A 40,551-nucleotide genomic window follows, 5' to 3' on the forward strand; every position below is an offset into this window, starting at 1 on the left:
ATATTCTCGTTAAGAGAATGGAGGCGCCTCCCGGAATCGAACCGAGGTCCACGGATTTGCAATCCGCTGCATAGCCACTCTGCCAAGGCGCCGTCGTACTGCTTAAGAGTTAATTCCTCTTGGGTACGGGGTGGCATTTTACGGATTCGACCCTGTGAGTCAATAAAATTTTTCGAATTATGATTCGTTTGCTCGCTTTACAAACAAACCTTGGCAAGATGGTTAGATAAGTATCAAAAATTGATTAAAATCCACCTAAATTGCTTTATTTTTCTTCAGGCTATTTTTGAGTAACTCATTGTTTGTTTTGGTTTGATACTCAAGGTTATGCAAAATAGGCACAACTAGAAGCTGAAGGCATAAAAAAACCAGCTTTCGCTGGTTATTTTATTTTTAAATTATTCGTCTGCGTGAAGCAAATCGTCTTTGGCGGCATTCAAATATTGCACCATGGACCACAGGGTAAGCACGGTCGCGATAAACAAAGATAAGAAACCAATCCAAATCATCCAATCATCATAACGCCAGATCAACACCCACAAGGCAAACATTTGCGCAAAGGTTTTCACTTTACCAATCCACGACACGGCAACACTAGCACGTTTGCCTATTTCAGCCATCCACTCTCTTAATGCTGAGATAATGATTTCTCGGGAAATCATTATGATGGCTGGAACCGTAATCCAAATCGTATTGTAATGCTCGGCAATCAATAATAGCGCCGTTGCCACCATCACTTTATCCGCAACAGGATCTAAAAATGCACCAAAACGCGACGTCTGCCCTAACTTACGCGCCAATACTCCATCGAGCCAGTCGGTAAACCCGGCAACCCAAAACACCATTGCTGCTGTAAAAGGTGCCCATGAAAAGGGCAGATAGAACACAATGACAAACACTGGGATCAAGAATAGGCGAATCAAGGTAAGAATATTCGGGATAGTAAATCGCATTTTATTTACTCTGAAGGCACGTCAAATGGACATGCTTATTTGGCTATAGGTTTATCCCTAATGTTGCGGGATTTTAGTTAGTGTTGCAACGCTTGAACTATCTTTTCTGCTAAAGAATTACTGATACCTGGCACTTTGGCTATTTCTTCAGCGCTGGCTCTCTTCAGTTCTTGTAAACCGCCCATATATTTCAACAAAGCTTGCCTACGTTTTGGCCCTACTCCTTCAATGCCTTCCAATGCACTAGTGCGACGAGTTTTACCTCGCTTTGCTCTATGCCCTGCAATCGCATGATTATGGCTCTCATCGCGAATGTGCTGCATTAAATGCAGCGCTGGCGCGTCGCTAGCCATATTAAACTCTTCACCTTCAGCGGTAATCATAGTTTCAAGGCCCGGCTTACGCGTGACGCCTTTGGCGATACCAATTAAGCGTGGACGTTTCGGCCACTGATCCCAATATTTAGAAATGATCTCAATCGCACGATTTAGTTGTCCCTTACCACCATCAATGAAAATGATATCGGGAATTTTATCTACATCTATCTGCTTCGAATAACGACGCTCAAGTACTTGCCCCATCGCCGCATAGTCGTCACCACCGGTGATGCCTGTAATGTTGTAGCGGCGATACTCTGGCTTGACTGGACCTTCATGATTAAACACCACACAGGAGGCTATGGTGCTCTCGCCCATGGTATGGCTGATATCAAAACATTCCATGCGACGAATCGAATCCATGTTGAGCACTTGCTGAAGCTCTTTAAACCTCTGCGAAATGGTCATCTTATGGTTAATTTTAGTCGTAATTGCACTGAGTGCATTAGTATTTGCCAGTTTCAAATAGCGAGCACGATGCCCACTAGGATTGGTATGAAAACTGACATGTCGACCAGCCATCTGCGTCAATGCTTCTTGGAAAGGCTTTTCATCCTCAAGCAAACCCGAGGCGAACACTAAGCGACTAGGTAACCCCCTGCCCTCAGATTGATTCAAATAGTATTGGCTAATAAAGCTATAAAAAATTTCTTCGGTTTGGCTGTTGTTCGGGATTTTTGGAAAGAAGCTGCGACTGCCGAGTATCTTACCTTGACGAATCATCAAGATATGAATACAGGCTACCCCTGACTCTTGAGCAAAACCGAGCACGTCAATGTCATCAAAGCTGTCTTCGGAAACAAACTGCTGCTCTTGAATGCGGCGAATGGCTTGAATTTGATCGCGAAACTGCGCCGCTTGCTCAAATTTAAGACTGCGACTGGCTTCGTCCATTTTGGCAATTAACAGCTCTACCACTTGTTTGTCTTTGCCCTGTAAGAACAAACGCACCCATTGCACTAAATCTTGATACTCTTCATCGGAGATAATGCTCTTCACACAAGGTGCTGCACAACGTCCAATTTGATACATCAAACAAGGCCGTGTTCGATTGGCATAGATGGTGTCTTCACATTGGCGCATCGGTAAGATTTTTTGCAATAAATGCAACGTTTGGCGCACCGCTCCGGAGTCTGGATACGGACCAAAATACTCGCCCTTACGCTTTTTTGAGCCGCGATGTAGCGACAAACGAGGATGCTTGTGATGGCTGATGAAAATATACGGGTAGGATTTATCGTCTCTGAGCAACACATTGTACTTAGGTAAGTACTGTTTGATGTAGTTATGCTCAAGGATTAAGGCTTCGGTTTCGGTATGAGTAACCGTCACGTCGATGTGGTCAATGTGACTGACCAAGGCACGTGTTTTTTCGTTATCGAGCTTTTTTCTGAAGTAGCTACTAAGGCGTTTTTGAAGATCTTTCGCCTTGCCTACATAAATGACAACAGCCTCGGCGTTATACATTCGATAAACGCCGGGCTGATGTGTAACCGTTCTAAGAAATGCGGTTGAGTCGAACTGCGATGTCACCTACAGCGTCTCTGCATCCAACATTCCGTGACGAATGGCTAAGTGTGTCAGTTCTACATCGCCACTGATATCGAGCTTGTTGAACAGTCTATAACGGTAACTGTTCACCGTTTTAGGACTTAAGCTCAGTTGTTCAGAAATATCAGTCACTTTTTGCCCTTTAGTGATCATTAGCATGATTTGAAGCTCACGCTCGGAGAGATCTTTAAAAGGATTATCAGAAGAACTTGAAACTTGGCTAAGCGCCATTTGTTGTGCGATTTCAGGTGAAATATAGCGTTGACCGCTGTTCACCATACGAATTGCATTCACCATCTCATCTGGCCCAGCACCTTTGGTCAAATAGCCAGACGCGCCAGCTTGCATCACCTTAGTTGGAAATGGGTTTTCAGTATGTACGGTCAACACAATGATTTTTATATCTGGGTTGAAACGTAATATTTTTTTGGTTGCCTCAAGGCCACCGATACCCGGCATATTCATGTCCATAAGGATCACATCAACATGATTATTTCGGCACCATTTTATAGAATCTTCACCACTTTCAGCTTCCCCTGCCACATTCATACCACGGACGTCTTCGATAATACGTCTTATCCCTGTGCGTACAAGCTCATGATCATCTACAAGGAAAACATTTATCAAACTTGTATCTCCACACTCTAATTCTTGGCTGCATAGATCGTCATGAAGTCATCATAACACGCGACCGTTATTCTACGTTATTGGCGTAGTTTACGACATCCAAATATGCTTAGTATTTACGATATTACAATATATTAGTGCAATTATTATGACACAGTCGTGCAATAATATGCTTATTCGATTAAAATTTATACCGCACCTTTCATATGCAACAAGTTTAAGCGGCCGTTTTCAGACTCACTTTTGCGGCCTTTTCTCTGTTATGCACTACGCTCCAAAGTGACTATACATTTACCTAAAATCATATTTAAATTCATATAAACAGCTCAACAAGGGTTTGTTATCATAGCTACTTGTAAGAGTAGCAAAAAGGTTTGCATATTGCGTTCAGGATTTATCTTAACCCGTCAAAGTAAAGATGTCGGCACTTCGAGTATTATTGAACTGTGGATGTCTACGGATGCAGGGCCTGTATTGGTTCAAATTCCGGATCAAAAATCCGTATACTTTATTGAAAGCGCCATGCAATCACAGGTAGAGCAATTAGCCAATCAGCTAAAAATTCCCTTACAAACCAAAGCACTACCTTTGAGGACCTTTCAATTAAACCCCGTGAGCGCCTGTTATTTCCCTACCCGAAAACACGCAATGAATTTTGAGCGAGCGCTACTTGATAGTGGCATAACTATCTACGAACCCGATATAAGGTTGGTTGATCGCTATCTCATGGAGCGGTTTATTCAAGGACAAATCGAAGTCAGTGGTCAAGAAACATCTGCAAACGGCTACCTAAAAATTTCCAACGCCCAATGTCGCACAGCTAAAAACTACATGCCGAATCTATCGGTGGTTTCTCTCGATATTGAATGTTCTGCCAAAGGGGTGTTGTACTCCATTGGTTTAGATTCCGTCATGGACAGTCGCGTGATCATGATAGGTGAACCTCAACCAAGTGATGAGACGCCTATTCAGTGGGTGGAAAATGAAAACGCTCTGCTTCGCGCGCTCATTGATTGGTTTGTGCAGTTTGATCCGGACATTATTATCGGTTGGAATGTCATCGGCTTTGATATGCGCCTGTTGGTGCAGCGAGCCGAACAGCACAAGATCCGCCTTAACTTAGGGCGAGGCAAACAAAATTGCTACTACCGACAATCGAATCAAAGCCAGCAAGGTTTTATTACCATTCCAGGACGTGTGGTGGTTGATGGTATCGACGGCCTTAAATCGGCGACCTATTCGTTTGATTCTTGGTCATTAGAGTCTGTTTCTCAAGAGTTATTACAGCAAGGTAAAGCCATCCATAACGTGCATGACCGCATGCAAGAGATCAATGACATGTTCCACCATGACAAGCTCTCTTTGGCAAAATACAACTTGCAAGATTGTGTACTGGTCAACAAGATCTTTCACAAAACCCACCTACTCGATTACCTAATTCAGCGCAGTAAACTAACGGGCTTGTCCCTTGATAGAGTCGGTGGCAGTGTGGCGGCTTTTTCTAACCTGTATCTGCCTCGTTTACACCGAGGTGGCTATGTTGCGCCAAATCTAATGCCTAATGATTGGATTGCTAGCCCCGGCGGCTTTGTCATGGACTCAAAACCGGGGTTGTATGACTCAGTATTAGTGCTGGATTTTAAAAGCCTGTATCCAGCCATCATTCGCAGTTTCCTCATTGATCCTATGGGACTCATTGAAGGTTTACAGCTAGAGATAGGCAATCAAGCAGATCAAGCTGTGCCCGGTTTTAGAAAGGCGCAGTTTCACCGCAGTAAACACTACCTGCCCAACTTAATCGAAGAGTTATGGCAAGCCCGTGATCAAGCCAAAAAAGATAACGAAGTGGCGTTTTCACAAGCGATTAAGATCATCATGAATTCATTTTATGGGGTGTTAGGCTCTTCCGGTTGTCGTTTCTTTGATACACGCTTGGCCTCTTCGATAACGTTACGCGGTCACGAAATAATGAAGACCACTCGTAAGCTAATTGAAGATAAAGGCTATGAGGTCATCTACGGTGATACTGACTCTACCTTTGTCTCGTTAAAAGGTGAATGCAGTGCACAACAAGCCGATGCCGTGGGTCATGCCCTAACAACGCACATTAACGCTTGGTGGAAACAGCACCTTGCTGAGCAATACCAGCTCACTTCCCTACTTGAGTTAGAATACGAAACTCACTTTAATCGCTTCTTTATGCCGACAATTAGAGGCTCAGAGACAGGCTCCAAGAAACGTTACGCAGGCTTAATCAAAACCCAAAATGATTCGCGCATCGTTTTTAAAGGTTTAGAAAGTGCCCGTAGTGACTGGACAGAACTGGCGCAAAGTTTTCAGGCTCGTCTATATGAGCTTATTTTTGATGGACAAGACCCCACTCAGTTTATTTTAGATACCGTTGCCCAAGTAGAATCTGGCGCATTAGACGACAAGCTTATCTACCGTAAACGTCTGCGCAGAAAGCTTAATGACTATCAAAAGAACATTCCGCCACAAGTACGCGCCGCGCGTTTAGCCGATGACATCAATCAACAGCTAGGTCGTCCTTTGCAATATCAAAACCGTGGCCGAATTGCCTACGTGATGACCCGAAGTGGCCCTGAACCCATCGAATTTGTGCGCAGTGCTTATGATTACGAGCACTATATTGAAAAGCAAGTTAAGCCCATCGCCGATGCCATTTTGCCTTTTGTTGGCCTCAAATTTGACGATATTAATGCGCCGCAGATTGGCCTGTTCTAATTGCAACAAATTGCGAGTACAATCGCCTCAACAATTTAAGAGACCGCTAAGGGAATCCAATGACTGAACTCTTATCCTTTGATGATACCATCGACGCTGCTTACGACATTTTTCTAGAAATGGCTCCTGACAACCTTGAAGCAGCAGACGTTGCTTTGTTTACACTGCAGTTTGAAGACCGTGGCGCAGCAGAGCTAGTAGAAACCGGAGACGACTGGGCATCACATGTCGGATTTGAGGTGGATAAAGAAACCTATGCTGAAATCAAAATCGGTCTGGTGAATGAAACAGACGATGTGTTAGATGACGTATTTGCACGTATGCTGGTCTCTCGCGATCCTGAGCACAAATTCTGTCATATTTTGTGGAAGCGCGACTAAAATCACTTGTGTTTCTAAATGACATCAAAGCCCTATCATGTTGATATTATTCACGTATAGGGCTTTTTTAATTTTCAGTTAAGCCGAGATTATGCGCTAGCTGAATCTATTTGGAACTTATTCACACACGACTTACAAATACAGGCTTTGCCTTGTAAGTGTTCGGGGATCTGAGCTAACAACCCTTTTGGAAACGTTATCGCAGGATCGGCGCACCAACAGGTTTTCGATTTATCGTCTTGGTTACCACAAGAGTTCCCTTTCCCGCATAGAGGGCAAATCAGAGCCTCAACTTTTATACGTGATATTTGCATTATTACTACCTAATAAATTACTAATAACTAAACACTCGTGAATACCTGAATGTATAAGTGAAGCACGTAAGACCGAAGCACTATACGGATATTATCCGTCAAACGCTTTAAGAACTTCAATCCCCCTACCTTTCCCATAAGCTCCGCTTACAAAAAACATCACCACAATAAATAGTTAACCAGATGCATATTGGGTACTATGTTCTATCGTTCATAAATTGTCTCTATTATTCATTGGAGTGTCGTTGTTAATGCCAAAACATGTTGCTTGTTTAACCTTACTTTGTGCCAGTGTGATTTCGTCTGCTGCTTTCGCCGAGCAAAAAAGAGACATCTACGACAATGAAAACAAAAATGCCGACGACCCTACCCGCATTGTTACCAAGTTGGGCGTTGCGGCTGATTACAATTTTGAATCTGAAAAGGCCGGTTACTCTATCTCGGGCTCTCTGGGTTTAAGCGAAGCGCAAAAAATTAATGCGCGCTATCACCCCGATACTCAAGAGTGGAGCGTGGGCGGATCTTGGCTATTTGATATCGGTATCGTGAACTTTAACTTTGGTCACAGTGAATACAGTGACGGTTCGAACTTTAATAATTACAGTGTCGGCACGTTTTTGCCTTTATCGGTATTTGGAATTGAACCTGCGGGCTGGCAAATATTCCCCATGGCCGGATTTAACTACACCGATGGTGAACGACCTTTAAATGCAAATGATGAGTTCTATGATCCAAATAACCCCTTTGTCTTACACCCTAGCGACAGCACCGGTGGCTATGTCGGAGCTTTTTCTTTAAAACCTATCAATGACAAATTTACTGCTATGGCTTTTGCCGGTGCATCTATCGGTTCGGATGATTATTTTGGTTATTGGATGGGGGCAGGAACTGGCTATAACTTCACTAAGAAAGACAGCATTAGCTTACTAGCACTGGTATCAGACAATGACTACGGCTCAGATAAGAAAGTGATACTCTCTTATAGTCATACCTTCTAAAACAGCGCCGGCAACGCATAAATTCTGCTGTGACAGTTTACATCAGCGTTTAAATTTAAATATAAGCGCGACCGCTGAGAGCAATATGGCGTACATCAACAATAATGGTATCGCGCTTATGCTAGAAAGCCCTGAAGCCAAAAACGAGACCAGCGCTGTACACAGCCAACACGCTGAAAATACAAGCGCATTGGCAATCCCAGCCAAGTGGGTAAATGGGGCAAGCGCTTGCCCTAAACACAACGGAAATAATACGCCTAGCGCCATCACAACCAAGGCGACGGGTATTACCAAAGCCAGTAAATTAAGCCCGAAAAGAGTTTGATAGAACAAACCACATGCAACAGAAATTAATGACAGCAGCATCGACAGCCGAATTTTTTTCTCAGCAGGCACTTTAAAAAAGAATCGGTTCGCAATATTGCCCACCAGCCAACTTGCACCTAATAATAGCGCGACATGCCCATAAAATATGGGCGTATGACCCAGTGTTGTTTGAATCAAAAATGGCGCTACGGTATTAAAGGCAGGCAAAATACTGTACAAAATCCCGCAAATCAGCGCGACACGCCGAAAGGTCGCGTTACCGACAATTTCACTAAAACTTCGAGTCACAAAGTGCGCGCTAAATCGCGTCCTGCGGTGTGTGTCAGTAAACATAAACAACAATAAACCCGTGCCCATTGCAACCCACACCATCAATGCGTAAAACACCATGTTCCAACCAAAGTGTGCATCAATGTATCCACCGATAAACGGAGATAAAGTTAAGCCTAAGGCGAACGAAATGGTGATCCAATTAACCGCGCGTAAATACTCTTCTCCATCAAATAAATCCTTGATTGCAGCCCTTCCACCTACAGCGATAAAGGATACGGCTAACCCTTGCAATAAACGCAAACCAATTAAGGTGTCGATACTTGGCGCAATAGCGGAAATAAAAAGCGCTAAGATCAAAACAATGCAGCCTATCAACATCGGCATTTTTCGGCCGAAAGCGTCCACTACAAACCCGGCGATTATTTGCCCCACGCCAAAGCCCAATATCGCGGCTGAAAATGCCCACTGAGTCAGTGCTTCATTACTGGCAAGAGCGGCTTGAATAGAGGGCAACGACGGCACAATAATGTCAACAACAATGCCACCTAATGACACCAATACATACATCAATACCGCTAAATTGCGCTTTGAAGTCCCATCCATAGGGTGAATTCCTTTTTCATTTACTGCTTACGCATTTTGTCTCTAGACTATAAGATTGATATTCAACCAGATAGGGATTTATTGCAATGTCTGTCAGCCATAACTTATATTTTGTATTGACCTGTCTATTACTTCATAGTTTAAGTTAGCTCTATTCAAGCAAGGAAGGTATATGTACCGCATATCAGAATTAGCACGCAAAGTGGGTTTGTCACGCTCAGCGCTACTCTATTATGAAAAGCTGCAACTGATAAACGGAGTGCGTTTAGACAACGATTATCGCGTCTATACCGACAAAGACGTTCAGCGCGTGTTGCTTATACAAACTCTGCAAGCTGCGGGTTTAACGCTCAAAGAATGCAAAGCTTGCTTGGATGCCAAAATCGACCGTCCATTGCTGGTCAACCGCCTACAAGCATTGGATAACGAGATTGAACAAAAACAGCACTCTAGAAAAGTATTGGTCGCGCTTCTTGGTGAAGAGAATCACAAACAATGGCACGAAAACATAAGCCAAATAGCACCCGATGCGCATCTAGATTGGTTAATGAAACAAGGCTTTGACGAAAAAGAAGCCCTTAGATTGAAATGGCTATCAAAAGACATGAACGAACATCAAGATTATATGGCTGACTTTATGACAGTCTTTGAAACCCTCGACCGCTGGGGTCCGGGCAGTGAAACTGAAACGCTAAAAGCGCTGAATGCCATCCCTAAAACCTGTACAAAAGTGCTTGAAATAGGCTCAGGTAAAGGGCTTGCCACAACAGTACTCGCCAATAACACTGACGCTATCATCACCACTGTGGATAACGAGCAATCTGCACTCGATCGCTTAAGTGAACGCTTTGAGCAAGATGGGCTAGCCTCTCGCATTGTACCTGTGTGCGCCAGCATGACCGAACTGCCCTTTACTGAGCAAAGTTTCGACCTTATTTGGGCAGAAGGTAGCGCGTATATCATGGGCGTAAACAATGCCTTAAAACAGTGGCGACCACTACTAGAAGAAAATGGCATCATCATGCTCAGTGATTTGGTTTGGCGCACTACAGATCCAACAGCAGAGGTGCAAAACTTCTTCAAGGGAGAATATCCAGACATGCAATCTATCGAGACCAGATTGCAACAATTTAACGCCGCAGGCTATGAGATCATTGAGCATTTTCCATTAAGTGAAGCCGCATGGCAGAACTATTATTTGCCCCTTAAAGAGCGTGCAAATGAATTACTGCCTCATATGCCAGATTCAAACGCAATTAACGATATTCTTGCCGAAATTGATATTTATAAACGCTATTTAGGCGAATTTGGCTATCAGATGTTTATTGCTAAGCGTCGCTAAGCACAAGGGTAAATGTTAGCAGACTAACATTTACCCTTAGTTTATTTTGTGTTCATACTCATCGCATATTCAGCGCAGCCTGTATGCTCACAAAGCTGTTCATTATCGACCTCAAAACCTTGTGCAAGATAGAATCTGTAAGCGGCTTGATTCTCTTTATAGACATTTAAAGTCAGCTCGAAACATTGCCCTTTAGCATGAGAAATTAATTGCTTGCCGAATCCCAGACCTTGATAGTCAGGCGAAACAAAAATTGCGGCTAAAAGATTCTGATAGAGCGAATAGAAACCGACAATATTGCCCTCTTTTTCAAATACATAAGTTTTTGATGCTGGGATATAGATGTCGCGCATATTCGAGACTTGGGATTGCCAAAATTCTGCTACAACAAAGTCATGAGCTTGTATTGATGCTTTAAGCCAAATATCGAGAACGACTTCAATATCCTTTGCTTGGTACTCTCTGATCATGTTTGATTCAACCGATAGTAAATTGCTCAGTATGAACGCTATTATGCTGGTATTAACGGAAAAATAATTGAAGATTTACGACACATTTAGGTTCTAAGACCTGAATCATCCACCTGTCCCCACTAACCCTTCTGCTTAAACTGCAACTCAACCAAGCGTTGATACAATTCACAGCGGCTTAATAAGCTATGGTGATTGCCAACATCGACCAATTTTCCTTTATCTAAAACGGCAATTTGGTCAGCGTGCTGAATCGTTGATAAACGGTGCGCAATGATAATGGTAATGCGGTGTTTCATCAGTGCTTCAAGAGCTTGTTGTACGTGGTGTTCACTTTCACTATCGAGGGCGCTGGTGGCTTCATCAAGCAGTAAAATCATAGGATCTTTTAAAATGGCGCGAGCAATGGCAATGCGCTGTCTTTGTCCGCCAGATAAACGTACGCCCTTTTCACCCAAGTGGCTTTGATAGCCTTGCGGAAGGTTACAAATAAACTCGTGCGCATGCGCTTTTTTCGCCGCTTCTATTACTTGTTCATCAGTGGCATCAGGATTGCCGTAACGAATATTGTGCATCACATCGTGGCTAAATAATGCCGGTTGCTGAGGTACGAGCGCCATCTTATTGCGCAGATCTTTAGGATCAAACTGACGAATATCTTGCCCACCTAATGTTACCTCTCCCTTTGACGGGTCGTAAAAGCGCAGTAAAAGTTCAAATAACGTGGTTTTCCCTGCGCCAGAAGGACCGACTAATGCCAGCACTTTACCTTCTTTAGCGGTTAAATTGAGTGTATCAATCGTCGGAGTATCAGGGCGGGATGGATAATAAAAAGACACCCGATGAAAGGACATTTCGGCGCTAAGCTTAGCGGTAGAAACAGCTTGCTTGGGTGCGATAATTTGGCTTTTTACATTCAGGATTTCCAGCAATCGCTCTGTGGCTCCTGCTGCTCGTTGCAATTCACCAAATACTTCGGAAATAGTGGCCGTCGATGAGGCCACCATAATCGCATAAAACACAAATGCACCCAATTCACCTGGTGAAATCTCACCGCGTATAACATCGCTTCCCCCTACCCACAACATGCCTGAGATAGCGCCAAACACAATGACGATCACGCCAGAAATCAAAATAGCGCGCTGTTTCACCCGTTGACGTCCTATTTCATAAGCGCGTTCAACTTCAGCTGAAAACGAGTGTAATTCCTGCGCTTCACGACTAAAGCTTTGCACCGTTTTAATGTGTTCAATCGCCTCTCCTGCATAGCTGCCTACATCCGCCATGGAATCTTGGCTTTGTCTAGAAAGCGCTCGTACTTTTCGCCCATAGACCAAAATAGGAACCAAAATAAAAGGCACTGAGGCTAACACAATCAGAGTTAACTTTACGTTGGTGGCAAATAGCATCACGATCGCGCCAACACACATCAATGCACTGCGCATCGCCATAGAAAACGAAGAGCCAATAATACTTTGGAGTAATGTGGTGTCCGTTGTGATGCGTGACATAATATCGCCACTGCCGTGAGTTTCAAAATGGCTAGGATGCAAGGTAATAACGTGATTAAACACCGCCAGTCGAATATCAGCGCTGACACGCTCTCCCACCGATGACACTAAATAGAAACGAAAAAATGTTCCGATAGAGATGCACACTGTCACCGCTAAAATAAAACCAATCGCATAATTAAGATCGTGAATTGAACGCTGTGAAAAGCCTTCATCAATAAGTAAGCGCACGCCTTGCCCGACCGATAAAGTAAGCCCTGAAGTCATTAATAATGCAGCCAGTGCGGCAAACACTTTCCATTGATATGGGCGTACAAACTGTAAGATATCTAACAACACTCTTAGGCTTGTTCTCGACTTTTTGTCCATTGATTTAGTCACACTTCCCTCTACTTACGTTGCAATTAAGTTTTCAATATCAATAATTTAGCGCGACATCAAATATTTACGTTACTTTACAGTAAATGACATGTTAGTTTAATTTACTTCATAGATAATAGCGCCACTTATTTATTAACGCGGTATTAATCTATGTCTTCTGATTTATCTATGTCCTCTAATTCTTCTACACCATCGCCCCCCTCCACATCGGAAAAACTGTCCTTTATGACCATCGTAATGCATTGGTTGACAGGCCTTAGCTTTGTGGGCGTATTTATTGTTGGCATGATCTTAGCTGAAATGGAGAGAGGGCCAGATAAATCCTTTCTAATGGGCTATCACAAGTCAATTGGAGCATTAATTCTTATTGTGGCGGTATTGAGAGTTGCGTGGCGTTTGAAAGAAGGAAAGCTGCCAAGTTTAGGTACTAGCCCAGAGTGGCAAGAAAAAATCGCGCATGCGGTACACGGAATTCTAATGTTAGCTACCCTCATTATGCCAATTTCAGGTGTAGTAATGAGCGCTGCAGGTGGTCGTGCGGTAGATATTTTTGGCTGGGAAATTATCAGTAAAGGCGACAAAATTGAATGGCTACAAGAAATAGCCAGCACAATGCATCATAGCGCGGTCAATATTATCATCGCTGTGTTTGTGCTTCACGTCGTCGGCGCTATCAAACACCACGTGATCGACAAAGACAAAACCATTACACGTATGCTGGGTAAATAAAGAAAAAGTGCGGGGTCAGGTCTTGAAATTTGCATGCAAATTTCAAGACCTGACCCCGCACTTAAAAATTACTTGCGAGCTTTTTTAGGCTTGCGTTTTGCAGGGCCTGTAGTGGTGATGCGTTCTTCGTGGCGACGAACTGCACGACGGATCTTTTGTGAACGAGAGCGTTCACGGTTACGAGAAGTGTTACGCTCGTCGATGACCGTTGTTTTTTCTGGTGCTAGTTCAACCAATTCACGTAGGTAGTTCACCTGTTTCAGGTTCATTTCCATCCATCCCCCGCGAGGCAGTTTCTTCTCAAGGAAGATATCACCGTAGCGAACACGTTTTAGACGGCTTACTGTTGTATCTTGTGATTCCCACAAGCGACGAACTTCACGGTTACGACCTTCGTTGATCACAACGTAGAACGTGTGGTTCATGCCTTCGCCACCCGCGTAAACGATGTCTTCGAAACGAGCCATACCATCTTCAAGTTGAACGCCTTTTGCAAGGTTCTTCACTTTTTGCTCATTCACTTCACCAAACACACGCACTAAGTATTCACGTTCTACTTGGCGGCTTGGGTGCATTAAGCGGTTAGCAAGTTCACCATCGGTGGTGAACAGTAGCAAGCCAGAGGTGTTTGCATCCAAACGACCTACTGAGATCCAACGTGCACCGTTGATCTTAGGTAGACGGTCAAATACAGTACGACGACCTTCTGGATCGTGACGAGTACATAATTCACCTTCTGGCTTGTAATAAGCAAGAACGCGACATACGACTTCTTCAGGAGCTTTAATTGAAACCTGATGACCATCAATACGGACAACCGCTGTGTCATCTTCTAAGCGTACGCCTAACGTTGCCACTTGGCCGTTAACGCTAACGCGACCTGATTTAATTAAACTTTCAAGTTCGCGGCGAGACCCATGGCCAGCGCGTGCTAAAATTTTCTGTAGTTTTTCGCTCATTTAGTTACCTTAGTGTCGTCTTCTCAGACGTCGGATGAAGTAGTCGTCCGCAAAATTGCGGTCGCGTATTATCGCAAAAACCGACTGAAAAATCATCCAGTATTTAGCCCATTTTACTATTACTTCACGTTTATTCGTGACCTAACACATTTAAGCAAAATAACGCGGTATTACTCAAACGGTGTGGTGTCCCCTGCTCCGCGACGAAGGATAACCGGATCGTCTTCACTAAAATCGATCACAGTGGTTGGTTGCTCGCCTAAGTAACCACCGTTAATGATCAAATCCACCACGTTTTCTAATTTGTCACGAATCTCTTCTGGATCAGATTCAGTCACATCATTACCCGGCAAAATTAATGTGGTCGACATCATAGGTTCGCCTAACGCGGCCAACAAATCCAAAGCAATATTATTGTCAGGAACACGAATACCGATGGTTTTTCGTTTAGCGTTCATTAAGCGACGAGGTACTTCTTTAGTCCCTTTAAAAATAAAGGTATACGCGCCGGGTGTGTTATTTTTTAATAGACGAAATGCCACATTGTCGACACGAGCATAAGAAGACAATTCAGAAAGGTCGCGACACAACAAAGTAAAGTTATGGTTGTCACAGATTTTACGAATGCGACACACACGATCCATTGCCGATTTATTTTCTAGCTGACAGCCTAACGCATATCCAGAATCAGTGGGGTACACCACCACACCGCCATTGCGAATGATCGTCGCTGCTTGATTAATTAGTCGGCTTTGCGGGTTATCGGGATGTATATAAAAATATTGACTCATTATATCTCCTTATGAGTAAACATCTGTTGAAGCGACGTATATATCAATCCAAATAAGTAATGGCTCATGCTGACTACTTGACGACGCATTGACACTTAAAACACCATTTACGTGTACAACATAACAGTGTTCTAAGGCTGAACATTTACTTATCCGGATTGGTATTCACGTCCGAAAATTGTGGCCATTGTTCCCATACCGGCGTTACACCGCCAGGAAGCCACAAGTTCCTCCCTAGTTCCATCCACGGTGAAGGATAATGAAAATCAGAACCTAAGGAAGCTAATAAACCGTATTGTATCGCATAATCCGCTAAGTTGCGTCGCTCTTGTTGACTTTGTTGTGGCAAAGAAATTTCCATGGCATCGCCGTTGGCTTCCACAAATGCCGCCAGCAGTCTTTTTAACCATTTGGCGGTTAAATCATAACGCCCAGGGTGCGCTAGTACCGCCACTCCGCCTGCGCTATGAATCACCTGCACCGCTTCGGCCATAGAACACCATATTGGTGGCACGTAACCCGGTTTGTCGCGGGTTAAAAAACGTTTAAATACCTGCTGCATGTTTTTAGCATGCCCATTATCCACCAGCCATTTAGCAAAATGCGCGCGCGTTACCGGCGCCCCATTTGCAATCGCCTTCACCTCAGGTAAAGGGTCAACTTTCAAATGCTTAGATAAGCGATAAGCAATCAGCTCTGAACGCTCAATACGCCTCGCTTGTTGCGCCTCAATAAGCGCTCGTAACTGTGGATGGTGAATATCGAGGTTTAACCCCACAATATGAATGTCTTTATTTGACCAAAGCGTGGAGATTTCAATCCCCGTAACCAGTTGAATATCAAGCTGCTCGCTTTGAATATAGTCCAACGCAGGTTCAATACCATCAACGGTATCGTGGTCGGTAATAGCAAGTACGCCAACCCTATGCTCAATAGCACGTTCCAGCAGATCTTGAGGAGTAAAACGGCCATCAGAGGCAGTGGTATGAGAATGTAGATCAAATATCATAAAAGGCTTGACTTTCCTTCGCTGTACTAGTTAACTAGTACACCTAGATTATTTAAAGGTGTTTAGCAAATCGCTATGAATACAGTCATGATACAACAGCCTCAGCCAATCTGTACCGAAATCGGTAGAGTTTGTGCATGCGCAGTATCTGGACAGTGGCGTTGGTGGTTCTCTCTTAGAGCGAGCTAAATATTGAGTGTATCTAAACAAACTCGAAAGCTCGCATTAGTCTGCGAGCTTTTTTTATGTCTTTTTGAACAATCTAAACCATTACAAACACATTGAATATTGTGTTGATTGCGCAAATTTTGACCTAGTTTTACACAATCACTTTTGGGTGAAACAACAGAATATGAGAGTATGTGATGCTAAGAACCAAAAGCTTACAAGGAGGTCTTGTGAACAAGACCATTAACCTGACCGCACAAGGCCAGTTAGAAGTATTACAACGTGATGTCTTCTATACCCAAGATCCAACGGAATTATTCCACCACCTGTGTAAAGATAAGGCCGACACCCTTCTTCTTGAATCAGCCGAAGTTGAATCAAAAGAAAACTTAAAAAGTCTATTACTGGTCGACGCCGCTATGCGTATCGAGTGCCGTGGCCACCAAGTAGTTCTAACGGCAAACTCTGACAATGGTCAAGCCTTGCTGGCCCGCCTTGTATCTAATCTAAATCCCGATTTTATTACTGAAAATAACGACAGCAAATTAGTCGTTAACTTTAACGCTCCTGACGATAACCTTGATGAAGACAGTCGTCTTCGCCAACCATCATCGTTTGATATGCTTCGTATCATCAAGCAAAGCTATAACTGCGCTGACCACGACCCTATGGCATTATTCATTGGCGGCTTATTTGCATACGACCTAGTGGCAAACTTTGAACCTCTTGGTCAAGCCGAAATCAACAGCCAATGCCCAGACTATGTATTTTATGTCGCTGAAACGCTCATTGTGGTTGACCATCAGCAGCAGCAAGCACACCTATTTGGCAGCTTATTTGATGCCAACGCTGCAACTCGCACTACGCTAGATAAGCGCCTACAAACCATTGAAACTGAAATGAAGCAAGTTCAGCCTGCGCCAAGCGCGGTAAAACTGGAAAGCTGTGACGTATCAGTCAGTGTCAGTGATGAAGAGTTCTGCCAAACGGTGCGTGATCTTAAAGAATTTGTGATTCGCGGTGATGTGTTCCAAGTGGTGCCATCTCGCTACTTTTCTCTGCCATGCCCATCGTCATTGGCCGCTTATAAGCATTTGAAAAAAAGCAATCCAAGCCCTTACATGTTCTACATGCAAGATGAGCTCTTTACTCTGTTTGGCGCCTCACCAGAAAGTGCGCTTAAATACGAAACTCAAACCAATCAAGTGGAAATCTACCCTATCGCCGGTACTCGCCGTCGCGGTAAAAACGTCGACGGTAGCATTAACTTCGACCTTGATAGCCGCATCGAATTAGAACTGCGTCTAGATCGTAAAGAAAACGCCGAGCACATGATGCTGGTGGATTTAGCGCGTAACGACGTTGCTCGAATCTCTCAAGCAGGCACTCGTCACGTTGCTGACTTACTGAAAGTGGATCGCTACAGTCACGTAATGCACTTGGTTTCTCGCGTAGTGGGTCAATTGCGTGAAGACTTAGATTCACTGCACGCCTACCAAGCCTCGATGAATATGGGCACCTTAACGGGCGCACCAAAAATTCGCGCTATGCAATTAATCCGTGACGTTGAACAGCAACGCCGTGGCACTTACGGCGGCGCAGTCGGTTACATGACCGGACACGGCGATTTGGATACTTGTATTGTGATTCGCTCAGCGTATGTCGAAAACGGCATTGCCAAAGTTCAAGCCGGCGCTGGCGTGGTATTTGACTCCGACCCACAAGCAGAAGCCGACGAAACACGCGGTAAAGCGCAAGCGGTAATCAGTGCAATTCAAGCGGCACATACTGAGGTGAAGCATGGCTAATATTTTATTTATTGATAACTTCGATTCTTTCACCTACAACCTAGTTGATCAGTTTCGTACCCTAGGACACGAGGTCACCGTTTATCGTAACCAAATCGATATTAATGTCCTAGAAAGCACATTAAACCAACTACAAAACCCTGTGATTGTTCTATCACCGGGGCCGGGCGCGCCAAGTGAAGCTGGCAATATGCCAAGCATCATTCAGCGCTTTAAAGGTAAAGTGCCGATGATTGGCATTTGTTTAGGTCATCAAGCGATTGTCGAAGCGTACGGTGGCACTGTGGCGGGCGCAGGTGAAATCATCCACGGTAAAGTGTCGATGATGGAGCACAATAACCACGCCACCTACCAAGGCTTACCTTCACCGTTTGCCATTGCCCGTTACCACTCTTTAGTGGCAACCAAAGTCACTGACGAGCTAACCATCACCGCTCAAGTCGATGATTTGGTCATGTCAGTGGTGCACGAACAAGACAAAGTTTGCGGTTTTCAGTTCCACCCTGAGTCAATCATGACGACTTACGGTGCCACACTGTTAGCCAATTCAATTGAGTGGGCTTTGCAGTCTAATGACATGGCACAGCAACAGTAACAAGGAAGAACGATGCACACTATTTTAGAACAGCTTTATCGCCAAGAGTCATTGAGCGAAGCACAAAGCCAAACCTTGTTTGATCAAATCATTAAAGGTGAAGTTGAACCTATCGTTTTAAGTTCAGCGCTGACAGCATTAAAAATCAAAGGTGAAACGCCAGAAGAAATCGCCGGCGCAGCAAAAGCGCTGCTTGCCAATGCACAGCCCTTCCCTCGCCCCGATTACGACTTTGCTGACATCGTTGGCACCGGCGGCGATGGTTCAAACACTTTTAATATTTCTACCACTGCGGCATTTGTCGCGGCAGCGGTTGGACTAAAAGTGGCTAAACACGGTAACCGCGGCGTTTCTAGCAAATCTGGCTCTTCTGATCTGTTGGATTCTTTTGGCATTAACCTTGCGATGAGCGCGCAAGATACCGCTAAAGCCGTTGATGAAATTGGCGTAGCCTTCTTATTTGCTCCGCAATATCACCAAGGCGTGCGCCATGCAATGCCAGTGCGTCAGGCGTTAAAAACCCGCACTATTTTCAACATTCTTGGCCCACTGATTAACCCAGCTCGTCCAAATATCGAGTTGATGGGCGTGTATGATGAAAGCCTTGTTGCGCCTATCGCGCAAACCATGCAAAAAATGAACATGAAACGCGCCGCTGTCGTTCACGGTAGTGGCCTTGATGAAGTGGCTATTCACGGCAAAACTGTGGTCGCCGAAATCAAAGATGGCAAGATTGAACACTACACTTTAACCGCTGAAGATTTTGGTCTAAATTCGCACCCACTTGAAGCGCTAAAAGGCGGCACTCCAGAAGAAAACCGCACGATTGTGACCAACCTACTTTCAGGTAAAGGCACAGAAGCTCAAGAATCTGCGGTAGCGGCTAACGTTGCACTGCTGATGAAACTGTTTGGTCACGAAGACCTAAAAGTCAATGCCCAACAAGCGATTGCTGCCATGCGCAGTGGTAAGGCGTATCAACTTGTAGAACAACTGGCGGCTAGAGGTTAATCATGTCAGAACATATTTCCCAACATAATAAAGATATGGCTCAAGTGCTGGCAAAAATTGTTGCCGACAAAGATATCTGGGTAGAAGAGCGCGAGAAATCGCAACCTTTGGAGACCTTTAAAGAGTCGCTACAGCCCTCTGACCGTAGCTTTTACGATGCATTATCCGGTGACAACACCGCGTTTATTCTGGAATGTAAAAAAGCATCACCGTCTAAAGGCTTGATTCGTGACGTATTCGACCTTGACTACATTGCCTCTGTGTATAAAAACCATGCCAGTGCCATTTCGGTCTTAACGGACGAAAAATACTTCCAAGGTAGCTTTGATTTTTTACCGCAAGTGAAAAAGCAAACCACCCAACCTATTTTGTGTAAAGACTTCATGATTTCGCCGTATCAGGTGTATCTAGCTCGTCATTACCAAGCTGACGCTATTTTGCTGATGCTGTCTGTGCTAAACGATGAAGAATATCAAGCACTGGCAAAAGTTGCCCACGCACTGAATATGGGCGTACTGACAGAAGTCAGCAACGAAGATGAACTGCAACGCGCTATCAAACTGCAAGCAAAAGTAGTCGGTATCAATAACCGTAACCTTCGCGACCTCACCATTGACCTTAACCGCACTAAAGCGCTTGCGCCGAAATTGCCTAAAGGTACTACCGTGATTTCTGAATCGGGTATTTACAACCACCAGCAAGTTCGAGATCTATGCCAATATGCGAACGGTTTTCTTATCGGCAGTTCACTGATGTCTGAAGACAACCTAGAGCTTGCGGTACGTAAAGTATTGCTTGGTGAAAACAAGGTTTGCGGTCTTACCCATGCTGACGATGCGCTAAAAGCTTATAATGCGGGTGCAATTTATGGCGGTCTTATCTTTGCGGAGAAATCAAAGCGTAAAGTAGACCAAGAAACGGCGCGCTTAACTATGAGTGGAGCACCTCTTCGCTATGTCGGTGTATTTCAAAATCAAAGCGCGGACTATATCAGCCAAATAGCACAATCTCTTTCACTGCACGCTGTGCAATTGCACGGTGATGAAGATGAAGACTTTATTACTAAACTGCGCCAACAACTGCCAAGTGATACTGAAATCTGGAAAGCCTACGGCGTATTAGATGAAGTACCTGCATTTATTGGCAATGTTGACCGTCACCTTTTAGATTCTAAAACACAGACTCAAAGTGGCGGCACAGGGCAAACCTTCGATTGGTCTAAGATTAACGATCAGAATGTCATGCTGGCAGGCGGTTTAAATGCTGACAATATTGCGCAAGCATCTAAACTTGGCTGTCTAGGGCTTGACCTAAACTCTGGTGTAGAAACCGAACCTGGTAAAAAATCTCGTGAAAAGCTAGCAAAAGCTTTTGCTGCGATCAGACACTATTGATTCACATTCCTTCCCTAGTGTAGGGAAGGAATGCCAAAAAATTTAAGGAAAAAATCATGGCAAAACTTGATGCCTACTTTGGAGAGTTCGGTGGACAATACGTTCCGCAAATCCTCGTTCCAGCACTTGACCAACTAGAACAAGCTTTTATCGACGCGCAGGCTGATCCTGAATTTCGCGCCGAATTCATGCACTTACTACAAGAGTATGCAGGTCGCCCTACCGCGCTTACGTTAACTCGTAACCTGACTAAAGGCACCAAAACCAAGTTATACCTAAAACGTGAAGATCTTCTGCACGGCGGCGCGCACAAAACCAACCAAGTGTTAGGTCAAGCCTTGCTAGCAAAACGCATGGGTAAAACGGAAATCATCGCCGAAACTGGCGCGGGTCAACACGGCGTAGCATCGGCTCTTGCGTGTGCTCTACTGGGTTTGAAATGTCGCATTTACATGGGCGCAAAAGACGTTGAACGTCAAAGCCCGAACGTATTTCGCATGCGTCTAATGGGTGCTGAAGTAATTCCTGTCCATTCAGGTTCAGCAACGTTAAAAGATGCCTGTAATGAAGCACTACGTGACTGGTCTGCAAGCTACGAAGACGCGCACTACCTACTTGGTACTGCGGCAGGCCCTCACCCATTCCCAACTATTGTTCGTGAATTCCAACACATGATTGGTGAAGAAACCAAACATCAAATCCTAGCGCGCGAAGGTCGACTGCCCGATGCAGTTATCGCTTGTGTTGGTGGCGGTTCAAATGCCATTGGTATGTTTGCTGATTTCATCGAAGAGAAAGATGTACGCCTTATCGGTGTTGAGCCAGCAGGTAAAGGCTTAGACACAGACATGCACGGCGCGCCGCTTAAACACGGTAAGCTAGGTATTTTCTTTGGTATGAAATCGCCATTGATGCAAGACACTGACGGCCAAATTGAAGAGTCTTACTCTATTTCAGCCGGTCTTGATTTCCCATCTGTAGGCCCACAACATGCGCACCTTAATGCTATTGGCCGCGCACAATACGGCGCTGCGACCGATGATGAAGCGTTAGAAGCATTCCAAATCCTCGCACGTAAAGAAGGCATCATCCCTGCTCTTGAATCTGCTCACGCCTTAGCTTACGCATTAAAAATGGCGCATGATGAACCAGAAAAAGAGCAACTGTTAGTCGTCAACCTTTCTGGCCGTGGCGATAAAGACATTTTCACTGTATACGATATTTTGAAAGAAAGAGGAGACGTATAATGGACCGTTACGCTGCGCTGTTTGAGCGTTTACAAGCTAAAAAACAAGGTGCATTTGTCCCTTTTGTCACGATTGGCGATCCACAACCTGAACTATCTCTGCGTATCATGCAAACATTGGCAAACTCAGGCGCTGATGCTCTTGAACTTGGCATTCCGTTTTCAGATCCACTCGCCGATGGCCCAACCATCCAAGGCGCTAATATCCGCGCTTTGGATTCAAAAACAACGCCTAGCATTTGCTTTGATCTGATTGCAAAAATTCGCGCTGAACACCCAGATTTGCCTATCGGTCTACTGGTTTACGCAAACCTTGTCTTTGCCAACGGCATCGAGCATTTTTATCAAGCCTGTGCCGAAGCCGGTGTCGATTCTGTGTTAATTGCGGATGTGCCAACCGGTGAAAGCGCAGAATTTAACGCAGCGGCAAAAAAAGCAGGTGTACATGCTATCTTCATCGCACCACCAACAGCTAATGACGAAACACTTAAACAAGTTTCAGAATTAGGCGGCGGTTACACTTACCTACTTTCTCGCTCCGGCGTAACTGGCGCAGAAACAAAAGCCAACATGCCAGTCGATCACATGCTTGAGCGCCTAGCACAATTTGACGCGCCACCAGCCCTACTTGGCTTTGGTATTTCGGCACCAGAACAAGTCGCTTCTGCTGTTCAAGCTGGCGCAGCGGGCGCAATCTCAGGTTCTGCGGTAGTGAAAATTATTGAAAACAACCTTGATGACGCTGACAAAATGCTCAGCGAGCTGGGAAGTTTTGTGACGAATATGAAGGCTGCGACTCAGTTATAACTGAACTCGACTTCTATTTGTCAAAAAGCCACTTTGTTAAGTGGCTTTTTTTGTTGAGAAGAACTAGCTAAACGACACTTAGTCATTATTTATTGTAACTATGCTACACGCCATTTATTGTCTTGTTCTTCCAAATGTAACTCTGCCATCGTTGATTCAATTTCAGAGTCTGAAAGCATATTAAGCAAAAGACCGATTTGGCTGTCATCATCGTTAAACTCTGCATAGAGAGCACGAAGCGTTACGTCTGCGGTTCTTGGGATGAGTGTTTGCCCTTTTTCCCAACGCGCGACAGTTTGAGTGTCTACACCTAATAAATTACCAAGTGCCTTTTGCGACATATTAAGTTCGATACGAATGAACTTAAATTCTTGATGAGAAATAGGTCTTACTTGAGAAACGATATTTCGGCCAACAAGCGCATGTAGCTCATATAAATTATCGATACTAACAAACTCTTCATCTTCTACTTTGTCGATAGTGAAGCCATTTGTTAAATAAACGTACGGTAAACCACAGTCTTTATAGTGATACATATTATCCTCTTTACTTAACCATAACCGTTACAACAAAGGCAGATGGATCGTCTTCGTGCCTCTTTAGGGAAACAACGACTTCTACAATTTCACCAGCAGCCATACCTTGAAGGTTGCATTTCCAATCACCTCTAGGTGTTTGATGAGGAGCTTCCGTAACTCTACTGTGCTTGTTAGCAAGTACTTGAAATATTTGCATCCGAGTCACACCGCGTTGCTCCATCCGCTCTCTAGCATGCGAGCCAATAAAGACTCTAGCACTGTGCTTACTTGACAGTTCATTGATAAGTCTCTTTGCTGACGCCGACGTCAACGGAAACTCATCGATTCCCTCAAGCATATTTTTTGACATACGGATCACCTATCAATCTGATAGCCTGAATTATGAGCGAGAAGAAGGTTAAACGCAAGATTTGAGCACTTAATTACGCTAAGTTCGGTTTAACCCCTAGTCATCAAACCAGACTTTTTAGTCTCAATGGTGATGTGAAGTTTAAAGCCATAAACCAATTTTTAGGTATTTTCCATGGACTAATGTTGTGACGTGCAGCAATGCCCAGATACGAATTTCAACCATTGCTTTCCAGCACTACCGCCAAAAACACTTGCATATTCTTCAACGCTTTTTTAGAAAACCTAAGCTTTACTTCTTGCTTCGTCATCCCTTGCAAGTTTCTTAGTTCAACTAAAGCCGGGCCTAGTTTGGCAATTCGATATATTGCTAAATTCATGTACTTTTCGGATTGGGTTTCGCTGATTCGTTCTGAGGGTAAAACAAACTCTGTATTTATACACTGAGTGTACAGTGCATGATTTTGTCGAATCTTTTTTAACTCAATCTCTAGAATTAATTGTTTGGTGGCAGCATCAGCATCGAGATGAAGATCAACCAATAGCGCCTTAGTAATGGCGACTTTGGTGGCGCATTTCTGTTTTGGGCTTAGAGTGTGACGCTTGAGTTTTTTCCAATTCACTTTCTTTTGTGTGCTTACATCAAGCAGCGCACGAAATAACAATACACTGTTTGCAAACTCTTCGTGTGCAAAGTGACTTAATGCAAAAGCTCGAGCAAATTTACCATGCTGATGTAACAGCTCAGCCTCATCACATAACTCTTGGGCATTCTTCATGCATTTGATTGCACCATCAAAAAGCATATCAAAATGGCTGGTCGCAATTTTTGTTTGCTGCAAATTTGTTCCTCAATATGTAACGTCAAATAGAGCGCTAATTTGTATCACCCAAGGGATACCATTTTCTCAAGCTATTTACCTTAGCCCATTATATTGAACATTTAATGTACTAATACAACCTAGCTAATAATCAAAAATACTTAATATTAATTTAGTCATTATTTCTTAATTGCGCACCTTAATTACAGCTATCGGGTGTAAAACATTTGCTGTTGGTTATTACTTAGAAATCCACTCTAAAAAACACCCTTTCAGATCACAATAATGCAGTGTAACTATTTGCATATTTTCATCCTCACATAGACTGGCTAAACATAATTATAAACAACTGATTTGAATACAAAAAACCAACTTCAATTGCTTAGGTAACTTTAGTAGGTTTAGCAACTTTAATCACTTCAACCACTTTAATAACGGGTGTTATTATGAAATACAAAAGTTTAGTCATCCCCATGCTGCTTGCTTTTTCGAGCGCAGCTTTCTCTGCTGAAATTTATGATCAAAGTAAAAGCTACAGTGGCGGTGAGCGCGTCTCATTTAACGGTGCTATTTATGAAGCTCAGTGGTGGGTGAACCCTAACCAATCTCCTGCTGACGTGACCGGAAATAGTTGGGAATCTCCGTGGATTTTAATTTCAGAATCAGGTGGAGAGACGACCCCTCCTCCTGCTGATCCTGAAGTGCCATCAGAACCTACTCCACCGGTTGTACCACCAATCGAAGGCGATTACCCTGCTTATGTTGAAGGTGAAACCTATGTTGCTGGTGATATCGTAATCAATACTGGCAAACTGTACCGCTGTAAAGATGGTGTGACTCAAACATGGTGTTCTGGTCCTGCATGGGCTTATGCTCCAGGGACAGGTACAGCCTGGGATCAAGCATGGGAAGAAGTTGCTGACGGAACTCCACCGAGTAATCCTGAAGTGACGCCAGATCCGGATCCAACACCCGACCCTGCTCCAGAACCCGATCCAAGCCCAGACCCAAGTCCAGATCCAGAACCTGCTCCAGAGCCAGAGCCTAGCCCTGAGCCAGAAAATGGTTATGTTGTTTACCAAGAAGATTTGGACGCTAAAGAAGCGGAATTAACCAACTTCCCTGCGATGGCATCGGTAAAAGACTTAATTCGCACGATTGATAATGCCACTGTAAACGCCATTAAACCGCTGGCAGAGAGCAACCCTGACAACGTTAAACGTATCGAAAGTATTGTTTCAGAAGCCGATTGGGAATACCTCTTCCCAGAGCGTACTCCCGAATATACCTATCGCCACTTCTTACAAGCTACTGGTAAATTCCCTGCCTTCTGTGACACTTACGATGACGGACGTGATTCAGATGCGATTTGTCGCAAAGCATTGGCAACCATGTTTGCGCACTTTACCCAAGAGACCGGCGGTCATACCGCAGATTGGCCTGTGCCAGAATGGCGTCAAGGTTTAGTGCATGTCCGTGAAATGGGTTGGGATGAAACGATGCGCGGCGGTTACAACGGTGAATGTAACCCTGATGTATGGCAAGGACAAACGTGGCCATGTGGTACATTCGAAAACGGTGAGTTCAAATCATACTTTGGCCGTGGTGCTAAGCAGTTGAGTTACAATTACAACTATGGCCCGTTCTCTGAAGCTATGTTTGGTACGGTTCGCACCTTACTCGACAACCCTGAAATGGTCGCTGATACGTGGTTAAACTTTGCTTCGGCAGTCTTCTTCTTTACTTACCCACAACCACCAAAACCGGCAATGATGCACGTTATTGATGGTACATGGCAACCAAACGAGCGTGACTTAGCCAATGGTTTGACTCCTGGTTTTGGCGTCACGACACAAATCATCAATGGTGGCGTTGAATGTGGTGGTTCAGCAGAGATTGCTCAATCACTAAACCGCATCGACTACTACAAAAACTTTACTCAGTATTTGCAGGTCCCTGTAGCGGATGATGAAGTACTAGGCTGTAAAGAAATGAAGCAGTTTGATACTGATGGCGCCGGCGCACTCAGTATTTACTGGGAAAAAGATTGGGGATGGTCATCACAAACGCCAACTGGCGGAACATATTCTTGCCAAATGGTCGGTTACCAAACACCGTTCTCAGCCTTTAAAGAAGGTGATTTCACTAAATGTGTAGTGGCTCACTTCCCTGATGTGATCATCAAATAGTTTGCCCAACAAGCTAACTACTTAAACTAAGTATTTACGCAAAGGCAGTCTCTTTGAGGCTGCCTTTATTCTTTCGCAATAACACCACTGCATCATTGGAATATCGCACTTTTGTATTTAAATAATAGTATTTTAAGATAGATAAAATAATTGAGGTATTACATCAACTCAATAGAACTCGACGTATTTCATCTCTTTTCCTTTACTATTTTCTGAATACGAGCAAAACAGGCTATTTCTATACAGAGCAACCTCTGCTTAAATAATCAGCACAAATGTAATCAAAAAGTTGTCCTTCATTTAATGTCAAAATAGCAACTTTTAAAAATGCCTTCCTCATTCATTTAGCGCAACAAATTATTTACAATTATATAAGTAAGATAGAAGTTAGATTAATTATTTTTTAATGCTCAATTATGTAACGATAATATTTATCTCTATGTATATCATCGTTACATAATTGAACTATTTGGCGCAGGTTATTATATTTAAAAAAAAGTACGTGACCCTCATCGCAATAACTATTACCCTCCCTGCCACATTTGTCCGTTTCACAGTACAAAGGGGCATCCCTTAAAATAGGGTATAACGCCCCTATATAGCTCATATATTCGGCAATATTCCATAATATCAGCACAAAAGGTAAAGGAAGTGTTAAAAGATAAAAGTTTACTCGGCAACATTGGTGTGCAAGTTGTCATCGCAATGGTCGTCGGTACGTTAGTGGGTGCCGTAATGGGCCACAGTGCGACAATCTTTGCTCCGCTAGGCACCATATTCATCAACCTCATTAAAATGTTGGTTATTCCATTGGTCGCGGTTGCTCTTATTTCGGGTGCCGCAGGTCTGGGTGATAGCTCTTCAGCAGGTAAAGTGGGTTTAACCACATTAGGCTTCTTTGGTCTCACCTCTGCGCTGGCGGTAACGCTAGCATTGGTAATGGGTAATCTATTCCAACCAGGCTCAGGTATTGATGTTAGCTCTGTAGAAAGCATGTTCTCTAGTGAATACGCTTCTCAAGGTGCTATTCCAGGCTTCTGGGATACCGTCACTGGCATGATCCCTACCAATATTTTCCAATCTTTGAACGAAGCAAACATACTGCAAATCTTAGTGTTTTGTCTTTTCTTCGGTATTGCTGTTTCAAGCTTAGAAAAAGAACGTCGCCAACCATTAATGAATGGCGTAAATGCCATTGTTGATGCCATGGTTTGGATGATCAACAAAGTAATGCTATTAGCGCCACTTGGTGTATTTGGTCTAATGGCTGATGCGGTAGGTTCATTTGGCTTTAGTGCATTAACTGTTGTGCTTAAACTCTTCATTGTATATGTAGTGGCAATCCTTATTTTTGGTTTTGTTGTGTACCCTCTTATGGTTCATATTTTCACTAAGACTTCTGCTAAGAAGTTCTTAGTGGCCATGAAAAAACCACAAGCAGTGGCACTATCTACAGCGTCTTCAATGGCGACTCTGCCTGTAACCATGAATACTGTTGAGACTGAGCTAGGAGTAAGAAACTCGACCGCATCATTTGTATTGCCTTTAGGTGCGACCATTAACATGTCTGGTAATGCGATTTACTACGGCTTGGTGGCTATCTTCTTTGCACAAATGTTCGGTATTGATCTTAGCCTAGGTGCTTACATTGCGATCATCGCAACCTCGACTTTAGGTGCGGTAGGCCAAGCAGGCGTACCTGGACCATCATTCTTGGTGGTTGCGGTACTACTTGCAGCTGGCATTCCAATTGAAGGTCTACCACTGCTATTTGCTTTAGACCGTATCTTTGACATGATTCGTACTGCACTAAACATCACCGGTGATGCGGCGTGTGCAGTCATTGTTGATGCACTACTTGAAGACGATAAACCTGCTGTTGTTGAAGCCACTTCATAAATTGTAGGTAATAATTAGCGTCAAACATAAGAAAACACCGGGCTTCAGTTCAACTGAAGTCCGGTGTTTTTATTTGGTAAGAAGAAAATTCTACGCTCAAGCGTTAACCGCTATTCCCTATGGCTTTGAGTTATTATGCGTAACTAAGCAGTTGTTCTACTTGTTCAATGGTCATATTGGCATCTTGGTATTCTATTGGCAGTTCGACCACAGTATCTTTGTCAGCAACAAAAAGAGAAGGAAAGCTGTTGCCACCAATGGAACGCGCAAAACGTAATTCGGATTTTAAATATTGTTCGATATCGTCAGAAGTTAAATCAAAGGTAAACTTCTCAACATCTAATCCAATATCTTTAGCAAGCTCAATTAGTACTTCATTGTCACTTGGATTTTTCGCATCCAAATAATAAGCATGCTGTACTGCGGTCAGCATTTTTTGTTCTGCATCTTGGCGTCTAGCGGCGAGCATCGCTCTGCATGCCGGATAGGTGGAACGACGAGGGGTATTCTTGCTCCAAAACTCATGATTAAATTCAGTACCTAGCTGAGACTCAATCTTATTCCAGTAAGATGCTATTTGAGTGCGCATCTCATGCGGCATTGGCTCATCTGAGTCAGGAGCTAATCCGCCAACAATATACACAATATCAATTTTGCCTTTTAGCGCCGATTCAATCTTTTGCCACGTAGGTTTGTATCCCCAACACCAAGCACACATAGGATCGTAGACATAATATAAGCGCGTCACATCTTTGTTCATTACTACTCCTGATATTTGTATTAACGAAGTCAGTACAGCACTAACCTTTTTATTGTGCAAGTTAAGCAATAGAGTTAATGCGAACAAGTCTCAATAAATTTGTAAATTCCTGAGCTATGACTAATTTCTCAATTTCATCACGAAAATTTCATTGAGCTCCGTTTGATAGGTACAAATGCAGTTATCGCTTGATTTTATGGCTATCAAACGGCCTACCGCTATATTTCACTGTTTCGTTTAGGTAAACTAACGCAAATATCGACGTCTGTATGAATCATGAAACAACTACTCGACTTCATCCCCCTCATCATCTTTTTTGTGTTGTACAAAATGTACGACATCTATACCGCCACAGCAGCCTTGATTGTAGCCACTGCTATTCAACTGCTTGTCACATATGTGCTGTATAAGAAAATAGAAAAAATGCAGCTGACCACCTTTGCTATCGTGGCTATTTTTGGCGGTATGACCATCGCCTTTCACAACGACGACTTTATCAAATGGAAGGTCACCATTATTTATGCCCTATTTTCTCTAGGCCTTATTGTTACCCAATTATCCGGTAAACCCTTTATCAAAGGGATGCTAGAAAAAGAAATCACACTTCCAAGCCGAACATGGAACACGATTAACTGGGCGTGGAGCACCTTCTTTGCTGCCTGTGCCATAATTAATGTCTATGTGGCATTTCGTCTTCCCCTTGATGTATGGGTAAACTTTAAAGTATTCGGCTTAATGATAGCCACACTACTGTTTGCCTTGCTCACAGGGCTCTATATCTACACACAATTGTCAAAAGAGAGTAAAACACGCAATGAGTAACCCGTCTTTAATTCGCGGAGAAATGCTACTAAGAACACTAGCAATGCCAGCCGACACCAACGCTAATGGTGATATTTTTGGTGGTTGGATTATGTCTCAACTCGATCTTGCTGGGGGTATTCTTGCCAAAGAGATCTCAAAAGGACGAATTGCTACCGTATCAGTATCAAGTATTACGTTTAAAAGACCTGTTTCAGTAGGCGATATTGTATGCTGTCATGGTGAGTGCAGTCACATAGGTAACTCTTCTATGTCGATTGAACTGCAAGTATGGAATAAAAAAGTGATGGGTGACCGCGCAGGAGAAAGAGACTTGGTTTGTGAGGCGACTTTCCATTATGTTGCTATTGATAACAACGGTCGCCCTCGAAAAATCGAAAAATAGAAGGATTTATTATGTGGTATGTCATTTTTTCCCAGGATGTCAAAGATTCATTACAAAAACGTGGTAGTGTACGTGATAAACATTTAGCCCGCCTGCAAGACCTACAAAATCAAGGTCGCTTGCTTACCGCAGGACCAATGCCCGCTATCGATAGCGACAATCCTGGTGAGGCTGGCTTTACCGGTTCGACCGTCATCGCTCAGTTTGAAACGCTACAAGACGCAAAAGCTTGGGCAGATGCCGACCCATATATCGACGCAGGCGTCTATCAAGACGTTATTGTTAAACCTTATAAAAAAGTATTCTAATTATGTATTCATCATTTAAAAGCGCACTAGTTTTAACATTGGCTACTATTATTCTTGCTGGCTGTGCCTCTAGCAGTAGCGAGAAGCGAGAGCTGAAACTTACCGCCGATCGCCGTGCGGGGATCCTAGCATCAAGCTTACCTATTGAGTACGGCCCACTCACCATTACTCGAGCAACATCTAAAGAAGCCACTGTCATCATTGAAATGCTTTACAACCAATCTGGTCACAAGCCTGCTGATCAATTGATTAAAAGTGCTAATGCTTACTACTGTAATTCTGAAGACGTGCGCGCTGCTATGGATAAAGGTGTGAATTACCTTATCAAGATCCGCAATAACCGTGGTCAAATGATTGTAGAGCAAGTCATCAGTTCAAAAACTTGCCTTGTAGATGGTGATGAATCGTAAGCCTTTGAAATACGCGCTATAGACAATTAAAAAAGAAAGGCCAAAGTTTGCTACAAACTTTGGCCTTTTTATTGGTTTCACTCACCCACTATCTACTATAAGGAAAACAGCTGCACTTTAAGGCTGGCTTCTGCATCAACATCATCAAATTCCACTGGGTTATCCAAACGCTGCACATAATTGAGTTCAGGGGCATGTTCAGCCATGCCATCAATCACAAAATCAGAAGTGACCGCAGGCGAATTGGCACAGGCTAACACTTGTCCATTGTCAGCCAGTAAACTTGGTAAACGGCGCAGTACTTTTTGGTAATCTTTGGTTAACGCAAAACTGCCTTTTTGAAACGACGGTGGATCGGAAATAATCAGATCGTACGGGCCAAAGCGTTTGAGTTTGCCCCAAGATTTAAAAATATCATGCGCTAAGAATTTCACTCGGCTCACGTCTTGATTGTTTAAGTTGTGATTATCACGACCGCGACTTAACGACGAGCGCGCCATGTCAATGTTCACTACTTGCTTCGCACCGCCAGCAATCCCTGCTACAGAGAAGCCACAGGTATAAGCAAACAAGTTAAGGATATTCTTGCCCTCAGCGTTTGCCCTTACCCAATCACGCCCTAAACGCATGTCTAAGAATAAACCTGAATTTTGGTTTGAAGAAAGATTCATCCAGTATTTGAGCCCAGACTCCACCACTTCGACTTTGCCTTCCGCTTCGCCCAATAAAAACTGCGTCGGCGCGCCGTGTTCATATCGATGTTGAATCGAAATAGAGCGGATCTGTGAATGTTCTGGCTGCTCGGCTAATTGCTGCAAACCTTGCTCAAGATGCGCAAGAAACTCATCCGAGACTGGTCTAAATAATTGAACAACAAGATGCTGAGCAATCCAATCACAGGTGATCTGCTCCAGACCTGCCACTGTGCGTCCTCGCCCGTGAAACAAGCGTCTTACTTCAGTTGGCGCGTTTTTTAAGCCTTGTTGCAATGCAGAAAAAAACCGAGGTAGCGCCTCTACATTCATAGGAGGAGAAATATCATTCATTATATTTTTGGCCAATTAAGTCGTTGGGGTTGTTGCCATTCGCTGATTTGTTGTTGAATCTCAGGCAATTGCCATAGTTCACCGAAACGGCTGTCAGAGCTAGGATCAAGCTGATAGCGATAACTGTTGCCTTCCAGCTCAAAGCTAAGAGCAAAAGCGTGCAGGTATCCCCTATCGCTATCACTAGAGGGTGAATAAATAGGGTCGCCGACAATAGGACTGCCAACCGATTTTAACGCAACGCGAATTTGATGAGTCTTACCCGTTTTAGGTTTACACAGAAAAATGCGATAGCCTTGGGCAGAGGCTGAAAAAAACTGGGTAATAGCGGGGTTTTCTGTGGTCGGCATCAGCTTCCACATTGAGCGGCGGCTTTTTGCCATATCCCCTTTGATCAAACCTTGTTTTTTCTTGGGCTTTTTATCGGAAATCGCTAAATAAAATTTTTCTACCTTTCTTTGAGCAAACGCTTGAGACAATTGACTTGCCGCTTGCTGTGTTTTACCCAAAAGTAACAGCCCAGATGTCATCTTATCTAATCGATGTACAAGGTATAATGGACCACAGCCCAAATAACGCCGCACCTCGTCTAACAATCCGGTCTCTTGTTCATCTTTATGAACGCTCACTGAAGCATGCTTATTAATCAGCACAAACTGAGCTTGGTCGTCGACTATATCAAACATAGGCTAGTTACAGGTGTCCTAGTGACTCAAAGAAAGCTCAGTAGTATATCCTGAGCGCCAAGGGAAACCCAACTTTCGTTAAAAATACCTGTATTTAACCCCTTGTTGTGTATCTTTTGCAAAATACTTGTTGAGATTAGACGTAAATTTGCATTGAAAACCGCCGTTATTCATCCCTTTGTCTTAAAAAACGCACAAAGGCAACTTTTCCGTATACACTACAGCTATTAAGTGATTGATTATTAACTGAGAGAAATGGAAGGATTTTATCAAGCCCTCACTTTGATAGGGATTGGCCTATATTGGATGTTGGTCGCCGGTGTCACGATTCGTGTGGTTATAAAACGCCGCTCAGTCAGTGTGTCTCTAGCTTGGCTAATGATCATCTATATCCTGCCTATTTTCGGTGTCATCTTTTATTTCCTGTTTGGCGAGCTTAACCTGGGTAAGAAACGGGCCGAGCGAGCGCAAGCTATGTTTATTCCTTATAAGACATGGTTTCTCAAACTGCTGGACTGTAATGCTCACTTACCAGAAAAAACGCCTACTCACATTACCCATATTGATGATCTCTGTACCAACCGTATGGGTATTCCTGCTTTATGTGGTAACACCCTCTCTTTGCAAGACACCCCACAAAAGATTTTAAAATCCATTATTGAAGATATTGAACTGGCGCAGCACTTTATTCGAATGGAGTTTTATATTTGGAACGAAGGTGGACAAGCCAACGGCGTGGTTTCTGCCCTTATTCGCGCTTCACAACGTGGCGTACGTTGTCAGATTCTATTGGACGCCGCAGGGAGTGGTAAGTTCTTCTCTTCATCTTGGTGTCAGATGATGGAAAATGCCGGCGTGGAAGTGGTGCAGGCCCTCAAGGTAAAGCCTATTCGTATGTTCTTACGCCGTTTAGATTTGCGTCAGCATCGTAAAATCATCGTCATTGATGATGCGGTGGCCTACACAGGTTCCATGAACTTGGTTGACCCTGAGTATTTTAAGCAAGATGCAGGGGTTGGCATGTGGGTGGATGTGATGGTGCGTATTACCGGCCCTACGGTAAACGTACTGTCGGCTATCCATTGCTGGGACTGGGAAGTAGAAACCGGCGAGCGCTCTTTCCCTACTGCGCCTGAGTGCCATATTAAACAAGATAACTTACTGCACCCCATTCAAGTGGTGCCATCCGGCCCGGGTATGCCGGAGAATTTAATACACCAAGTATTGAACATATCCATTAGCCGCGCCTTAAAATCGGTGACCATCACCACCCCTTACTTTGTGCCAAGCGAAGAGCTATTGCAAACATTGCGCACCACCGCTCAGCGCGGGGTAAAAGTAGAGCTAATCATTCCGAAAAACAACGACTCGATTATGGTGGGTTGGGCATCTAAAGCTTTTTATGCGGAGCTGCTCTCTGCAGGCGTGCTCATTCATGAGTTCACCGGGGGGTTACTGCATACCAAGTCGGTCGTCATTGACGAGCAGTACTGCCTTATCGGTACCGTAAACCTTGATGTGCGCAGTCTGTGGCTGAACTTTGAAGTGACTTTAGTGGTGGATGATGCCGAATTCACTAAGCAACTGTACTGGTTACAACAAACTTATATGGAACAATCCACCGTGGTGGATGAGGCGCGCTGGCGTGAGCGCAGCATTCAACATAGATTCTTGGAGCGTGTCTTCTATCTATTCAGTCCAATTTTGTAATCTTAATTGTTGATATTTTACTTGCACTGCCTGCCTTGCTCATGGTTTAAATAAGGAAAAGAAACCACATCAGGGAAGGCAGATGTCTAAAAGCAAATCTCCAGTATCGAAACCAACGCAACTTATCAGTGCTGGCAGAGACAAAAAATACACTCATGGAGTGGTAAACCCTCCGGTACAGCGCGCATCAACGGTGTTATTCGACACTGTCGCTGAGAAAACTCAAGCTACTATTAATCGCGCTAATAAAGCCCTTTTTTACGGTCGTCGTGGCACTCAAACCCACTTTGCTTTTCAAGATGCTATGGTTGAGCTAGAAGGTGGATTTGGCTGTGCGTTATACCCGTGTGGTACTGCGGCCATTTCCAATGCCATTTTATCTTTTGTCAAAGCCGGCGATCACATTTTAATGGTCGATACTTGTTACGAGCCCACTCGCGACTTCTGTAACACCATGCTAAAACGTCTTGGCGTGGAAACCACTTACTATGCGCCTACCATTGGTGAAGAAATTAGCGAGCTAATTCAGCCGAATACTAAAATTCTGTTTTTAGAATCTCCGGGCTCGGTGACTATGGAAGTGCAAAACGTACCACTGCTTGCTGAGATTGCGCACAACAACGACATGATTGTGATGCTTGATAACACTTGGTCTGCGGGTCTGCACTTCTCTCCGTTTGACTATGGCGTTGATATTTCCATTCAAGCGGCCACAAAATACATCGTGGGTCACTCCGATGTAATGCTTGGCACTGCAATTGCGACGGAGGCTTACTGGGATCAACTGCGCGAAAACAGCTATTTGATGGGACAATGTGTCTCCCCAGATGATGCTTACCTTGGTTTACGCGGCATTCGCACTCTTGATCTGCGCTTAAAGCAGCACCAGCAAAGCAGTTTAGCCGTGGCTAAATGGTTACAAGCTCGCCCTGAAGTGGATCATGTTAGACATCCTGCCCTTGAAACTTGCCCAGGTCATGAATATTTTGCACGTGACTTCACCGGTGGCAATGGTCTGTTCTCGTTTGTGATGAAATCACAAAACAGCAAAGCGACCACTGCGCTATTAGATGGCATGGAACTGTTTGGTATGGGGTATTCTTGGGGCGGTTATGAGAGCCTTATTCTTGCCAATGAACCACGTAGCTTTAATAGCCTAAGAACGGTGGCAAACCCTAACTTTACTGGTACTTTGTTCCGTATTCATACCGGTCTTGAAAACGTTGACGATCTTATCAAAGATTTAGAAAACGGTTTTGCTCGTTACAACGCCGTGTTAAACGCGCAATAACCCGTAAATAGTCACTCGTTAATATTTGGCTTCTTCGCTCTAGAGAAGCCAAATCACAATCCCCTCTTCTATTTCTTGGCTAGACCTATATACTGCCCGCATCAATGAGTAGGTTGTATGCTGTCAAAAATCCTTTTTAAAACGGTTTCTAAAACCTATCTCTAACATCCGTTTCAACAAGCTGTGTCTAAAATTATGTCTAAAAATAACTTCACCATTATTGGTCTATGTAACCCTAAAAGCCCTACTAATGTTGGGGCCGTCATGCGCGCCGCTGGCTGTTACCAAGCCGACGAAGTGCGATTTACTGGCGAGCGCTTTGCAAAAGCCGCTAAATATCATACCGACACCAAAGATATGACCACCAAGATTGCCCTTAATCAAATGCAATCTATGACCGACGATCTTGATGATGATATTAAAATTGTGTGCGTGGAATTAGCAGAAGGCGCAACGCCGCTGCCACAGTTTAACCACCCACAAAAAGCCCTCTATATTTTCGGCCCAGAAGACAGTTCGATCCCGCAAAGCATTGTCGATAAAGCTGACGAAGTGGTTTACGTACCCACTATTGGTTGTATGAACCTTGCCGCAACCGTAAACGTACTTTTATATGACCGACTGGCAAAATCAGGCCAAGCGATTGACCATACTAGCCGCGTACTTGAAAGCCGTGATGTCAATAATCGCTTAAAAGTCTCTCAACACGAGCAATCTTAGTTGTGCATTTAAATGCTTCACACATCTTTGGCAACGCATTAATTTAAGGAAAACCATGTACCAACTCACCGTTTCATTAGAGCAATTCTTAGCCGAATTTTGGCAAAAGAAACCGACCATTATCAAAGGCGGTTTTGCACACTTCCAAGACCCTGTTTCGCCAGAAGAGCTAGCGGGGCTGACGATGGAAGAAGAAGTGGACTCTCGCTATGTATCTAACAAAAACGGTGAATGGACAGCAGAGCATGGCCCATTTAACGAAGACAAATACGCTGAACTTGATGAATCCAACTGGTCTATCATAGTGCAAGCGGCCAATCACTGGCACCAAGGCGCGGCTCAATTGGTTGAGCCTTTCAAAGCCATGCCACAGTGGTTATTTGATGACTTGATGATCAGCTACTCGGTAAAAGATGGCGGCGTTGGCCCTCATATCGACCAATATGATGTGTTTATTATTCAAGGGAGCGGTAAACGCCACTGGCGAGTAGGCGCAAAGGATGAAGGTCAGTACATCGAAACCTGTCGCCACAGCGCCCTACGTCAAATTGAATCCTTTGACGCGATTATCGATGACATCCTTGAACCGGGTGACATCTTATACATTCCGCCGGGCTTTCCACACGATGGCTACGCACTAGAGCCTTCAATGAGTTACTCGGTGGGTTTTCGCTCCCCTAAAGAGCAAGAGCTGATCAGTAATTTCGCCGACTACGTTTTAGCCAATGATATTGGTGATGAGCACCTGCACAAACCCGACTTGAGCACGCAAAACAATTTTGGGCAAATCAGCTCAAGCGATCTGCAGTCATTAACCCAAATGTTAAAAGCCTCACTCGATGATGAACAATGTATCAGTGACTTTATGGGTTGCATGTTAAGCCAGTCACGCCACCAGCTGAATATCATCACCCCAGAACCGCTTTGGCAAAGTGAAGAAATAGCCAACCACATTCAAACCGGCGGGTTTATAGAGAAAGTATCAGGTCTGCGCGCCCTATTTCACGAGCAAGATCCAAGCATCGCGTACATTAACGGTGAAGTGATTAAGGTGCCAAACGAGTGTACAGATGTTATTGAGTTATTGTGTGGTCAAGAGCAGATAAGCGCCGATAACTGGCCTAGCGAAACCTCTAGCGCTATGGTTTCGTTGTTGTGCGATTTGGTTAACAAAGGCTATTGGTATATAGATTAAACGAGGAATAATAGAGTGTTGTGTTTATCAAGAGCCATAAATTGAACGGCAAATAACTTAGAAAAACAGCACTCTATTTTAAACTCACGGGTAAATGCCATTTACCCAAAGCCTCACGTATCTTGTCGGTGAGCATTAAAAATAAAACTTGCTGAGGCTACAAAATGTTTTTCTGAATACATATTTAATTTTCAATTAAATAAAGCCCCTGCAATTTTAAGCGGGATTTTTGCTTTGTCTTTCTTGATTATTGGTGTTTGATTTAGTTGAATGAAAAAACGTGGCGTTAGCAATTTCATCTGCACATTTTATAGGTAAGTATAAAAGGCATACCCTTTCGAGTATGCCTTTTCCCATCACTAAAAAGTATCAGTGATTATTCTTCAAAAATATCTTTAATCGCGTGGAATAGGTGATTGTTTTGGAAGTAGTCACCTGTTGCTCCCGTATGGCGGTAACGCTCTGCATAGCTTTCGTCAGTACCGATAACATATTCAGAGAATTTATCTGCGCCATTACCTTTAGCATAGAAACGAACTAGCTCGTTAGTATGAGAGCCGCTGTAGTAAGCGACTGTTGGCATCTTCTCTGCACCTGGGTTTTCAACACCCGCATAGATAGCTGAATCAGAAGTTTCACCTAACACGTACGCATTCCCGTGGTCAGTTGTCACGATAAGTAGTGTTTCTTCCCAGTTGCTGTTTGCTTCAACCCAGTCAAACACATCTTTTACTGCATCATGGAAGTCAACTTGCTCTTCGATAATACCAGCAGTGTCTTTACGGTGAGCAGCCCAATCGACTGCGCCACCTTCGATCATAGCAAAGAAGCCATTTTCATTTTGAGATAGGTAGTTCAATGCACCGACAGACATAGTGCCTAGATCTGGAACGGACGCCAGTTCAGGACAAGCAAAAGCAGTTTCACGTAAAGATTCATCTTCACAAGTACGGTCATATTGTGTCGTCCAACCCGTTTGGAAAATACCCAGTAGCGGACCATTCATTATCTCATCTGATGCAATGCCTTGCGCTAGCTGATCAAAGCTGTCTTTAGTTTCGATGAACGTCCAAGGAGTTTCAGAAGTTGCTGAAGTTAGCGTACCAGCTTGAAGCTCATTCCAATCTTCCTCACTAATGTATCTGAAGTTATAATCAGCCTCTGCTAATTTTTGACCATCACCATCATACAAAGGGTGACCACTACCGATAATAAGATCAGCATGGCCATTTTTTAGCATTGAGCTGGCAATTTCATGGTAGTTATTACGTGAAATATTGTTCGCAGCAAATGCCGCTGGCGTTGCGTGAGAGAACATTACGCTAGAAATAATACCGGTTGAAAGGCCATGCTCATGAGCATATTCGGTAATTTGCTTTTGAGGCACACCACAATTGTTGACGGCAAGACCACCATTGTAAGTTGATTGGCCTGTTGCAATAGCTGAACCAGAAGCCGCCGAGTCAGTATAATTAGTATTAATGTAATCATAACCAGCAAAAACTTTATCGCTTTCAATGAGTGTATCGTCAGCAGCCTTTTCCGGATCGTAGCCAAAGCCCTCGGCATACTGATCAGGATCACAGCTATCGCTTTCATCAGGTACAGAGTTACCATTTAGAGCATAAGTCGTCATCGCATAACGAGTATCTAGCTCATTGAAGGGATAAGTATCATTCAATAGCTCACCGTGTTGCCAAAAACTTGCGATATCCCAAGCTCCATCACTTGCTCCATCACTGATCATTAAAATAACGTTTTTAGTTTTATTGACTTGGTCATTTGCTTCATCTGAACTGCTCTCAGATTGACAGCCAGAAAGAAGAAGTGCGGCTGCAATAGAAATAGCAAGAGTAGAATTAGAGGGTTTCATTTGTGTTATATCCATTATTGAAAAAACTAAATGGAATATAGATTCTTTTCATGATGATTTTATTAAAGAAAAATAATGTAAATATTAATCTGAAATATAGGTTGTTTTATAATCAGCAGTAAAATAACTGTATTTAATCTGTCATAAACTTCAAGAAATTAGATTAATACCAATCACACT

Annotated in this window: 38 protein-coding genes and 1 tRNA gene; 21 read left to right on the forward strand and 18 right to left on the reverse strand. The window is 43.7% G+C overall.

All coding sequences use genetic code 11. The features are described 5' to 3' along the window. Window positions 1–18: 18 nt before the first annotated feature. The 4 genes from VHA01S_RS13545 to uvrY all read right to left on the reverse strand — a co-directional run bounded on the left by VHA01S_RS13545 (window position 19) and on the right by uvrY (window position 3,508). A tRNA-Cys gene (locus VHA01S_RS13545) sits at window positions 19–92 on the reverse strand. A gap of 306 nt (window positions 93–398) precedes the next feature. Further along, window positions 399–953, reverse strand: a complete 555-nt coding sequence (gene pgsA, locus VHA01S_RS13550; RefSeq protein ID WP_023404931.1) for a CDP-diacylglycerol--glycerol-3-phosphate 3-phosphatidyltransferase — start codon at window positions 951–953, stop codon at window positions 399–401. Window positions 954–1,030: 77 nt separating this feature from the next. Next, window positions 1,031–2,863: an excinuclease ABC subunit UvrC gene (gene uvrC / locus VHA01S_RS13555; protein WP_039970981.1), complete on the reverse strand. Its 1,833-nt coding sequence runs from the start codon at window positions 2,861–2,863 to the stop codon at window positions 1,031–1,033. After that, window positions 2,864–3,508 carry a UvrY/SirA/GacA family response regulator transcription factor gene (uvrY, locus tag VHA01S_RS13560; RefSeq protein WP_023404933.1) on the reverse strand — a complete coding sequence of 215 codons (645 nt, stop codon included), beginning with the start codon at window positions 3,506–3,508 and terminating at the stop codon, window positions 2,864–2,866. A gap of 381 nt (window positions 3,509–3,889) precedes the next feature. Here uvrY and VHA01S_RS13565 point away from each other — a divergent pair, with 381 nt between their 5' ends. Both VHA01S_RS13565 and VHA01S_RS13570 read left to right on the forward strand, forming a co-directional pair. Continuing rightward, a complete protein-coding gene (locus VHA01S_RS13565; RefSeq protein ID WP_023404934.1) occupies window positions 3,890–6,253 on the forward strand; it encodes a DNA polymerase II in 2,364 nt (787 codons plus the stop codon). A gap of 59 nt (window positions 6,254–6,312) precedes the next feature. Next, window positions 6,313–6,633: an HI1450 family dsDNA-mimic protein gene (locus VHA01S_RS13570; RefSeq protein ID WP_021713152.1), complete on the forward strand. Its 321-nt coding sequence runs from the start codon at window positions 6,313–6,315 to the stop codon at window positions 6,631–6,633. A gap of 89 nt (window positions 6,634–6,722) precedes the next feature. Here the strand turns inward: VHA01S_RS13570 and VHA01S_RS13575 are convergent, their stop codons facing one another. Next, entirely contained in the window at window positions 6,723–6,947 is a 225-nt protein-coding gene (locus VHA01S_RS13575; RefSeq protein WP_039970983.1) for a cysteine-rich CWC family protein, read from the reverse strand. A gap of 251 nt (window positions 6,948–7,198) precedes the next feature. On the opposite strand from VHA01S_RS13575, the gene VHA01S_RS13580 reads away from it, so the two are divergent. Then, on the forward strand, window positions 7,199–7,945 hold the full coding sequence (locus VHA01S_RS13580) for a hypothetical protein (protein WP_023404935.1): 747 nt from the start codon (window positions 7,199–7,201) through the stop codon (window positions 7,943–7,945). A 42-nt stretch (window positions 7,946–7,987) separates the two neighbouring features. On the opposite strand, the gene VHA01S_RS13585 is transcribed toward VHA01S_RS13580, so the two are convergent. Next, window positions 7,988–9,148, reverse strand: coding sequence for an MFS transporter (locus VHA01S_RS13585; RefSeq protein ID WP_023404936.1), 1,161 nt, complete (start codon window positions 9,146–9,148; stop codon window positions 7,988–7,990). A gap of 172 nt (window positions 9,149–9,320) precedes the next feature. On the opposite strand from VHA01S_RS13585, the gene VHA01S_RS13590 reads away from it, so the two are divergent. Further along, entirely contained in the window at window positions 9,321–10,490 is a 1,170-nt protein-coding gene (locus tag VHA01S_RS13590; RefSeq protein ID WP_023404937.1) for a MerR family transcriptional regulator, read from the forward strand. Window positions 10,491–10,531: 41 nt separating this feature from the next. Here VHA01S_RS13590 and VHA01S_RS13595 read toward each other — a convergent pair whose 3' ends face one another. Both VHA01S_RS13595 and VHA01S_RS13600 read right to left on the reverse strand, forming a co-directional pair. Further along, on the reverse strand, window positions 10,532–10,960 hold the full coding sequence (locus tag VHA01S_RS13595) for an N-acetyltransferase (RefSeq protein ID WP_023404938.1): 429 nt from the start codon (window positions 10,958–10,960) through the stop codon (window positions 10,532–10,534). Window positions 10,961–11,082: 122 nt separating this feature from the next. Beyond that, window positions 11,083–12,840 carry an ABC transporter ATP-binding protein/permease gene (locus tag VHA01S_RS13600; protein WP_039970986.1) on the reverse strand — a complete coding sequence of 586 codons (1,758 nt, stop codon included), beginning with the start codon at window positions 12,838–12,840 and terminating at the stop codon, window positions 11,083–11,085. 180 nt (window positions 12,841–13,020) lie between these two features. Here VHA01S_RS13600 and VHA01S_RS13605 point away from each other — a divergent pair, with 180 nt between their 5' ends. Next, entirely contained in the window at window positions 13,021–13,581 is a 561-nt protein-coding gene (locus VHA01S_RS13605; protein ID WP_052029628.1) for a cytochrome b, read from the forward strand. Between the two features lie 68 nt (window positions 13,582–13,649). Here the strand turns inward: VHA01S_RS13605 and rluB are convergent, their stop codons facing one another. The 3 genes from rluB to rnm all read right to left on the reverse strand — a co-directional run bounded on the left by rluB (window position 13,650) and on the right by rnm (window position 16,340). Further along, the gene (gene rluB, locus VHA01S_RS13610; RefSeq protein ID WP_021713124.1) at window positions 13,650–14,540 is read right to left on the reverse strand and encodes a 23S rRNA pseudouridine(2605) synthase RluB; all 891 of its coding nucleotides are present in this window, start codon (window positions 14,538–14,540) and stop codon (window positions 13,650–13,652) included. A 170-nt stretch (window positions 14,541–14,710) separates the two neighbouring features. Then, window positions 14,711–15,331, reverse strand: a complete 621-nt coding sequence (locus tag VHA01S_RS13615; RefSeq protein WP_023404941.1) for an L-threonylcarbamoyladenylate synthase — start codon at window positions 15,329–15,331, stop codon at window positions 14,711–14,713. Between the two features lie 145 nt (window positions 15,332–15,476). Further along, entirely contained in the window at window positions 15,477–16,340 is an 864-nt protein-coding gene (rnm, locus tag VHA01S_RS13620; protein WP_023404942.1) for an RNase RNM, read from the reverse strand. A 365-nt stretch (window positions 16,341–16,705) separates the two neighbouring features. Between rnm and VHA01S_RS13625 the strand changes: the two genes are divergently transcribed. Genes VHA01S_RS13625 through trpA form a run of 6 tightly spaced genes read left to right on the forward strand, consistent with a single transcriptional unit; the run spans window position 16,706 to window position 23,369 of the window. Then, window positions 16,706–18,316 (forward strand): anthranilate synthase component 1, encoded by a 1,611-nt coding sequence (locus tag VHA01S_RS13625; RefSeq protein ID WP_023404943.1) that lies wholly within the window; start codon window positions 16,706–16,708, stop codon window positions 18,314–18,316. Beyond that, the gene (locus VHA01S_RS13630; protein WP_023404944.1) at window positions 18,309–18,911 is read left to right on the forward strand and encodes an aminodeoxychorismate/anthranilate synthase component II; all 603 of its coding nucleotides are present in this window, start codon (window positions 18,309–18,311) and stop codon (window positions 18,909–18,911) included. The genes VHA01S_RS13625 and VHA01S_RS13630 overlap by 8 nt, the downstream gene beginning before the upstream one ends. Before the next feature lie 12 nt (window positions 18,912–18,923). Then, entirely contained in the window at window positions 18,924–19,922 is a 999-nt protein-coding gene (trpD, locus tag VHA01S_RS13635; RefSeq protein ID WP_023404945.1) for an anthranilate phosphoribosyltransferase, read from the forward strand. Window positions 19,923–19,924: 2 nt separating this feature from the next. Continuing rightward, the gene (gene trpCF / locus VHA01S_RS13640) at window positions 19,925–21,316 is read left to right on the forward strand and encodes a bifunctional indole-3-glycerol-phosphate synthase TrpC/phosphoribosylanthranilate isomerase TrpF (RefSeq protein ID WP_023404946.1); all 1,392 of its coding nucleotides are present in this window, start codon (window positions 19,925–19,927) and stop codon (window positions 21,314–21,316) included. A 56-nt stretch (window positions 21,317–21,372) separates the two neighbouring features. Next, complete coding sequence (trpB, locus tag VHA01S_RS13645; protein ID WP_023404947.1) at window positions 21,373–22,563, forward strand: tryptophan synthase subunit beta; 1,191 nt, start codon at window positions 21,373–21,375, stop codon at window positions 22,561–22,563. Next, complete coding sequence (gene trpA / locus VHA01S_RS13650; RefSeq protein ID WP_023404948.1) at window positions 22,563–23,369, forward strand: tryptophan synthase subunit alpha; 807 nt, start codon at window positions 22,563–22,565, stop codon at window positions 23,367–23,369. The genes trpB and trpA overlap by 1 nt, the downstream gene beginning before the upstream one ends. Window positions 23,370–23,467: 98 nt before the next feature. On the opposite strand, the gene VHA01S_RS13655 is transcribed toward trpA, so the two are convergent. From VHA01S_RS13655 to VHA01S_RS13665, 3 genes are all read right to left on the reverse strand, one after another. Next, window positions 23,468–23,905: a helix-turn-helix domain-containing protein gene (locus VHA01S_RS13655; RefSeq protein ID WP_023404949.1), complete on the reverse strand. Its 438-nt coding sequence runs from the start codon at window positions 23,903–23,905 to the stop codon at window positions 23,468–23,470. A 10-nt stretch (window positions 23,906–23,915) separates the two neighbouring features. After that, complete coding sequence (locus VHA01S_RS13660; RefSeq protein WP_023404950.1) at window positions 23,916–24,257, reverse strand: DUF4258 domain-containing protein; 342 nt, start codon at window positions 24,255–24,257, stop codon at window positions 23,916–23,918. Between the two features lie 217 nt (window positions 24,258–24,474). Continuing rightward, a complete protein-coding gene (locus tag VHA01S_RS13665) occupies window positions 24,475–25,098 on the reverse strand; it encodes an AbiV family abortive infection protein (RefSeq protein WP_023404951.1) in 624 nt (207 codons plus the stop codon). A gap of 425 nt (window positions 25,099–25,523) precedes the next feature. Between VHA01S_RS13665 and VHA01S_RS13670 the strand changes: the two genes are divergently transcribed. Together VHA01S_RS13670 and VHA01S_RS13675 are read left to right on the forward strand one after the other, a co-directional pair. Then, window positions 25,524–27,266, forward strand: a complete 1,743-nt coding sequence (locus tag VHA01S_RS13670) for a glycoside hydrolase family 19 protein (RefSeq protein WP_023404952.1) — start codon at window positions 25,524–25,526, stop codon at window positions 27,264–27,266. A 627-nt stretch (window positions 27,267–27,893) separates the two neighbouring features. After that, window positions 27,894–29,165 carry a dicarboxylate/amino acid:cation symporter gene (locus VHA01S_RS13675; RefSeq protein ID WP_373277909.1) on the forward strand — a complete coding sequence of 424 codons (1,272 nt, stop codon included), beginning with the start codon at window positions 27,894–27,896 and terminating at the stop codon, window positions 29,163–29,165. A 133-nt stretch (window positions 29,166–29,298) separates the two neighbouring features. Here the strand turns inward: VHA01S_RS13675 and VHA01S_RS13680 are convergent, their stop codons facing one another. Then, window positions 29,299–29,925, reverse strand: coding sequence for a DsbA family protein (locus VHA01S_RS13680; RefSeq protein ID WP_023404954.1), 627 nt, complete (start codon window positions 29,923–29,925; stop codon window positions 29,299–29,301). A 276-nt stretch (window positions 29,926–30,201) separates the two neighbouring features. On the opposite strand from VHA01S_RS13680, the gene VHA01S_RS13685 reads away from it, so the two are divergent. Genes VHA01S_RS13685 through VHA01S_RS13700 form a run of 4 tightly spaced genes read left to right on the forward strand, consistent with a single transcriptional unit; the run spans window position 30,202 to window position 31,850 of the window. Continuing rightward, on the forward strand, window positions 30,202–30,747 hold the full coding sequence (locus tag VHA01S_RS13685) for a septation protein A (RefSeq protein ID WP_023404955.1): 546 nt from the start codon (window positions 30,202–30,204) through the stop codon (window positions 30,745–30,747). Then, complete coding sequence (gene yciA, locus VHA01S_RS13690) at window positions 30,740–31,132, forward strand: acyl-CoA thioester hydrolase YciA (RefSeq protein WP_023404956.1); 393 nt, start codon at window positions 30,740–30,742, stop codon at window positions 31,130–31,132. The genes VHA01S_RS13685 and yciA overlap by 8 nt, the downstream gene beginning before the upstream one ends. An 11-nt stretch (window positions 31,133–31,143) precedes the next feature. Continuing rightward, window positions 31,144–31,440: a YciI family protein gene (locus VHA01S_RS13695; RefSeq protein ID WP_023404957.1), complete on the forward strand. Its 297-nt coding sequence runs from the start codon at window positions 31,144–31,146 to the stop codon at window positions 31,438–31,440. 2 nt (window positions 31,441–31,442) lie between these two features. Continuing rightward, the gene (locus tag VHA01S_RS13700; RefSeq protein ID WP_023404958.1) at window positions 31,443–31,850 is read left to right on the forward strand and encodes a GspS/AspS pilotin family protein; all 408 of its coding nucleotides are present in this window, start codon (window positions 31,443–31,445) and stop codon (window positions 31,848–31,850) included. A 95-nt stretch (window positions 31,851–31,945) separates the two neighbouring features. On the opposite strand, the gene VHA01S_RS13705 is transcribed toward VHA01S_RS13700, so the two are convergent. Both VHA01S_RS13705 and VHA01S_RS13710 read right to left on the reverse strand, forming a co-directional pair. Next, a complete protein-coding gene (locus VHA01S_RS13705; RefSeq protein ID WP_039970998.1) occupies window positions 31,946–32,875 on the reverse strand; it encodes a class I SAM-dependent methyltransferase in 930 nt (309 codons plus the stop codon). Window positions 32,876–32,895: 20 nt separating this feature from the next. Next, window positions 32,896–33,582 (reverse strand): TIGR01621 family pseudouridine synthase, encoded by a 687-nt coding sequence (locus VHA01S_RS13710; RefSeq protein WP_023404960.1) that lies wholly within the window; start codon window positions 33,580–33,582, stop codon window positions 32,896–32,898. 255 nt (window positions 33,583–33,837) lie between these two features. Here VHA01S_RS13710 and cls point away from each other — a divergent pair, with 255 nt between their 5' ends. The 4 genes from cls (at window position 33,838) to VHA01S_RS13730 (ending at window position 38,498) form a co-directional block, all read left to right on the forward strand. Continuing rightward, window positions 33,838–35,292, forward strand: a complete 1,455-nt coding sequence (gene cls, locus VHA01S_RS13715; protein WP_023404961.1) for a cardiolipin synthase — start codon at window positions 33,838–33,840, stop codon at window positions 35,290–35,292. 82 nt (window positions 35,293–35,374) lie between these two features. Continuing rightward, on the forward strand, window positions 35,375–36,583 hold the full coding sequence (locus tag VHA01S_RS13720; RefSeq protein ID WP_023404962.1) for a cystathionine beta-lyase: 1,209 nt from the start codon (window positions 35,375–35,377) through the stop codon (window positions 36,581–36,583). Window positions 36,584–36,778: 195 nt separating this feature from the next. Further along, on the forward strand, window positions 36,779–37,303 hold the full coding sequence (locus VHA01S_RS13725; RefSeq protein ID WP_039970994.1) for an RNA methyltransferase: 525 nt from the start codon (window positions 36,779–36,781) through the stop codon (window positions 37,301–37,303). A gap of 55 nt (window positions 37,304–37,358) precedes the next feature. After that, window positions 37,359–38,498 (forward strand): ribosomal protein uL16 3-hydroxylase, encoded by a 1,140-nt coding sequence (locus VHA01S_RS13730; protein WP_023404964.1) that lies wholly within the window; start codon window positions 37,359–37,361, stop codon window positions 38,496–38,498. 376 nt (window positions 38,499–38,874) lie between these two features. Here the strand turns inward: VHA01S_RS13730 and VHA01S_RS13735 are convergent, their stop codons facing one another. After that, window positions 38,875–40,371 (reverse strand): alkaline phosphatase, encoded by a 1,497-nt coding sequence (locus VHA01S_RS13735; protein ID WP_039970996.1) that lies wholly within the window; start codon window positions 40,369–40,371, stop codon window positions 38,875–38,877. Between the last annotated feature and the right edge of the window lie 180 nt (window positions 40,372–40,551).

This window comes from Vibrio halioticoli NBRC 102217 (assembly GCF_000496695.1).
Lineage (GTDB): Bacteria > Pseudomonadota > Gammaproteobacteria > Enterobacterales > Vibrionaceae > Vibrio > Vibrio halioticoli.

What these genes read in the sequence shown, in the direction of transcription:
- VHA01S_RS13685 (WP_023404955.1), top strand. Translation starts at nt 30,202, where the DNA reads ATGAAACAACTACTCGACTTCATCCCCCTCATCATCTTTTTTGTGTTG.
- trpB (WP_023404947.1), top strand. Translation starts at nt 21,373, where the DNA reads ATGGCAAAACTTGATGCCTACTTTGGAGAGTTCGGTGGACAATACGTT.
- VHA01S_RS13580 (WP_023404935.1), top strand. Translation starts at nt 7,199, where the DNA reads ATGCCAAAACATGTTGCTTGTTTAACCTTACTTTGTGCCAGTGTGATT.
- VHA01S_RS13725 (WP_039970994.1), top strand. Translation starts at nt 36,779, where the DNA reads ATGTCTAAAAATAACTTCACCATTATTGGTCTATGTAACCCTAAAAGC.
- trpA (WP_023404948.1), top strand. Translation starts at nt 22,563, where the DNA reads ATGGACCGTTACGCTGCGCTGTTTGAGCGTTTACAAGCTAAAAAACAA.
- cls (WP_023404961.1), top strand. Translation starts at nt 33,838, where the DNA reads ATGGAAGGATTTTATCAAGCCCTCACTTTGATAGGGATTGGCCTATAT.
- VHA01S_RS13695 (WP_023404957.1), top strand. Translation starts at nt 31,144, where the DNA reads ATGTGGTATGTCATTTTTTCCCAGGATGTCAAAGATTCATTACAAAAA.
- pgsA (WP_023404931.1), bottom strand. Translation starts at nt 953, where the DNA reads ATGCGATTTACTATCCCGAATATTCTTACCTTGATTCGCCTATTCTTG.
- VHA01S_RS13595 (WP_023404938.1), bottom strand. Translation starts at nt 10,960, where the DNA reads ATGATCAGAGAGTACCAAGCAAAGGATATTGAAGTCGTTCTCGATATT.
- VHA01S_RS13705 (WP_039970998.1), bottom strand. Translation starts at nt 32,875, where the DNA reads ATGAATGTAGAGGCGCTACCTCGGTTTTTTTCTGCATTGCAACAAGGC.
- VHA01S_RS13590 (WP_023404937.1), top strand. Translation starts at nt 9,321, where the DNA reads ATGTACCGCATATCAGAATTAGCACGCAAAGTGGGTTTGTCACGCTCA.
- VHA01S_RS13730 (WP_023404964.1), top strand. Translation starts at nt 37,359, where the DNA reads ATGTACCAACTCACCGTTTCATTAGAGCAATTCTTAGCCGAATTTTGG.
- VHA01S_RS13615 (WP_023404941.1), bottom strand. Translation starts at nt 15,331, where the DNA reads ATGAGTCAATATTTTTATATACATCCCGATAACCCGCAAAGCCGACTA.
- VHA01S_RS13735 (WP_039970996.1), bottom strand. Translation starts at nt 40,371, where the DNA reads ATGAAACCCTCTAATTCTACTCTTGCTATTTCTATTGCAGCCGCACTT.
- rnm (WP_023404942.1), bottom strand. Translation starts at nt 16,340, where the DNA reads ATGATATTTGATCTACATTCTCATACCACTGCCTCTGATGGCCGTTTT.
- VHA01S_RS13575 (WP_039970983.1), bottom strand. Translation starts at nt 6,947, where the DNA reads ATGCAAATATCACGTATAAAAGTTGAGGCTCTGATTTGCCCTCTATGC.
- VHA01S_RS13625 (WP_023404943.1), top strand. Translation starts at nt 16,706, where the DNA reads ATGCTAAGAACCAAAAGCTTACAAGGAGGTCTTGTGAACAAGACCATT.
- rluB (WP_021713124.1), bottom strand. Translation starts at nt 14,540, where the DNA reads ATGAGCGAAAAACTACAGAAAATTTTAGCACGCGCTGGCCATGGGTCT.
- VHA01S_RS13585 (WP_023404936.1), bottom strand. Translation starts at nt 9,148, where the DNA reads ATGGATGGGACTTCAAAGCGCAATTTAGCGGTATTGATGTATGTATTG.
- VHA01S_RS13710 (WP_023404960.1), bottom strand. Translation starts at nt 33,582, where the DNA reads ATGTTTGATATAGTCGACGACCAAGCTCAGTTTGTGCTGATTAATAAG.
- VHA01S_RS13660 (WP_023404950.1), bottom strand. Translation starts at nt 24,257, where the DNA reads ATGTCAAAAAATATGCTTGAGGGAATCGATGAGTTTCCGTTGACGTCG.
- VHA01S_RS13600 (WP_039970986.1), bottom strand. Translation starts at nt 12,840, where the DNA reads ATGGACAAAAAGTCGAGAACAAGCCTAAGAGTGTTGTTAGATATCTTA.
- VHA01S_RS13605 (WP_052029628.1), top strand. Translation starts at nt 13,021, where the DNA reads ATGTCCTCTAATTCTTCTACACCATCGCCCCCCTCCACATCGGAAAAA.
- VHA01S_RS13570 (WP_021713152.1), top strand. Translation starts at nt 6,313, where the DNA reads ATGACTGAACTCTTATCCTTTGATGATACCATCGACGCTGCTTACGAC.
- VHA01S_RS13680 (WP_023404954.1), bottom strand. Translation starts at nt 29,925, where the DNA reads ATGAACAAAGATGTGACGCGCTTATATTATGTCTACGATCCTATGTGT.
- VHA01S_RS13655 (WP_023404949.1), bottom strand. Translation starts at nt 23,905, where the DNA reads ATGTATCACTATAAAGACTGTGGTTTACCGTACGTTTATTTAACAAAT.
- VHA01S_RS13630 (WP_023404944.1), top strand. Translation starts at nt 18,309, where the DNA reads ATGGCTAATATTTTATTTATTGATAACTTCGATTCTTTCACCTACAAC.
- VHA01S_RS13670 (WP_023404952.1), top strand. Translation starts at nt 25,524, where the DNA reads ATGAAATACAAAAGTTTAGTCATCCCCATGCTGCTTGCTTTTTCGAGC.
- trpD (WP_023404945.1), top strand. Translation starts at nt 18,924, where the DNA reads ATGCACACTATTTTAGAACAGCTTTATCGCCAAGAGTCATTGAGCGAA.
- trpCF (WP_023404946.1), top strand. Translation starts at nt 19,925, where the DNA reads ATGTCAGAACATATTTCCCAACATAATAAAGATATGGCTCAAGTGCTG.
- VHA01S_RS13700 (WP_023404958.1), top strand. Translation starts at nt 31,443, where the DNA reads ATGTATTCATCATTTAAAAGCGCACTAGTTTTAACATTGGCTACTATT.
- yciA (WP_023404956.1), top strand. Translation starts at nt 30,740, where the DNA reads ATGAGTAACCCGTCTTTAATTCGCGGAGAAATGCTACTAAGAACACTA.
- VHA01S_RS13720 (WP_023404962.1), top strand. Translation starts at nt 35,375, where the DNA reads ATGTCTAAAAGCAAATCTCCAGTATCGAAACCAACGCAACTTATCAGT.